The sequence below is a fragment of the Desulforamulus putei DSM 12395 genome (genome assembly GCF_900129195.1).
GTDB classification, from domain to species: Bacteria; Bacillota; Desulfotomaculia; order Desulfotomaculales; family Desulfotomaculaceae; genus Desulfotomaculum; species Desulfotomaculum putei.
Genome location: NZ_FQUY01000022.1, coordinates 1 through 44090, shown reverse-complemented (window position 1 = coordinate 44090; position 44090 = coordinate 1). Strand labels below are relative to the sequence as shown.

The 44090-nt window shown below is 49.3% G+C and carries 46 protein-coding genes; 44 read left to right on the top strand and 2 right to left on the bottom strand.

Annotated features, from left to right (window positions below):
- Positions 1-331 precede the first annotated feature (331 nt).
- Positions 332-928, bottom strand: coding sequence for a hypothetical protein (locus BUB67_RS12725; RefSeq protein ID WP_073239797.1), 597 nt, complete (start codon positions 926-928; stop codon positions 332-334).
- Positions 929-1088: 160 nt separating this feature from the next.
- On the opposite strand from BUB67_RS12725, the gene rlmD reads away from it, so the two are divergent.
- The 43 genes from rlmD (at position 1089) to mobP3 (ending at position 41012) form a co-directional block, all read left to right on the top strand.
- Entirely contained in the window at positions 1089-2477 is a 1389-nt protein-coding gene (gene rlmD / locus BUB67_RS12720) for a 23S rRNA (uracil(1939)-C(5))-methyltransferase RlmD (RefSeq protein ID WP_084127738.1), read from the top strand.
- A gap of 368 nt (positions 2478-2845) precedes the next feature.
- Entirely contained in the window at positions 2846-7354 is a 4509-nt protein-coding gene (locus BUB67_RS12715; RefSeq protein WP_073239795.1) for an ATP-binding protein, read from the top strand.
- Positions 7355-7608: 254 nt separating this feature from the next.
- Positions 7609-8673: an antirestriction protein ArdA gene (locus tag BUB67_RS17325; RefSeq protein ID WP_084127737.1), complete on the top strand. Its 1065-nt coding sequence runs from the start codon at positions 7609-7611 to the stop codon at positions 8671-8673.
- A 1-nt stretch (position 8674) separates the two neighbouring features.
- A complete protein-coding gene (locus BUB67_RS12700) occupies positions 8675-9274 on the top strand; it encodes a DUF1281 family ferredoxin-like fold protein (RefSeq protein WP_073239794.1) in 600 nt (199 codons plus the stop codon).
- A 95-nt stretch (positions 9275-9369) separates the two neighbouring features.
- A complete protein-coding gene (locus tag BUB67_RS12695; protein WP_034420949.1) occupies positions 9370-9570 on the top strand; it encodes a hypothetical protein in 201 nt (66 codons plus the stop codon).
- A 7-nt stretch (positions 9571-9577) separates the two neighbouring features.
- A complete protein-coding gene (locus BUB67_RS12690) occupies positions 9578-10513 on the top strand; it encodes a DNA adenine methylase (RefSeq protein ID WP_073239793.1) in 936 nt (311 codons plus the stop codon).
- Positions 10514-10577: 64 nt separating this feature from the next.
- Positions 10578-10997, top strand: coding sequence for an AbrB/MazE/SpoVT family DNA-binding domain-containing protein (locus BUB67_RS12685; protein ID WP_073239792.1), 420 nt, complete (start codon positions 10578-10580; stop codon positions 10995-10997).
- Positions 10990-11277: an AbrB family transcriptional regulator gene (locus BUB67_RS12680; RefSeq protein WP_073239791.1), complete on the top strand. Its 288-nt coding sequence runs from the start codon at positions 10990-10992 to the stop codon at positions 11275-11277. The genes BUB67_RS12685 and BUB67_RS12680 overlap by 8 nt, the downstream gene beginning before the upstream one ends.
- A gap of 84 nt (positions 11278-11361) precedes the next feature.
- Complete coding sequence (locus BUB67_RS12675; protein ID WP_073239790.1) at positions 11362-15414, top strand: S-layer homology domain-containing protein; 4053 nt, start codon at positions 11362-11364, stop codon at positions 15412-15414.
- Between the two features lie 34 nt (positions 15415-15448).
- Positions 15449-16009 (top strand): YodL domain-containing protein, encoded by a 561-nt coding sequence (locus tag BUB67_RS12670; RefSeq protein ID WP_073239789.1) that lies wholly within the window; start codon positions 15449-15451, stop codon positions 16007-16009.
- A 64-nt stretch (positions 16010-16073) separates the two neighbouring features.
- Positions 16074-16466 (top strand): SpoVG family protein, encoded by a 393-nt coding sequence (locus BUB67_RS12665; RefSeq protein WP_073239788.1) that lies wholly within the window; start codon positions 16074-16076, stop codon positions 16464-16466.
- 24 nt (positions 16467-16490) lie between these two features.
- On the top strand, positions 16491-16673 hold the full coding sequence (locus BUB67_RS12660; protein WP_073239787.1) for a hypothetical protein: 183 nt from the start codon (positions 16491-16493) through the stop codon (positions 16671-16673).
- Between the two features lie 58 nt (positions 16674-16731).
- Complete coding sequence (locus BUB67_RS12655; protein ID WP_238457051.1) at positions 16732-17082, top strand: hypothetical protein; 351 nt, start codon at positions 16732-16734, stop codon at positions 17080-17082.
- A 69-nt stretch (positions 17083-17151) separates the two neighbouring features.
- Positions 17152-17382, top strand: a complete 231-nt coding sequence (locus tag BUB67_RS12650; protein ID WP_073239786.1) for a DUF6133 family protein — start codon at positions 17152-17154, stop codon at positions 17380-17382.
- Positions 17372-17815, top strand: a complete 444-nt coding sequence (locus BUB67_RS12645) for a prepilin peptidase (RefSeq protein WP_073239785.1) — start codon at positions 17372-17374, stop codon at positions 17813-17815. Before BUB67_RS12650 ends, BUB67_RS12645 begins: the two co-directional genes overlap by 11 nt.
- A complete protein-coding gene (gene cpaB / locus BUB67_RS12640) occupies positions 17812-18636 on the top strand; it encodes a Flp pilus assembly protein CpaB (protein WP_073239784.1) in 825 nt (274 codons plus the stop codon). The genes BUB67_RS12645 and cpaB overlap by 4 nt, the downstream gene beginning before the upstream one ends.
- Positions 18637-19452, top strand: coding sequence for an AAA family ATPase (locus BUB67_RS12635; RefSeq protein WP_073239783.1), 816 nt, complete (start codon positions 18637-18639; stop codon positions 19450-19452). It abuts the gene before it with no gap.
- 92 nt (positions 19453-19544) lie between these two features.
- On the top strand, positions 19545-21008 hold the full coding sequence (locus tag BUB67_RS12630; RefSeq protein WP_238457052.1) for a type II/IV secretion system ATPase subunit: 1464 nt from the start codon (positions 19545-19547) through the stop codon (positions 21006-21008).
- Positions 21005-21934, top strand: a complete 930-nt coding sequence (locus BUB67_RS12625; protein WP_073239782.1) for a type II secretion system F family protein — start codon at positions 21005-21007, stop codon at positions 21932-21934. The genes BUB67_RS12630 and BUB67_RS12625 overlap by 4 nt, the downstream gene beginning before the upstream one ends.
- Positions 21935-21939: 5 nt before the next feature.
- A complete protein-coding gene (locus BUB67_RS12620; protein WP_073239781.1) occupies positions 21940-22812 on the top strand; it encodes a secretion protein F in 873 nt (290 codons plus the stop codon).
- Between the two features lie 18 nt (positions 22813-22830).
- Positions 22831-23196, top strand: a complete 366-nt coding sequence (locus BUB67_RS12615; RefSeq protein ID WP_073239780.1) for a hypothetical protein — start codon at positions 22831-22833, stop codon at positions 23194-23196.
- On the top strand, positions 23190-23588 hold the full coding sequence (locus BUB67_RS12610) for a DUF4320 family protein (protein ID WP_073239779.1): 399 nt from the start codon (positions 23190-23192) through the stop codon (positions 23586-23588). The genes BUB67_RS12615 and BUB67_RS12610 overlap by 7 nt, the downstream gene beginning before the upstream one ends.
- A complete protein-coding gene (locus tag BUB67_RS12605) occupies positions 23585-24130 on the top strand; it encodes a hypothetical protein (RefSeq protein WP_073239778.1) in 546 nt (181 codons plus the stop codon). The genes BUB67_RS12610 and BUB67_RS12605 overlap by 4 nt, the downstream gene beginning before the upstream one ends.
- 90 nt (positions 24131-24220) lie before the next feature.
- Positions 24221-24778 carry a DUF6550 family protein gene (locus tag BUB67_RS12600; protein WP_073239777.1) on the top strand — a complete coding sequence of 186 codons (558 nt, stop codon included), beginning with the start codon at positions 24221-24223 and terminating at the stop codon, positions 24776-24778.
- Between the two features lie 75 nt (positions 24779-24853).
- On the top strand, positions 24854-26545 hold the full coding sequence (locus BUB67_RS12595; RefSeq protein ID WP_073239776.1) for a DUF8193 domain-containing protein: 1692 nt from the start codon (positions 24854-24856) through the stop codon (positions 26543-26545).
- 93 nt (positions 26546-26638) lie between these two features.
- Positions 26639-26980, top strand: a complete 342-nt coding sequence (locus BUB67_RS12590; RefSeq protein ID WP_034420969.1) for a DUF3852 domain-containing protein — start codon at positions 26639-26641, stop codon at positions 26978-26980.
- A 73-nt stretch (positions 26981-27053) separates the two neighbouring features.
- Entirely contained in the window at positions 27054-27914 is an 861-nt protein-coding gene (locus BUB67_RS12585; RefSeq protein WP_073239775.1) for a conjugal transfer protein TrbL family protein, read from the top strand.
- Entirely contained in the window at positions 27911-28480 is a 570-nt protein-coding gene (locus BUB67_RS12580) for a DUF7768 domain-containing protein (RefSeq protein ID WP_073239774.1), read from the top strand. Before BUB67_RS12585 ends, BUB67_RS12580 begins: the two co-directional genes overlap by 4 nt.
- A 13-nt stretch (positions 28481-28493) precedes the next feature.
- Entirely contained in the window at positions 28494-28796 is a 303-nt protein-coding gene (locus BUB67_RS12575; protein ID WP_073239773.1) for a hypothetical protein, read from the top strand.
- Complete coding sequence (locus tag BUB67_RS12570; protein WP_073239772.1) at positions 28793-29383, top strand: hypothetical protein; 591 nt, start codon at positions 28793-28795, stop codon at positions 29381-29383. The genes BUB67_RS12575 and BUB67_RS12570 overlap by 4 nt, the downstream gene beginning before the upstream one ends.
- A 57-nt stretch (positions 29384-29440) precedes the next feature.
- The gene (locus BUB67_RS12565) at positions 29441-30211 is read left to right on the top strand and encodes a Fic family protein (RefSeq protein ID WP_073239771.1); all 771 of its coding nucleotides are present in this window, start codon (positions 29441-29443) and stop codon (positions 30209-30211) included.
- Positions 30212-30565: 354 nt separating this feature from the next.
- Positions 30566-32398: a VirB4 family type IV secretion system protein gene (locus BUB67_RS12560; RefSeq protein ID WP_073239770.1), complete on the top strand. Its 1833-nt coding sequence runs from the start codon at positions 30566-30568 to the stop codon at positions 32396-32398.
- A 12-nt stretch (positions 32399-32410) separates the two neighbouring features.
- Entirely contained in the window at positions 32411-33430 is a 1020-nt protein-coding gene (locus BUB67_RS12555) for an amidoligase family protein (protein ID WP_073239769.1), read from the top strand.
- Between the two features lie 15 nt (positions 33431-33445).
- On the top strand, positions 33446-33940 hold the full coding sequence (locus tag BUB67_RS12550) for a gamma-glutamylcyclotransferase family protein (RefSeq protein WP_073239768.1): 495 nt from the start codon (positions 33446-33448) through the stop codon (positions 33938-33940).
- 5 nt (positions 33941-33945) lie between these two features.
- Entirely contained in the window at positions 33946-35037 is a 1092-nt protein-coding gene (locus tag BUB67_RS12545) for a M23 family metallopeptidase (RefSeq protein ID WP_073239767.1), read from the top strand.
- A gap of 154 nt (positions 35038-35191) precedes the next feature.
- Positions 35192-35989, top strand: a complete 798-nt coding sequence (locus BUB67_RS12540) for a Fic family protein (RefSeq protein WP_073239766.1) — start codon at positions 35192-35194, stop codon at positions 35987-35989.
- A 72-nt stretch (positions 35990-36061) separates the two neighbouring features.
- Positions 36062-36424, top strand: coding sequence for a hypothetical protein (locus BUB67_RS12535; RefSeq protein ID WP_073239765.1), 363 nt, complete (start codon positions 36062-36064; stop codon positions 36422-36424).
- Positions 36425-36451: 27 nt separating this feature from the next.
- Positions 36452-36826: a DUF6103 family protein gene (locus BUB67_RS12530; protein ID WP_073239764.1), complete on the top strand. Its 375-nt coding sequence runs from the start codon at positions 36452-36454 to the stop codon at positions 36824-36826.
- A gap of 33 nt (positions 36827-36859) precedes the next feature.
- A complete protein-coding gene (locus tag BUB67_RS12525) occupies positions 36860-37741 on the top strand; it encodes a ParM/StbA family protein (RefSeq protein WP_073239763.1) in 882 nt (293 codons plus the stop codon).
- A gap of 4 nt (positions 37742-37745) precedes the next feature.
- On the top strand, positions 37746-38039 hold the full coding sequence (locus BUB67_RS12520) for a plasmid segregation centromere-binding protein ParR (protein ID WP_073239762.1): 294 nt from the start codon (positions 37746-37748) through the stop codon (positions 38037-38039).
- A gap of 109 nt (positions 38040-38148) precedes the next feature.
- Positions 38149-38403: a DUF6103 family protein gene (locus BUB67_RS12515; RefSeq protein ID WP_073239761.1), complete on the top strand. Its 255-nt coding sequence runs from the start codon at positions 38149-38151 to the stop codon at positions 38401-38403.
- Positions 38404-38817: 414 nt separating this feature from the next.
- Positions 38818-39225, top strand: coding sequence for a hypothetical protein (locus BUB67_RS12510; protein WP_028308203.1), 408 nt, complete (start codon positions 38818-38820; stop codon positions 39223-39225).
- An 11-nt stretch (positions 39226-39236) separates the two neighbouring features.
- Positions 39237-41012, top strand: coding sequence for a MobP3 family relaxase (gene mobP3, locus BUB67_RS12505; RefSeq protein ID WP_073239760.1), 1776 nt, complete (start codon positions 39237-39239; stop codon positions 41010-41012).
- Positions 41013-41176: 164 nt separating this feature from the next.
- Here the strand turns inward: mobP3 and BUB67_RS12500 are convergent, their stop codons facing one another.
- Positions 41177-42427, bottom strand: a complete 1251-nt coding sequence (locus tag BUB67_RS12500) for an IS110 family RNA-guided transposase (protein WP_073239759.1) — start codon at positions 42425-42427, stop codon at positions 41177-41179.
- 555 nt (positions 42428-42982) lie between these two features.
- Here BUB67_RS12500 and BUB67_RS12495 point away from each other — a divergent pair.
- Positions 42983-44090: DUF3991 domain-containing protein (locus BUB67_RS12495; RefSeq protein WP_073239758.1), on the top strand; the 1108-nt coding region annotated here is incomplete at its 3' end.

The following is a 44090-nucleotide window of genomic DNA, read 5'->3' as shown; positions in this document are numbered from 1 at the left end:
CGTCAAGCCCGCAGCAATGGGTGTACACAACTTCCATGTGTTCTTTCTTCCTCTACGGCAGTTAAATTGAAGGGCTGGTGCAACAACCATATGTGGTTATTCTATCCTGCGTGCTTCCCCAAAAGGGGGCAACAATCTGTGGTGCACCTGGTCGTTGGGGTCTGTCTATAAGACGGGCTCGCAGCACCAAGGTACAACGACCTCCCTTCGCCAGCCGTAGAATAAAGATTCTTCACAGCACCATTTTCATCCTTCTGCTGGTGCCGCGTCAGCGGCATGGGGGTCTATAAGCTTAATTTCAAAAAAAGAAATCCCAAGGAGGCGGGATCTCTTATCCAATGGGGCGTTTGTTAATGGTGATGACCGGGGGGTTGCCCCGTTCGGTTTGTCTGTGCAGTCGGCGCGGAAAGGGGATTTTGTTTTCCCCGGGGGATACCGGCGGGGGGTGTGGTTCCGGCTGGGAGGGAATCACCGGCGGCGGTACGGCCCCCGGGTGTTCCAGCCCCGGCGCTGTTGACGCCGTCGGGGGAGGAGGCGGCTGGCCCGGTAGCGGAGGCTGCGGTACAGAATGCTGGCCGCCGGCCGCCGGGTCGAGGGGGTTGCCGCCTTCCTGGGGCAAGGGAGAAAGATCAAGGGCCGGTGGCTTGGGCGGGTTTTCCAACGGGTGCCTGGGGGCATGCACAACGGTGATGCTGTTATAAATCCGTTCATCCTCACAGACCAGCTGCCCGTTTTCATAGTGCCGCCGGCGAATCTCCACCCTTGGAATATAGGCCGACACCTCTGCCGGCACACTGAGACTGGACAGGCGGCGCAGGCTAATACCGGCCCCTTCCACCACCAAATCCACATGATCATTTTGATAACAGTTACAGGGATCGAGTGTTTGAAGTTGACGGCCCTTGCCAACTACTTTATACTGTGCCATAACAGCCACTCCGTTAGGGAAAAGTTTCCTATAACCACATTATGTGGTTTGAGTTCATTCGGTGACAATGATAAATACAGCCGAATCAAAAAGAGTGATCAAGTAGATGCTATAGCAGGGCCGATACCCCTGTGCAACTTCAATGACGAGGTGTTTCTCTTTGGAAAAGGTTATAAAAACGGGTGATCTCCTTGATTTGACCATACAAGGCCTGGGACACGCAGGCGAAGGGGTGGGAAGATATGAAAACCTGGCGGTCTTTGTACCCGGGGTTCTCCCGGGGGAAAGGGCCCGGGTTAGAATCACCCGGGTAAAAAAATCCTTCGCCAGGGGCGAAGCAGTGGATATTCTGGAGCAGGCAGCAAACCGGGTGGTTCCCCCCTGCCCGGTCTCCCACCGGTGCGGCGGTTGTCAACTACAGCATCTTGAGTACCAGGCCCAACTGGACCACAAAAGAGCGGTGGTGCAGGCGGCTTTGACCAGACTGGGGGGACTGGAGCAGGTAGAGGTTCAACCCACCCTGGGAATGACAGACCCCTGGCACTACCGCAATAAAATTCACCTGCAGGTAAAGCAAGAGGGTCACAGGGTAAAACTGGGCTTTTATGCCGAGGGAACCTACCAATTGGCCACCGGTCCGGGTCATCAGACCTGCCTGTTGGTGGACAAACAAATCAACCAGGTGGCAGCCACCCTGGAGGAACTTATAAATGAACAAGCTGTTCCGCCTTATGATTGGCAGAAGAAAAGCGGGTTGCTGCGCCATGTGATGATACGCCGGGGTTTCAGAACCGGGGAAATCATGGTGGTCCTCGTAACGTCCTCCCAAAGATGGCCCGCCGCTAGGGAGTTTGCCAGGGCAATTGTCACCAGGCATCCGGAAGTTGTATCTGTTATCCGTAACATTAATACCAGTCCCGGCCGCGTTGTCCTGGGTGCAGAAAACCGTTTATTAACGGGCAGGGAGTATATTTTTGATTACTTAAAGGATTTAAAATTTAAAATTTCCGCCGCCTCCTTTTATCAAGTCAATCCCCTGCAGACAGAAGTGCGATATAACAGGGTTTTACAACTGGCTGACCTGAAGGGGAACGAAACGGTGGTAGATGCCTACTGCGGCATCGGAACCATTGCGAACTTCCTGGCACGCCATGCCGGACGGGTGATCGGTATGGAAATCGTGCCGGAGGCGGTGGAAGATGCTAAAGAAAACGCTCTGCTAAACGGCCTGTCCAATACCGAATTTATCCCGGGCCCCGTAGAAAGTTTATTACCAAACATGGTTGCACAAGGCCTGAAACCAGACCTGGTGGTTCTGGACCCGCCCAGAAAAGGTTGCGCAAAAGAAGTACTGCAGGCCATCTCCAAAGCGCAGGCACCTAGGGTTGTGTATGTTTCCTGCGACCCGGGAACCCTGGCCAGGGACCTGGGTATCTTGGACGCCTCAGGATATCAAACCTTACTGGCCCAACCGGTGGATATGTTTCCCTGGACGAGTCACGTTGAGTGCATAATTCAGATAAAACGTGCTGAAAGCCGCATGAAATAAGGCTTTCCGGCAATTTTGAAGAGCACTTTTTGAGCGGTAAAAACGATGATAAAAACTCGGTTATTTTTAAAAATAATCGGGTTTTTACTTTTATAAGATAAACAACCAGAAAAGCATTAATTGCCTGACTGAATTTTCTTTGATAAATATGGGGGTATAGCTCGCCAGGGAAAGCACAAATGATATTCTGAAAAATTAGTCAAATAAAAGTCTTTCAACAAGTTTTACCAGAATTTATGATATAATTATGTCTATAATGGGAAGTTGTAGAGAGCTTAAACATCCATAGCATGGCATTTATGAACCTAACCGCATTTTGTGTGCTTAAGATCTAAATAGTTATTTTGAAATAATTTGGGGGTTTTTTAATGGTTGATACTGTCAAGCAGTTGCGGATTTTTATTGCTTCACCTGGCGATTGCATATTGGAAAGAGAAGCAGTGCGGCGTGTTTGTAACGAAGATCATACTATATTAACTATCTGCAGAGCAAATCATATTTCTTTGGACGTATTTGGTTGGGAAGACGTATGTTCTAATATTGGGCGCCCCCAATCCATCATTAACGTGGCCGTGGAAAAATTTAATCCTGACTGGTTTGTTTTTATTTTTTGGCACCGCTTTGGCAGCGACGCTGGCTTGGGTATGACCGGTACAGAGGAAGAGTGGAACTTGGCGCGCCAACTGAACGAAAAGGGTGGAGGCCACCCGAGGGTTAGTATCTTTTTTAACAAAAAAAGTGCCCCGCCTCATGAGCAAGATGATTACCAACTTGAGGCTTTAAGACGTTTTCGAGAAGCAATTTTTAATGAGTACCAGGCTCTAGCTTGTTTTTTTGATGGAACGAGGGATTTTGAGAAAAAATTCCAGGCACACTTAACAGATATCCTGCTGAACCTTGGTGGGGGACATCGTGAAATTACAATTGATCGATTACGGCAGGAACTTTTGCTAGCTTCAAACGTACTGTTGAATTATCAAAGAACCCTTATGGACGGACGACAGATAGAGCGCCTAGAATTCACGGAATTGCTTCAACGCATCGAGGAATCAGAACACTCCACCACTTTGGTCCTGGGCAGTCCTGGTTCAGGTAAATCGTCCTTGCTTTCAACCCTTGCCCACCATTTAAAGGAAAAAGGCATGCCCGTGCTTGCAATCAAAGCCGACACGCTGAGCACGGACGTCAATACGGTTGAAGATTTACGAAAAGTGTTAGACCTAAGCTTAGATGTTAGAGATGGTGTCTTGGCCCTGGCTGAGAGGGAAAAAGTCGTCGTGATCATAGACCAGCTCGACGCAGTCTCCGAGTTACTGGACCGCAAGTCGGGCCGTTTAAACGTATTGTTAAACCTCATCCACAATCTTTCTGGTCAAAAAAGTGTACACATCATAGCGTCTTCACGCGAATTCGAATGTCGCCACGATGTCAGGCTAAACAGCGTCAACGCTGAAAAAGTAACCTTGGAACTCCCGGCCTGGGGACAAATTGCCTCTATCCTAGAACAGGCGGGGCACGAAACTAACGGCATGAGTGACGAGCTAAAGGAGTTATTACGCACTCCTTTACACCTTAAAATATTTCTCGACGTGGCAAAGCCGGGCGTAGTTTTTCATTCCTTACACGCATTGCTGGAGGAATTGTGGGAACAACGTGTGTTGGCACCGCATGTACCGCAGGATAGCCTTTCGTTGCTTAACGATCTCGCAATGCGTATGGCAGAGGAAGAAAGTTTGTGGCTGCCGCTGACCTGCGCCGATGGCCATCTGGAAGCGCGCCGTTTCTTGGAACAAAACGACATCCTGGTACGAGGCCAGAGCGGCTTGACTATCGGATTTCGCCATCAGACCTATTATGATTACACGTTAACACGCGCTTTTGCCAGCGGCTCAATTTCACTTGCGGATTATGTTTTTCAAAGGCAGGACGGTCTTTTCGTCCGCCCAACATTCCTGAGCTGCCTACATTATCTACGGGCTACTGCCCTTTCCGAATATCATAAACAAGTGCAAATCTTCTTTGAAACCGGTTTGCGACCGCACCTCTTTTCGCTGCTGGTCGAGTTTCTCGGAAGCCAGAAAAGTCCGGATGATGTAGAAGCATATTTCATGCTTCCCTTGCTTAAATCTGATACGGAAGGACCCAAGGTACTTGGCGCAGTGGCAGGCAGCCCCGGCTGGTTTAACAGGTTGCGTGGGTATGAAGGTCTGGAAAGCTGGATGAGCAAACCAATTGAGCACGCTTCCCACTGCGTACCGTTCCTCGCCGCGGCGGCAGGTTTTGCAGGGATGGATGTTTTTTACCTGATAAAAGAATACTGGTTCAATGATGCTACATATGACCCTTTGGCGTTAAATGTACTTCTGGATTTTAAGGATTGGGATTTACACACTATCCTGGTAGCGGAAAAACTGGTTAATCGCTCAGAATTGTGGACAGCCGGGATGCTTGTTGAGAGAATTGCAGAAATAAACCCAGAACTAGCGCCCCGTGTCTTGCGTGCCCGCCTGGATGGGAAGCTTGCTAAGGCAATCGAAGAATTTGAATCACAAAGGGCGGAAATGAAAACACCGTTACAAGAGAACGAGCATTATTTGATACGAGCCCTGCACCGAAATGATGCCTTGGAGAAGTTGCTCGAAAGCCGGATGGACTATATAAACCTTGAGAGTTTGGCCGAAGAGGTGCCAAAGTCCTTCTTGCAGTGGATATGGCCCTGGTTTTTAAATGTGATTAATCGGGTGGCATTGGCAGAGCATGAATTTGTTTTGCAATACCGCTCTGATTCTGCCACAAACGGCCGGTTTGAAAGAGAACATGAAAAAACCGTTGTTACCGGACTTTTAGTTGCTATAAAGAAGTTAGCGGAAACCGACGTACAAGCTTTTCTGCAGTTCTTTAACGATAACGTCAGCTCGGATTTGTTAATCGTACACCGTTTCCTTGCCCGTGGCTTGGTACAAATCGGGGCAATTGAACCCCAAAAGGTTTTGGAGTATTTACTCGGCGATCCGAGGCGGCTGTGTTTAGGTGACTATAGTGATTGCCACAGAGATACGAAACAGCTGATCGCGGCTGCTTTCCCTCACCTTAGTCAGGGAGACAGACTGCGGCTTGAAGAAGCTGTACTTTCGTTCAACCGATATAAAACAGTCGTTCCGGAATGGGACGCGGAAGATCGCCGTCGCCGGATAATATGGAACCGCCAGCACCGGTTACGACTTTTGCGGGCTTTTCCCGAAGAGTATCTAAGTCTAAGAACCAGGCAAGTAAAAGCGGAAGAAGAACGTGCTTTCCCAAGATTGGCTGATTGTGATGGCGGTGTTTCAGGTGGGTGGATCGGTCCCCGGTTAAAGGCTGATGAGATGGCTAAAGCCTCCGATGGCGAATTAATGAATTTATTCAATCAGTTGCCAGACGGAACTCAGTGGGATAACCCTAAGCGTCGATGGGAGGATTTTTCCCGCAGCGGTGGCTCGGTACAGCAGTCGAGGGAGTTTAGGGAACTGGCAAAGATTGATCCGCATCGCGCCGTCCGCTTGATCGCCAGTCTTGAGCCCGGCCGGCATGAAACCTATGCCGGTGCTGGCTTAGAGGGTCTGGCTGAATCAGGCTTACCGCTTAATGAGCTAACTACTCTGGTTGAAAACCTGGACAAAAGGGGATTTTCTTCAGGACATTTTCGTGAGGGAGCGGCGTCAGCTTTTGAAAAACTGGCTGGACGTGAAAATGGTCTTCCTGAGGAAGTTTTATCACTACTTGAAAAGTGGCTGGTAGAACACCCGGAACCTGATTGGCACGAAATGAATGAACCCAAAGAGGAGAAAGCAAAAGAAATCAAAGGATCAATTCTATTCGGGACGGGTGGTTTATTCTTCTTACCCCACGGCCGTGGCACCATGTTACGTGCCATTACAGCAGGATATCTCGAACGCCAACCACCTGATTACAACAATTGGGCACGTATCGTCAAGAGCAGGCTACGTTATGAAAAGCATCCTAACGTATGGGCATTGACTATGATGCATATGCCTGTACTGTTCAATGGTGATCCAGAAGAAGCTACACGTATGTACGACGCAGTTATTAGGACTTGCCCCCAGGTCCTTGAAAAACAGGTCGCTTTCTATTCCATCGCCCGCGTGATGCCCTGGTGCCGCCCAAATGAAATATTGCACGAGTGGTTAGATAAGATAAAGGGTTCTTCCGACCTTAACCGTCAAGCTTATGGTGAAATGCTGTTCCTTTACCACTGTCATTACCGGGAATCCTGGTCATCGAACCTCATTATGAGCATCCTATCGGAGGGGGATGACGAAAACGTTCTCCTCGGCCTGGCTTGCGGAGCCAGCCATCTTTGGCATGAGTTAAAGAGCCGGACTATGGCAAGGGAGATCCTCTGCCGTTTGGCTTCTCACCATGACAAGTCCATACAACACGCAGTGGCTGACGTTTTCCGTTGTAACCGTGACCATTTCCAATTGAACTCAGATATAAAAAAGGTCATCCAAGCAGTGAGTGGTCATCGTCCAGTATTGCTTGAGGCCGCAACCGACCTTGTTGAGTTGCTTCTAGATTATACAGGAATTGAACCAGAGCTTGTTTCGGAGGTGTGTCAGGAAGTGATCCGGGCTGGCGGTTCGGACATTGGAAATGTAAGCACATCCTTGGCTTTGCTGGCAGAACCTCTAACAAATATTGCCCTCACGCTGCACCGCCATCTTGGATATCGTGAGGTAGGACTGCGAATGTTTGAGGAACTCATTTCATTAAATGTGCGTGAGACCCGAGCTGCCATAGATATATTAGATCGAAAACCGGTGAAAACATTGACCTCGCCGTTAAGGCCCAGACAGCACCGTAAAATACGGTCTTAATCTATTTGGGCAGTGTCAAGAAATTTTTGTATTTTCAATAATCGTTTGACAACTGGCAGCTAACCAGAAACTAGGTTGGCTTCTCAAGGGTATTCAGAGGTTGCCTGATAGCGCAGCTTCATTTTATATATACGACGAAAACCAAATAAGGAATCCTCCATTAGCAAATTAGCGGTGGCATTTTAGAAATAAGATGCTGCCGCTTTTTTATTGCCAATTTTAATGCCTACATTTAAAAGATTGGAGGAAAAACAATGTTAAAAGTATTGGTTTCAAACGTCAGGGATAAGGCACATGGCGAGTGGCTGTCCCTGCCGTTTAACACCGGAGAAAAGCTCGCTGTCTTTGAAAAGCTCACTCCCCATGGTGAATTTGGCACAACAGTTGCCATCTGCATCACTGATGTCCAATCTTCTATCCCAGACCTCAAGCGGTACATCCATGAGCATGACTCCCTCGAACAGCTTGACATCCTGGGGTCAAAACTTGAGAAAATGTCCGACAGGGATGCAGCAATCTTCTCTGCTGCACTGGAAATGGAGGTGGTGAAGGGGCTGGAGGATGTCCTGAGACTTGCGGACAGCTTGGGAAACTATGAATTGTTTCCCGACATCACCACTGCAAAGGAGCTGGGCGTCTATCTCGTGGAGAGCGGCAAGGTTGAAATACCTAAAAGTGCATGGCCCTATCTGGATTATGAACGGGTGGCTGTTGAGTATGAAGCAAACAATGCCGGTGCTTATACCAGTCTCGGCTATGTGGTGAAAACCAGCGATAGTCTTGAACAGACCATTGCCAATGAAAAGCAGACCCTTAAATTTTTTAGTCCCTTATTTGTAAAAATTTATCCGTCTTATGAGTATGGAGAGTGCGGTGCGGACGATATGCTCGAAGAACTCTCACCGGCAGAAGCACTGTATTACATGGATGAAATCCTGGAGGCCATAGAAAAAGAAAAACTTCCCGATGAGGGACAGCGAGGCTTAATGGTTTACTTCGATAGGGACAAGGCGCTGGCCGAAAAGGTTTACAGCGCCCATCCAACCGTTGAGGAATACAACGGCGAGCTGTGGGGTGTTATGGTGGTTGAGGTTTATGGTGAGCTGACCGAATCTGAAATGTCCATACTCACAGATTATTTCACCGGACAGTATTCCGACGGCTGGGGTGAAGGATTTGAACAGCGAGGTATCAAGATTCATGGCGGCGAGCTCTACGTCAGCTTTTGGGATAGCAAGGATTTCTTTATCAAGCCGGAACAGGAGCTGAAGCAAGGAGCTGAACAAAACTTTAACGGACAGACGATGGGAGGAATGTAACATGCCAAATCATATTACAAACATACTCACCGCACATGGTGATAAGAAAAAAGTCAGAGCAATGTTTGAAACCATCAAAAATGATGAGATTGGAATCGGCAGCATTGACTTCAATAAAATTACACCGATGCCGGAACACATCTACAGGGGCAATCTTGGCAGGGAGGAAATAGAAAAGTACGGCGCTGAAAACTGCTGGTACGACTGGAGCTTGAAAAATTGGGGAACCAAGTGGAACTGCTATGGCTTTGACGAACATACCGCAGAGTATTTTGATGGCAGCGCGGTAAAATTTTTAACCGCATGGAGCAGCGTTAGCGATCTAATGAAAAAGCTGTCCTCTATGTTTCCCGATATCCGTTTTGACTACAAATGGGCGGACGAGGACTTTGGCTATAACACCGGCAAGGCAGAGTTTAAAGGCGGCAAAACCCTGATTTACTTTACACCAGAGGGTGGCTCTGCCGAGGCGCTTGAGCTGGCGGCAAGTATTCTTGATATAGACCTTGCCGAAGCAGGATATCTCTACAATGAAAGCACCGGTGAATACGAATATATGGAAGATGAGCCGGATGAAACTCCTCAGATGGGTGGTGTGTAGCAATGCATGCCGCTATTTTTTTATGAAAGGCATATAAGCATGAGGCGCTATCTGAAAAGGCAGCGTCTTTTTTGTTGCCGGAAAGGAGCTGAACTATGAACACAGACACAAAAACACAGGAGAAAAAAACCGGCAGCGATCCTGCGCCACCGAGAAAAATTCACAACGTACCCTTGCCAAAAGACACCGAGCGCTGCAAAGGCTGTCCCTATCCTGGTGTCGGCTTTATCTGCTGGAGTACAGACGGGAGCTGTATGCGGACCGATATGGACAGGATCAGCAGGCCAAGGAGGTGATGACTGATTGAACAGCATTATCAGCTGGGTCGGCGGCAAAAAGGCCCTGCGCGAACTTATTTATCAGCGGATGCCTAAGGAGTACGGGCGGTACATCGAAGTCTTCGGCGGAGGCGGTTGGGTGTTGTTCGGAAAGCCACCCGACACCGGCATGGAGGTTTACAACGACTTCAACTCCGACCTTGCCAACTTGTTCCGCTGCGTCAAGGAGCGTCCTCTTGCCCTGCTCAAGGAGTTGAATTTCCTGCCCCTAAACGGCAGGGACGAATTCAATGTTCTCAAAAAATATCTTGAAAAGGAGGAATTCACCAGCGAATACCTGCGGGAGGAACTGGAACTGGCGGAGAACTGCCTATCCCCGCCACAGTTTGAGGAAATCAAAGCGATTCTCATTGAAAACGCGACTATGTCGGACGTAAAGCGCGCCGCCGCCTTCTTTAAGCTGATCCGCTACAGCTACGGCAGCGGCTGCACCTCATATAGCTGCCAGCCCTTTGATATCCGGAAAACCTTTCACCTTATATGGTCGGGAAGCCGCAGGCTTAAGGATACGGTCATCGAGAATAAAGACTTTGAGGCGTTGATCCTTCAATACGACAGGGACAACGCCTTTTTTTATTGCGACCCGCCGTACTACCAGACCGAGGGGCATTACGAGGTGGAATTTAAAAAGGAGGATCATGTGCGACTGCGGGATACGCTGAAACAATGTAAGGGCAAATGGCTGGTGTCATATAACGACTGCGAATATATCCGAGAGCTATATAAGGGCTACTACATCGAAGCCGTCACCCGCATTAATAACCTCGCACAGCGATATGAGGGAGGCTGCGAATACCCGGAGGTGCTCATTTCCAACTACGACACCGCGGAGCGGCTGCGGGATGCCCCAATGCAAATAGGGCTGTTTGATCTGGCAAACGGCTTTTACAACACGGAATAGCGACTTAGAAAGACCATGCGAAATTTAAATGCTCCATTCATGGACAATAAGGAGGAACCCGAATATGAAAATGATTGAAATCCAAAGTGCCGTGGACAGACACGGGCAGCTTACCATTCCTGCGTCTCTCCTGCGCAACATGGGGCTTGCGCCCGGAGACACGGTGAAGCTTGCATACATTAGCAACGCTCCCGATTCTATCCGCAATACCTTCAAGGAATTTGTCATCACCCCTGATGGCATTACCGCCCTCGCAGAAGATGAGGAAAGCGAACTCACCCTGCCCCATGACCTGCTGGAGGCGGCTGGGATTCCCGTGGACAGCGACCTGGAAATTGTCTGTGCAAAGGGTGCTGTTGTCATCATGGAGGCAGATCTGCTGGACAGCCTTCCTGATGAACTGCGCCAGCTGTTTGATGACCTGGGCATCAATCCCGAAACCGTTCGGGCAGTTATGAGAAACGGAGGTGTTTATGATGAGTAACAGCAAGCCTGTCTACAAGGTAATGGACGAAAAAGGCCGCATCCTGATCCCTAAGCAGCTTCGCGCCGCCACCGGGATGAATCACGGCGACATTATAAAGCTTACCGTGCAAAAGGGAGTCGTTGCTGCCAAAAAGGTTGACATCATTGAAGTGGGGGATCAGTCCCCGCAAGCGGTGGAGGCTTATGTGTTTTCTGCCGTAAAGACGATGGAAAAGCAAACCCTCCTCTCCCTGGCGGCGCAGCTTATTGCCCTCATCGAAGAAATTACCAGGGAGTAAAGATTATTCAAGTATGGAACGGAGCCATGGTCTAAAGCGATGACCCTGGCTCTTTGAATATCCAAAAGAAAGGATTGAGAACCTTTGAAACAGAAAAGCAAAAAAATTTGGCTCATGGTCCTTGTTCTGTCCTTTCTGCTTTGCGGCAGCGTCTTTGCTGGAACGCTGATTTTTCCCGACATCGCAGGACATTGGGCGGAACAGACCATCATCAGACTCGTGGAAAAGGGTGTGATTAAGGGCTACCCTGACGGAACGATCAGGCCGGACGACACCATTACAAGAGGCGAGTTCGCCGCCCTGCTGGCCAGGAATCTGGAGCTTGATACAACAGAGGCAGAGAAAGAGCCGCCCACCTTTGACGATATTGACGGTCACTGGTCGGAGAAAAACATCGAGGCCCTCGTAGACATATGTCTCCTTGATCCGGCAGATTATGACGGCAGCCTGAAGCCCGATGAACCGATTACCCGCATTGAAATCATCAGGATGTTAGTGCGTGCAATCGGCAAAGGCGAGGCTGCAAAGCAGTTCAGTGGAAATACCGGTTTTAAGGACGATGAGGCAATCAACAATTCCGATAAGGGATATGTCAGTATTGCCAAGGAGGACGATCTAATCAGCGGCTATCCTGACGGAAACATTCGTCCGGACGGTGGAACCACCAGAGGCGAAGCCTTTGAACTGATTGATAATCTGAACGAAGCAAAGGACAAACCGGATCAGGAGAAACCACCCGCCGATAACACGGGCAACAACGAAGGCGGCAATTCGAGCGGCAGTTCGGGTGGTGGTTCAGGCGGCGGCTCTGCCAGCCACCCCAAGGCACAGGTGGCTTTTGAGCTTCCCGCTGCGGCGCATACCGATACGAGTATTACCATAACGCCTGAGCTGAAATACGCCAAGACACTTACATGGTCGCTTGCCAAAGAAACCGCAACTGGTGAGCTGCAACCCATTGACCTTGGAAAAGCGGTAGACGGCTCCCTGGGCAAAGAGGGCGGCACAATTGTATTTAAAGAAAGCGGCAGCTACACCTTGACCGCCACCGCTGTAAACTACGGCGGCAGAGAAACCTCCTGCTCAAAAAGCATCACGGTCTATCCGGTGATAAACGCAGGCTTTGAGCTGCCGGAGTACACCCATACGGACAGGACAGTCACCATTAAAGCAACCGCTTCCGGGCTTGGAAGCCTTGACATTGTATGGTCGGTAGTTAAAGACGGCGAGGCTGTTGCATGGGATACAGTTATTGACGGCAGGCTCTCCAATGATGGCGGTACGATTGCCTTCAAGGAAAAGGGCAGCTATGACATCGCCGCCACTATCACCGATGCCACAGGCAGAATCTTCGCTCACAGCGAGGCTGTCGCCGTTTACCCAGTGGCGGGCGTGGCGTTTGAGCTTCCCGAAACAGCGCACACCGACACGACCATCGATCTTGTCACTACCCTGACGGAAATGGACGGGCTGACTGCCGATTGGAGACTGACCCACAATGGCGAAGCAGTTTCCATCCGTGAATATGTGGAGGGTGAACTGTCAAACAGCGGCGGCACAATCCGTTTCAAGGAAAAAGGTGTGTACGCCTTGACCGCCAGGGTTACCGACAAAACAGGCAGAGTCTTTGAAACCACGGCAACAACCACGGTTTACCCTGTTGGATCAGCTGGTTTCTATCTGCCGGAAATCACCCATACGGATACCTTTATTGCCGTTGAAGCCACCTTTCAAAATATTGACACGGCTACGGCAGTGTGGACCCTGACTAAGGACGGAAAGCCGGTTGCACTCAGTGATGCGATCCAAGGCGAACTGACCAATGATGGCGGTTCCATCCGCTTCATTTCCAAAGGTGAATATGTACTGAAAGCATCCTTTACGGATGGAGCAGGCAGAACCTACAGCTACACCTCGGCGGTGACGGTCTATCCCGTCCCAAGTTTTTCATTCAGCCTGCCTGCCACGGCGCATACCGATACCGCCATCCCTGTCATAACAACCGCAGAGGAAATGGATGGTTTAACCGTTGAGTGGATGGTAGACAATACCTATGGTTTTCAGGATTGGTCGACTTATGTAGATGGCAAGCTGAATAACAACGGCGGCACCATTCGCTTTAAACACGCCGGAGTTTACGAGTTGGTGGCGAGGGTGGCCGATGCCACAGGCCGGGTGTTCCTCTTTGAGTATGGAAATAAGACTGAGGTGCATCCTGTGCTTGACATCCGGTTCGAGTTGCCGGAGGCAACCTACACGGACAGAACCATCGACCTTAGAACAACAGGAAACATCGGCGTTCTACCCATTGAATGGGTCGTCACCAAAGACGGCAAAGCGGTAAAGCTGGCGGAATATGTGGAAGGTGAGCTCAACGCCCAGGGAGGAAAAATCCGTTTTACTGAGGAAGGCGAATATGTGCTGACTGCCTCCATGACCGATGCCCTCGGCAGAACTTTTTCATACAGCAGTGCCGTCAGCGTGCACCCGATTCCGGAAATACAGCTTACGCTGCCGCATGTTTCCTATGTGGGTGAACCTGTCTCCGTCGCTATCGGCGGAAACCATCTTGACAACCTTAATACCGCTTGGAGTATTTCAGCAAATGGCGGTGATGTCGCACCCTATACCGACTATGCCAGCGGCAGTCTTTCCGATGAGGGCGGTACCATCACCTTTGTGGAAAAAGGGAGCTATACGCTGACTGTTACCATGACAGACGCTCTTGGCAGAACTTTTTCTGACAGCAGCGCCATTACCATATATCCGATACCGGAAATGCTGATTACCCTGCCGCCACTTTCTTACGGTGGGGAAGCCATTCCTGTCGCAGTCAGCGGAAGAGATCTTGCTGGTCTTAATATCACTTGGAGCATTTCGGTAAACGGCGGCGCTGCCGTGCCCTATACCGATTATGCCAGCGGCACATTGTCAAACAGCGGCGGCGAGATAAGCATCAGTACGGACAAGACCATTGCCGTAAAAATCATTGCGGCCGCAACGGATAAGAACAACCGCAGCTTTACTTTTACGTCTGATACAGTTGCTGTAAAGCCAATAGCACAGTGTTCCTTTACGCTCCCATCATCCGTTCATGCAGGTACGGCCTTTCAGGTGTCCATGCGAAATGTCTCTGGCTTGGAGGGCAAGAGCATTGTATGGTCGCTTTCCAAGGATGGCAATGCCGCAAGCTTTACAGGGAGCCTCACAAACAGTGGCGGCAGCATTGTCATAAATACTACAGGAACCTATACCTTGACTGCCAGCGTCACCGATGATGCAGGCAGGGTGTTCACCCATTCTGAGAGCATAGCAGTCACCAATGCCGCACCCAATGCGCCGACCGCCAGTGCAACGGTGACAAGGACCGTTAAGGATCATAAATTCCTTGTGAACTTTACAGTTTCCGCCAGCGATCCCGATGGAGATGCAGTCACCTATGAATACAGCGGTATAAGCGCGGACGGCTACTATGCTGCCGGCTCCCACACCGTAAAGGTCAGAGCAAAGGATGCTTACGGTGCGTATTCCGATTGGACGGATATCAACTTTACCGTTGCCAATTCAGCGCCAAGTACCCCGATTATCACCAGAACGCCAAACGGCAACAGTGTTCCGCCCAATACGCCCGTTAAAATCACCGCATCCTCCACCGATCCGGACGGAGATGCCATCACCTATATATGGGAGGGCAGAAATGCCGAAACCCAAGTCTACCCGTTAGGCAAGAACACTGTCCGTGTGAAAGCCGTGGATGCTGCAGGCGCGGAATCCCCGTGGGCTGCCATCGTATTCTTTGTGGCAGATAGCACAAATGGCGGCGGCATGACGCTGACCGGCCCCGAATCAGTCATTCTTGAGCAAGGCATAGAAGGTGCCACCATCACTGAATATACCTTTACGGTGCCGCCTGTCTCCGGTCACTCCGGCAGCGACTTCGGACGTGTGCGGGGCTATAACGTGTTGACCGGTGCGTGGGATCAACTGGACTATCGAACAACGACAAACGGCATCACCTTCAGCAGAAAGCTGGCCCCAGGGGTGTACAGCCAATTGGAGTTTTACTACTACACCAATCACAACTGCATGTACAACAAGTCAAATATCACTTATTCGGTAACCTATTACTTCGAATAGCCTGAATGGTACACCAACCAAAGGAGGGATCAGAATGAACGGCATCAGCATCAAAAAAGACCGCATCCTCTTTTACGGCAATACCGCAGGGTATGTGGATGGCGGCAAGGCGGTGGTCGATCCTATATTTCATTGTGAGGAATTAAAGGATTATCTTACAGTGAAGAAAGGGCTTACCGTGCAATGGACAGACGGCGTGTACGACCGGCTGGCAAACAGCAAGCCTGATATGGACGGCAACGCGCCGATTCTGAAAGCCTGCCGCATCCACCAGCTCAAGCCGGAAGTGGATGTCATGATGAAATTCATCGGCTATGATGAGCTGCTGGAGCGGTTTGGCGAGCCGAATCCGGAAAACTACCGCGTGGTGTATGACGGACAGCTGGAAACCAACGATCTTGATGCCATTTATGAGAAATTCAACTTAAACCACCCACCCGATTACCAAGGGCACTCCCTGTCCATGTCGGACATTATTGAGCTTTATGACGACAACGGCAGCACCTTTTACTATGTAGACCGCTTTGGCTTCAAGGAGATTGATTTTCAAGCACCGGCACTGAAACAGTCAAGTACACAAGACATGAGCCTATAACTCCAATAACAGCCAAGTGGCTGTTTTTTTGCCGCTAAAATTAATACCAGGAGGAAAAAGGAATATGAAGAAAACGGAAAACACTCAAACCCCTGCTCCAGAAAGTACGGCTCACTCTCTCCCTATGAAAGTAGACGTGAAGATCGGCTCCATTCGTCCGGAGGGCAGCGTGAAAGCCATCGCATCGGTCAATCTGAACGACTGCTTCGCTATCCGCAATGTCAAGGTGGTGGACAGCAGCAAGGGTTTGTTCGTGGCCATGCCTAGCTATAAGGCGGGAAACGGTGAGTATAAGGACATCTGTTTTCCGGTAACCGCAGCCTTCAGGCAGCAGCTAAACGATGCGGTCATTAATGCCTATCACCAGGCGCTGAGCATGAACCAGAGTCAAGCATCCACCCAGGACGATCTTCCTTTTGATCCCCCGGAGCAGGCCGCCGGAGTAAAGATGGGATAAGTATAAAAGGAGATAGTGATTTTTATGGACATAGAAAAAATCATAAAATCTCAGGCCAATACAGGGCTGCCGGAAAACTATTCGATATGTGATGGGTTTTTATTTAAAGGGGATACGCCTGTGTCCCTTGTAACTTCGGGTATTGTTGAGTCTGCAGTTAAGGGAATTCTTCATGTAGATGAAACAGAAGAATACAAAACCAAATAAAATTTCACCAGGGAGTATCCAAACACCGGAATAAACCGCCGGTGTTTTTTTACTGCCTGTGCCGGAGGTGGTAGTTACGGAAGAATTAGAGCTTGACCTGATTAGGGTTATCTGCGATCCCAATCCTCTTTTTAAGTATCAACTAATTTACAGGGATGGAAATGCTACAGGCATGGTGGGGGTATACAGCTTTGATGAAGAATGGTACTACCTGTACAAACAGGATACTGAAAGGTATAAGGTAAAAAGGCGCAAGGATCTCGAAGGAATTGAGCCAGCTTTTACCTATAAACAGCAACGAAAAAGGCAAATAGATCAACAGGATAAACAAAGATCCCTTAATAAAAGTGAGTCGCCCGATTTTGAAGCACCAAAGCAGACTGACTGCATGGGAATGGTCAGCATGTAAGCAGTGATGTGTTGAAGATGTGTGTAGCTAGAAAATCATTAAAAATTAAATTTATGGAGGTAAATCGCGATGAAAAAACTTGCAACTAAGCTAAAAGATCAAATCACCGGAAAGCTTTTGATAGCAAAAACTTTGATGCGGTCACAGTGCGGTGAAAATTTTGTGGATACGGCAATCAAAATTTTAATGGCTGTGGTCATCGGCGGACTCGTGCTGGCCGGACTCTATGCCCTGTTTGGCGAAACGGTATTGCCGACCTTAAAGGAGCGCATCCAGGAGATGTTCAATTATGCAGGCTAATCTGCTGCTCTTTATGCAGGGCGGCATTTTTATTGCCCTGCTTTTGGCGGCATCTGTCATCGATATCAAAAAGAGGATTATCCCCGACACTATCTGCCTGTTTATTGCTTTCACCGGACTGATCTGCTTCGAGCCGGTGAAGCTGTTCGGCGTACTGGCAGCCATGCCGATCCTGCTTGCCGCGCTTGTTTGGGGCGGCCTGGGGGGCGGAGACATCAAGCTGATGGCGGCATCGGGTATTGTCCTCGGTTTCACAGGAAGCATTGCGGCCATGGTCATTGGACTTACTGCCATGCTTCTTTTTTATGTTTTCCATGCCATAGTCCAAAGACTGCGCGGGAGGGAATGCCCAAAAGCATACCCTCTTGCACCCTTTTTATCTATCGGCTGTATCGCCATATATTTCATGAATACAGGAGGAATCACCCTATGAGCTTTCTAAAAAACAGAACCGTACTCGGTGTCATCTGCATTGTGCTATCTCTTTTGATTTGCTTTGTGGTAGCGCCGCTTTTTAACTCCAGTATCTCCCAAAAAACGGACATTGTCCGTGTCATCAAGGATATCAAAGCCGGAGATCAGATCACCAGGGAGATGCTGAAAACTGTGGAGGTCGGCAGCTACAACCTTTCTAAAAATGTAGTCAAAGATGTGGATACGGCTATCGGAAAATATGCTGCGGCTGACATGGCTGCAGGCGACTACATCTTAAGCTCCAAGCTAACCGATGTGCTTGCGGCAGAAAATGCCTATCTTTACCACCTCAATGGCGAAAAGCAGGCCATCTCCGTGACGCTCAAAAGCTTTGCCACCGGTCTGTCCGGCAAGCTGGCTACTGGCGACATCGTATCAGTCATCGCTCCAGACTACAAAAAGCGAGGCACGACCGTCATTCCTGCGGAGCTTAAGTATGTGGAGGTCATTGCCGTCACCGCCAACACCGGCTATGATACTGACACCGGCGGACAGCGGGGGAATGAGGATGAAAAGCAGCTCCCAAGCACCGTCACCCTTCTGGCATCGCCGGAGCAATCGAAAATCCTTGCCGAGCTGGAGGCGGACGGCAAGCTGCACCTGTCCCTCGTGTACCGGGGCAGCAAGGAGAATGCCGCCAAGTTTATTGAGGCACAGGACAAGGTAATCGAGGAATTGTATCCCTCCGCCAAGGTGCAAACAGGAGAAGAAAAAACAGAGTCAACCGGGGCAGAGAATACCGGAAATATAAAACCCGACACGCCAAAGGAGGGAGAATAAATGCTTAATTTTATCAAAGGCAGCATTTTCTCCCGAAACACCGGTGTTGAGGCGCAGGCTGCGGAATCTGAAAAGGATGTTCAGGTGCTGGCCGTATGGGGCAGCCCCTCCTCCGGCAAGACCACCGTCAGTGTCAAGCTGGCCAAGCATCTGGCAGACAAAAAGCGCAATGTAGTGCTGCTTTTATGTGACATGACCGCGCCCATGCTGCCCTGCATCTGTCCGCCCTCTGACCTTGAATGGGAACGGTCGCTGGGCAGTATTCTGGCTGCAACCCATGTGACGGATACCCTGATCAAACAGAACTGCATCACCCATAAGAAAATCAGCTATTTAACCCTAATCGGCATGCTCAAGGGAGAGAATGTGTTCACCTACCCGCCCTATAACGCGGAGCTTGCAACAGAATTGCTCGATCATCTGCGGGATGTTGCGCCATACGTTATTATCGACTGCAGCAGCTATATCGCCAACGACATCCTCTCCGCTGTTGCCCTCATGGAAGCGGACTCGGTACTGCGTCTGGTCAATTGCGATCTCAAATCAATCAGCTATCTTTCATCCCAGCTCCCGCTCTTGAAAGACAACAAATGGGATGCGGATAAGCAGTACAAGGTGGCAAGCAATGTAAAGACCAATCAAGCCAGCGAACATATTGAACAGGTATTGGGCAATGTGGTGTTCAAGATACCCCACTCCGATGAACTGGAGAATCAAGCTCTTGCCGGGGATTTGTTCCGGGACCTGGTGCTCAAGGACAGCCGCGGCTTCCGCAAGGAGATTGAAAAAATTTCAAAGGAGGTCTTTGGCATATGAAAAGCAAAAAACGTAAGCAAAGAACCCTTGAAAAGTTCCAGGTAAGAAGTGCAGAAGTGCTTGCGGTAGAATCGCCGCAAACTATCCGGCCTATGAATGCAGCCCATAACCACAACCTGTTTTTTGCGCCAAATAACAACTCCAAGGATTTTGGCACTGTTTTGCGCGAAGTGCAGGAGTATATCTCCAGCAAGTATTCCACCCTCATTCTCAATGGGGGAAAAGATGAGGTTAAAACACAGGTCAAGCGGTACATCAGCAAGTACTTGATGGATTGCCGCATCGCCGTAAAGGGGATGACCGACCAGCAGCTCGTTGATGCCCTCTATACCGAAATGGCCGAGTTCTCATTTCTCACTAAATACATCTTCGGCGCAGGGATTGAGGAAATTGACATCAACGCCTGGAATGACATTGAGGTCCAGTACAGCAATGGCACTACAGTCAAGCTTGACGAACACTTTGACTCTCCCGAACACGCCATCAACGTAATCCGCCGTATGCTCCATGTGTCAGGCATGGTGCTGGACAATGCCAGTCCCGCTATCTTGGGACATTTGAGCAAAAATATCCGCATCGCCGTGCTGAAAACACCCCTCGTGGACGAGGATGTAGGTGTGGCGGCCTCCATCCGTATTGTGAATCCGCAGAACATGGAGAAAGCTGACTTTGTAAAGGGCGGCACAGCAACCGACGAGATGCTGGACTTCCTGGCGGAATGCCTTCGGTACGGCATTTCGGTGTGTGTGGCTGGCGCGACCAGCTCCGGCAAGACTACGGTGGCCGGCTGGTTGCTGACCACCATTCCGGACAACAAGCGTATCTTTACGATTGAAAACGGCTCCCGTGAGCTGGCACTGGTGCGAAAAAAGGACGGCAAGGTGGTCAACAGCGTTATCCATACCTTGACACGCTCCAGTGATAACGAGAAGCAGAACATTGATCAGGATATGCTCCTGGATATGGCGCTGCGCTTCAATCCGGAGGTTATCTGCGTGGGCGAGATGCGCTCTGCAGAAGCATACACCGCCCAGGAATCCGCCCGTACCGGCCACACGGTGCTGACCACCATCCACTCCAATTCCTGTGAAGCCACATGGCGCAGGATGGCCACGCTGTGCAAACGGAAATACGATATTGCGGACGATACCCTCATGTCCCTTGTGACCGAGGCGTTTCCGATTGTTGTGTTCACCAAGCAGCTGGAGAATAAGCAGCGCAAGATCATGGAAATCATGGAGTGTGAAATCCTGCCTGATGGCACACGCAACTTCCGCACCTTATACCGGTTCCACATCACGGAGAGCCGCATGGAAGGCGACCGTTTCATCATTAGCGGCAGCCATCGGAAGGAGAATACCATCTCCAAGAGCCTGCAAAAGCGCTTCCTGGAAAACGGCATGCCGCAGGAGACACTGAAGAAAATTACGAAAGGGCAGGATGATCTGGCACAGAACCTTTCTGCTGCACCCATTTTGCGTACCGAGATATTGCACAACAGCAGCTCATCCTCCAGCGAATTAAATGAGAAAAAAGAGGAAGTGATTGAAAAATGACTTTTATTCAGCTCATCGCCTGCATCGGCATGATTGCCGGTGCTTTTATCTTGCTTGGAATCTCGCCCATAGCGTTCACGGACGGCCTGTTCAGCTTTTTGATTAAAAGACCCAAAAGCATCAAGGATGAAATCAACGAGGCCACCAAGCGCAAGCGCCCTTCCTTCCTCCGCAGGGAGATTATAGAAGCGCAGGAAATTCTCGCGCTGACCGGACGAAGCAGCCGCTTCTCCCTGATCTGTGCTTGTTCGCTCTTGTTGTTCGCTATAGGCGTAAGTATTGCCATTCTGCTGCAGAATGTGTTCCTCGTCCCTGTCCTTGCGCTGGGCCTGATGTTCCTGCCGTTTTGGTATATCAAGCTGACTGTCACCCACTACAAAAAGAATATTGCTGCAGAGTTGGAAACCGCGCTGTCCATCATCACCACGGCCTACCTGCGAAACGAGGACATTGTGACCGCCGTGGAGGAAAATATGCAATACTTAAACCCGCCGGTGCGCAATGTATTTGCCGGGTTTCTGACACAGGTGAGGCTCATCAACCCCGATGTGGATGCGGCACTGAAAACTATGAAGACCAAGATTGACAACGAAGTGTTCCGCGAGTGGTGTGATGCCATTGCCGCCTGCCAGTATGACCGGAGCCTCAAGACAACGCTGACCCCCATTGTCAGCAAGCTCTCGGATATGCGAATTGTCAACGCGGAGTTGGAATATCTCGTGTTCGAGCCTCGCAAGGAATTCATTATCATGGCGCTCCTTGTCATGGGCAATATCCCCTTGATGTATTTCCTCAATAAGTCGTGGTATGACACGTTAATGCACACTTTTGTGGGGCAGCTTGTCCTTGCCATGTGTGCGGCGGCAATTTTTATTTCCACCGCCTTTGTCATTAAGCTGACTAAGCCCATTGAGTACAGGAGGTAGCATACATGTTGATACTATTATTTTTATTTGCAGTCCTGCTTGCGGCAGGGCTGTTTTTTATTCTCGCGGATGTGCTCAAGCTGCCGACCATGGGAGCAGCCAAGGCCATGCTCAGTGCCGGTAAGCAGGACAAAAAGGCTGCCAAAACCGTGGATGCGTATTTCATGTCCGGCGCTGTCAGGCTGTCAAGATTTATTCGCCTGGATGAGTACCGCAAAAGCCGCATGTCCAACGTCCTCAAAGCGGCGGGTATCAGTATGACACCGGAGGTTTACCTTGCGTATGCCTTCGTCAAAGCAGGAGCGATCCTCCTTGGCGTGATACCCTGCCTGTTCTTGTTCCCGCTGCTTTCCCTGGTGATGGTGCTGCTCGCCGTGCTGGTCTATTTCAAGGAAACCAGAAAAGCGGATGAGCAGCTGAAGGTCAAACGAGAGCAGATCGAAAGCGAGCTGCCAAGGTTCGTGGCGACCATCGAACAGTCGCTGAAAAGCAGCCGCGATGTGCTGTCCATTCTGGAGAATTTTAAGAAAAATGCAGGCGCTGCTTTTGCAAGTGAACTGGACATCGTGACTGCAGACATGCGCTCATCAAGTTACGAGGCAGCACTCACGCGGTTCGAGGCAAGGCTCAATTCACCGCAACTCTCTGATGTAGTGCGCGGACTCATTGGTGTTCTGCGCGGCGATGACGGCGCGATTTATTTTCAGATGCTCGCCCATGATTTTAAGGTGCTGGAGCTGCAAAGACTCAAGGGTGAGGCGCAGAAGATACCGCCCAAAATCCGGATTTTCTCCTTCATTATGCTGATATGCTTCCTGTTTACCTATCTCGCCATCATTGGCTATGAGATCATTAAGTCCCTCGGCGGGATGTTTTAGAAAAGGAGGCTTTAGAAAATGGATGATTTGAATATAAAGTTTCAAGAAAAAATTAAGGATAATTACAAGAAATACCTTGATGATCTGATGAGCAAGGAGAAAGAAGAATTAATAAATTTGTCTGAGGAAATCAGCGCAGTACGTCAGATTTATAAAGCCTTAAAATCCGGTGTTCCCATGGAAAATCACCAATTGGAATACCTGCTGAAATTTAAACAACCACTGATGGTTCTCCATGACCAGTGCCTGATTATGGAGAATGACCTGTCTTATGCCTTAGAGACTCTGATTAATGACATCTGTGACAAGAAGGATATCGAACAGGACTATCCGATGGAGGATGATCTAATGGAGCCTAAGCACGAGGGGGTGCGAATGTGCTGAAAATCCTGAAAACCAAGGGCGGGGAGGGCTACATCGATGTGGCGATACTGGTACTTTGCGCCATGCTTGTCATTGCTCTTGCCGTCAAGGTATTTCCGGTCTACATCGCCAAGAGCCAACTTGACACCTTTGCCTCAGAACTTTGCAGAGAAGCGGAGATTGCAGGCAGGGTCGGCAGCGAAACCAGCATGCGGGCGCAGGTGTTGCGGGAAAAAACAGGACTTGATCCCGCCATTTCCTGGTCAAAGACCGGCAAAATCCAGCTCAATGAAGAGTTCACGGTGACCGTTTCCATGCAGACCGACATCGGACTCTTTGGCGGTTTCGGCTCCTTTCCCATTACTCTGACCGCACAGGCGACAGGCAAAAGCGAGGTGTATTGGAAAAAATGACAAAATTATATGGTATACTAAAGGAAAAAAAAGGATCGTCATTCCCATTGGTTGTTGCCATAACTCTCGCGCTTGTCATCATCCTGTGCGGAATATCCGAATACATGAGGCTCATGATCATCGCCTCTGGTGTTCGGGATGCGGTGCAGTCTGCCATCATTTCGACAGTTAACGACAACTATGATGATGTTTACCACGGCGTTCGGGAGGGCTATGCAGGAGGGTATAAGCCAAGCGGTTCCTCATGGGAGGGCAGCATTGACTACGGCGATATTTATGAGTATCTTGACAATACCCTTGGCTTGCAAAAAAACGGCGGCTATCATGTGAAATACGCAGGCGAAGCGGTGGAATTCAAGCTCTCCGGTTTATCCGTCGATATTACTAATGTGCCCCTTGCACCCTCCGACTCCGATAGTGCGCAGGGCCTTCTCGCCGATGCGGTGATCCGGCTGGAGGTTCCGGTGTCCTTTGGCGGCAAATCCCTGCCGCCGATGCGGATGAACCTTAAGGTGCAGGCGAAATATATGCCTCTATTTTAACTGTTTCAGAGTTGTAATAGACTTTTGAAAACTCTTGTGGTAGGGTGGCTTGTAAGGAACTGTAAAAAATAGACAAGGAGGTAATCTCTTATGAAGAATATAACTGACAAGACAAAGAAATGGCTGACCATCGCCGGACTTGGCATTGTGTGCGTGGCGCTGGTTATTGCAATATCCTCTCAATTTAAGACGCAAACACCGGTGGATGATGTGATAGCTTCGCCGACTGCAGTTACAGATAATGAGAACAATCCAGCCATCGACACCGGTGATAAGGCAGAAGAAAAAGAAGTGGTCATCCAGGCCAACGAACCGGTTGCAGCGCCGACCGATGACACAGCGGCTAAGACCGATCAGCCGGTACAGAACCTGCAGCCGGAAGTGACCAAACCGGCAGCGCCGACAGAGAGCCAAAAGACCGACAAAACCCAAAAGCCCAACGGAGAAAAGGTTGACAATGTGAAAGCGGTAGACCATGACAGTGTAAAAAAACCAAATACCACGCAGACCGGTGAGCCGCAGGGCGGTGAGAAAAAAGACGGCAAGGTTTATCTTCCCGGCTTCGGATGGGTAACTGAAACAGGAGGTTCGGGTACAACAGTAGACGGTGATGGTGATATCAATAAACAAGTTGGAAAAATGGATTAGCCCATCAAATTAGAATAAAGTACTCCAAGAAGCGCAGCAGAAATGTTGTGCTTCTTGCTGTTTAAGGAGGTCTTTATGAAACGAAACCTTAGTATTTTTTTTATGTTGGCCTTGCTGGTGACCTTCCTGTCTCCTCTCGCCGCCTATGCCGAGGGCGAAGGGAACATTGACCATGGAGGCGGCGGGATGGGCAGCGGTACCAGCGAAAACTATTGGAATCCTGGCGATGAGGGTGTGCGGGTTACGGTTGTGAGGGCAAGAGATCGTGCGGTGGTCACCACACCCATTGATTTTACCAACAAAAATCCCGATAACATCCAGGCACACTTTGGAAAAGTCAGCAAAATATCTTATACAAAAGGTGTTTCTCTGACACCTAATCCACAAACATACACCTATGTCAATCCGGCACAAGCGATTCCAAGAATTATCAGTTCTGGCAGCGGTAATGCAAACATTGAAGCCATAAAGAGATATTTCTGTTCGGAATATACACTGATGCGGATTGCCGATGTTACCGGCTTCAATTACGACACCCTCATCAGCGGTGACTACAAAATACTGTTAGAGCCAGTTGCGTATATGACCTTTCAAGGCGTAAGGATTGCTGTGACTGCAACAGAAGCTGCCCTTTATGACGAGCAGCTCGGCGGCGGTTTAAGAAGCAAAATGGCTTCTCTTTCACACCAAAATCTACCCCTTGCCATGTTTCTGGAAACGCCTGATCTTGGCTATCCTGCGTGGTCGGGAAGCACCACATCAAAAGCTTCCAATGCGGATATAAAGTCCTCCCTTGGCCTTGGCATTGTACGGTTCAGCGAGGCAGAGCCTCCCCAAGTGAGCAGCTACGATTACACTTATCGTGTTAATACCGAGGTCATCACCTCGGTCACGGTCAGCGGAGGCCAGGCTGATCCCGACAATCCTGTATCGGTACGCTTTACCATCGGCGGCAAAACCTACACGGTAAACAACGTATATTATCCGGATGGCGACAGCCAGCTTGTGTGGGTGCGCTGGACGACACCTTCCACACCGCAGACCATGACAATAACTGTGTCCGTAACCGGCAGAGGCAGGGCAAGCCAAGGAACCATCACCGCCAATATTGTGGATCTGTCGGGCAATGATCCGCCAAACCCCGTTGCGGATGATCGCAATGATTCCTACTCTAAACCGAGCGTTCCGAGCAACCCACAGGTAACATCCACCTCATGGGGCGTGTGGCGTCCTTGGTGGCAGGAGTATTGGGTGTGGCACTCCACCGGCGAAGATTCAGGCTATTGGTGCGATCACGGCTGGTGGGAGTTTGATTATGACTCCTACAGGGCAGATCTCTCAGCTTCCATGAGCATCATTCCCGATGCTAAAGCACCAACCGCATCGGGGAAAACCATGAAAAGCGGATATGGCATCAACCAAATCGTGTCTGCCAATGTCAGCACCAATCAGTCCTGGGCAGTGACCGGCGCACAGACTGCTGTGACCTATTTCCCAGAATTCCAGTACCAAAACTACTGGCGGTTGCTGGATAGAACCAGCAGCGGCTACAGTGCCAAATTCGAGTTTGCTAAGAACAGATATTCAACCTACAACCGGCGCACCCATTTCACCCCAATCTGGATGCCGGATGGAAGCTACACCCCGTATACGTACCTAATTGACTGCTGGACACCGCAGGGGATGCTCTCTATGAACCTAACAGACTCAGTGAACATAAGCGGAAGCTTATGGGATGACTGGCACATCGCGCCCGTAAAACCTTAAAAAAATCATCAGAAAAAGAATAGGATCGCAAGGCGTGAAAAGCCCTGCGGTCTTTTCTTTTTCAGCAATAATGGATGAAAGGTGGAAAAATTGATGAAAAAAAAGAAAAAGTTCTTGTACCTTTTTTGCGTCACCCTTGTCCTTATCAGCGTTTTCTGCATGACCGCCTATGCCGCTCCTACCGGCGATGTTGCGGGAGCCATAGAAAGCACATGGAAGGACGCATCCGCGCAGATTAAAACCGTGGTCAACAAGGTCGTTTTCCCTGCAATCGACCTGATTCTTGCTGTGTTTTTCTTCGCCAAACTGGGGATGGCGTACTTCGACTATAGAAAACACGGAATGTTTGAGTGGACGGCTCCTGCTATTCTCTTCGCCTGCTTGATATTTACCCTCACAGCGCCTCTTTATATTTGGCAGATTCTTGGCATGTAACAGCAGCAAAATTGTGCAGGGAGTCTGTGTAAGAGCAGGCTCTCAATCTTTTCCGAAAGGAGTGAACTTATAAATGTTCATATGGGATTTTGCTGCTGACACTGTCCTCGGACATATTATGGACTGGATCTATGCTCAGATAATCGGCTTTCTTGGTGAATTCTTCGCTATGATGGGCAACATGGGAGCCGAGCTGTTCGAGATGAGCTGGGTGCAGGCCATCGTGCTGTTCTTCTCCTATCTTGCATGGGCGCTTTATGGGACGGGGCTTGTAGTTTCCGCCTTTGAATGCGGTATTGAATACCAAAGCGGCAGGGGCAGCATCAAGGATACAGCTTTAAATGCCATCAAAGGCTTTATGGCTGTCAGCCTGTTTACCATTGTGCCGGTGGAACTGTACAAGCTGGCGATTACCCTGCAGGGCGCCTTCACATCCGGCATCACAGGACTTGCGGCGGCAGACAGCAGCATCAGCACCATGGCTGCCGCTGCCCTTGCCAGCATAGGCGATGTCTTAGTCAGTCCCATTATGGGGATATTCTGTTTGATCCTCATGGGCTATGCGGTAATCAAAGTGTTTTTTGCCAACCTCAAGAGAGGGGGAATTCTGCTCATCCAGATTGCCGTGGGCAGCTTGTATATGTTCAGTGTCCCCAGAGGATATATAGACGGATTCGTATCATGGTGCAAACAGGTGGTGGGCTTATGCCTGACCGCATTTTTGCAGGCGACCATCCTCATTGCAGGGCTCATGGTGTTTAACAGCAACATGCTTCTAGGCCTTGGCCTTATGCTTGCAGCTTCAGAGATACCACGGATTGCCGGGCAGTTCGGGCTTGACACCAGCACCAGGGGCAACCTCATGAGTACCATGTATGCGGCGCAGACTGCGATGAACATTACGCGCACAGTGGTAAGGGCGGTGGCAAAATGACGGATACGAAGCTGGTCTATATTTGTTCTCCCTATGCCGGAGATATTGAATATAACACCAAAAGGGCAATAGCATACTGCCGCTATGCCGCAGACTGTGGCGTAATTCCCCTGGCTCCACATTTGCTGCTGACGAGATTTCTCTGTGAATCAAATCCAGCAGAACGAGAGCTGGGAATCAAAATGGGGCTTAAGCTTCTTGCCTTATGCTCTGAGCTGTGGGTGTTCGGTGATAGGATATCCGAGGGTATGCGGCGTGAAATTCAGGAAGCCGAAAGGCTCGGGATTAAAATTATTTTTCAAGATTCAAATAAAATTCAGGGAGTGATGAACATGAAGCGATGGGGAATTTGGGCAAAGCGCAGTGCTGCCTCTATCTTCGGCGCTGCTGAAGATTGGCTGAAATCGGAAGGAAAGGTGCAAATCTTTGATACTTATGAGGAAGCTGCCGAGAAAGCAAGCACACTTATGAAAAACATTGGCACGGCAAATGTCTCCTACTATCCCAAGGAAATAGAAATTGAACTAAATGAAGATCAATCCTCTGGCATAAACATGAAGCTATAAGGAGGGGCAGAGTATGTATATTTACCCGGATAATTTAAAATCCAAGGCGGTACTCTGGCTGTGGCAGCTTCGGGATATCGGCATCATCGGCATCGGATGTCTTGTTTCTGTGTTTGCGCTCGTACAGCTCGGCATTCTGCTTCCGATAGTGGCAACTGCCCTCTATGCCTTTTTAACCATCCGTTTTGAGGACACCTCTATCCTCGATTTTATCAAGTATGCCTGTGCCTTTTTTATAACCAAACAGCAGTTATATGAATGGAAACTTCAACCCGCTGTCCATTCAGAACCGAATAGAAAGCAGGTGGACAAATGAGCAGAAAAGAAAAAAAGACAGCCAAACAAAAGCTCTCCACACGGCAGCTCATAAACACAAAGGCCATCACTGACTACAGCCTTTTGACTTACGGCCATGGCGAACTGGTATATTTTATCATCAAGCCGACCAACATCTCGGTTCTGTCGGAAGCCAGTATCGCCGCCCGAATCTATGCTCTTATGACTGTTCTGAAAGGCATGGCTGAGATTGAAATGCTGTGTCTTAACAGCCGTGAAAATTTTGAGGACAACAAGCGTTTTTTACGAAACCGCATTGAACAGGAGGATAACCCCACTGTCCGAAAGATTTTGGAGGCAGACTTGACCTTCCTTGACCGCATACAGGTGCAGATGGCGACCGCCCGTGAATTCCTCATTGTTATCCGGTTGCGGGATGAAAAACCGAACGAGGTATTCCCGTATTTAAACCGTATTGAAAAAACTCTGCGAGAGCAGGGCTTTTCCGTTAAAAGGGCCGAAAAAGAGGACATCAAAAGAATCCTCGCCGTGTACTTTGAGCAGAACGTGACTACCGAAAAATTCGAAGACTTCGATGGTGAAAGATGGGTGATTTTTGGTGACTAAATGGAAGTTTTTGTGGTATAATTAAATGATAAATACAATGAAAATAGGTGAATAAAGATGGACATATACAGATTACTTGACTTATATAAGGCTGCCATAGATGAGCGCAGACCCTTCGAGGGTGAGGTGCTGACACAACTTAAAGAATACTATCGTATCGGACTCACTTGGTCATCCAATGCTCTTGAGGGAAATACCCTTACGGAAAGTGAAACCAAAGTGCTGCTTGAGGATGGATTGACTGTTGGCGGTAAACCCTTGCGTTATACCTTTGAGGCAATCGGTCATGCCAAAGCCTATGATTTCATGTTCACCCTGCTTAAAAATAGAACCATCACGGAAAGAGATGTTCTGACAATGCATCAAATGTTTTATGAGAATATAGAGAAAGAATATGCCGGAAGATACCGTGACATGGATGTTTTCATCAGCGGCTCCAGATATCCTGTGGCAGAAACAAAACGCATACAGGAAGAAATGGATGGACTTTTTCAGTGGATTGCAACCGAAAGAGACAAGTTTCATCCGGTAGTGTTTGCAGCACAGCTCCATAAAAGATTTGTCTTCATTCATCCGTTTAAAGACGGAAATGGCAGAATTGCCAGGCTCATTATGAACACCGCACTGATACAGGATGGATATCTTTTGGCTGTAATTCCTCCGGTGCTTAGACATGAATACATTGAACTTCTTGAAAAAGCCCATAGAGATGATAAACCCTTTGTACAGTTTATTGCAGAGCGGGTTATTGAATCCCAAAAGGAAGTCATGCGGCTTTTGCACATACCAATTCCAAAGCTGGACAGCGGCATGGGTATGCAGCTATAGCATAGATATATCAAATTATGAGGAAATTCCACCGGATGACGATGGACAAAAAGACCAGCAAGAAAAAACAGCAGGGCAGCAACTAACGTAATATATTCATTATAAATGCCAAGCGAAAATCGTTTGGTGTTTTATTTTTGCCTTTTTTAAGGCTGCAGCCATGTTCTCTATCCCTATTAATGAAGGGTGAGGCTGCTCTTTATCTATTTTCTCCTATGGACTTCCGCTGCTTCTTCGTTTATTGTGTGTGCTGAGGTGATTAGGATGGCAGTTGTACAGGATATTTGTGGGAGGCTTGCCCTAAAAATTCAGGCAGGTCTTTTTTATTTTTTTTCGAGGAGAGGAGATGATGCAATGCCAAAAGCAAATCGAATGAATACTGCCGTGGCGCAGGAGGACGTGCGCATACAGGAATTTCTTGATATGATCGCACCGTCGGTAATCAAATTCAACACCGACCACTTCATCTGCGGCAATACCTACCGCTGTGTGTGGGCGCTTCGCGAGTACCCCACAGCCACGGAGGAACAGGCAATCCTGCGCCACCTTGGGGAAAAGGACGGCGTCACTTTAAAGATTTACGCTCGTCACGTCACCCCTGTTGAGGAAAAGAAGATCATTAGCAATGCCTCCAACAAGAACCGCATGAAGCGGAGCAACACCAATGACCTCCAGCAGACCGTCACCGCTGAGAGCAATCTGCAGGATGTAGCCTCCATCGTAGCCAGCATGCACCGGAACAAAGAACCGCTGCTCCATGCCGCCGTCTACATTGAGCTTTTAGCATACGACCTTGAGCAGTTAAAGCTGCTGCAGACCGAGGTGCTGACCGAACTGATTCGCTCTAAGCTCAACGTTGACCGCCTCATGCTCCGCCAGCAGCAGGGCTTTATATGCGTGATGCCTTCGGGTTGGAATGTGTTCGGAGATCAGTTTGAGCGGGTACTGCCGGCCTCCTCCGTTGCCAACCTTTATCCTTTTAACTACTCCGGCAAGACCGATGCCAACGGCTTCTACCTGGGCAGGGACAAGTTCGGCAGCAACATTCTTGTGGATTTTAATAAACGTGCCGATGACAAGACCAATGCCAACATTCTCATTCTTGGCAACTCAGGACAAGGAAAGTCCTACCTCCTGAAGCTCATCCTATGCAACATGCGGCAGTCCGGCATGCATGTACTGGCGCTTGATCCGGAGATGGAGTACGAGGAACTAACCAACAGCCTTGGCGGCTGCTTTATTGACTTAATGTCCGGCGAATATATCATCAATGTGCTGGAACCGAAAACATGGGATGAAAACGGCGACCCCAGGGATGCTGAAGCTCCCCAGGCGTTCCGGCAGACCTCCAAACTCAGCCAGCACATCAGCTTTCTCAAGGACTTTTTCAGAACCTACAAGGATTTTGACGACCGGCAGATCGATACCATTGAAATCATGCTGGGGAAGCTGTATGAGCAATGGGGCATCACGGACCACAGCAGCTTTGACCGGCTTAAATCCACCGATTATCCCATCTTGTCCAACCTGTATGAGCTGATTGAAAACGAATACAAAACCTTTGATGAAAGCAAACGCCAGCTCTATACCGCAGAAATCCTGCAGCAAATCTGCCTTGGACTCCACTCCCTATGCAAGGGTGCGGAGTCTAAATTTTTTAACGGGCATACCAACATCACCAGCAGCCATTTCATCACCTTCGGTGTGAAAGGACTGCTGCAGGCAAGCAAAAATATCCGCAACGCCCTGCTGTTTAACGTGCTGTCCTTCATGTCCAACGAGCTTTTAACCAAGGGCAATACGGTAGCAAGCATCGATGAGTTTTACCTGTTTCTTACCAACCTCACAGCGGTTGAGTATATCCGCAACTTTATGAAGCGTGTCCGCAAGAAGGACAGCGCCGTGATCCTTGCCAGCCAGAACCTGGAGGATTTCAATATTGACGGCATCCGGGAGTATACCAAGCCTTTGTTTTCCATACCGACTCATGCCTTCCTCTTTAATGCCGGAAACATTGATGCCAAATTCTACATCGATACCCTGCAGCTGGAGCAGAGCGAATATAACCTGATCCGCTACCCGCAGCGCGGTGTGTGTCTCTACAAATGCGGCAACGAGAGGTATAACCTCATGGTGCAGGCTCCGGAGCATAAAGCACGACTGTTCGGAAGTGCTGGCGGCCGGTAAGGAGGCTGGCCGATGAAAACCCAACGCTTTGGAATTGAAATCGAAATGACAGGACTCTCCAGGCAGAGGGCCGCACAGGTTCTATCGGAGTATTTCGGCACACGCCTGTCCCATGACGGAGGTGCTTATGACACATATTCCGTGCTGGACAGCCAAAACCGCAGATGGAAAATCGTGAGCGATGCCAGTATTTCTACAGAATGCAAACGAGGCAGCGCCGATTCCACTTACCGCGTGGAACTGGTCAGTCCCATTTGCAAATACGAGGATATTGAAACCATACAGGAGATTGTGCGGAAGCTCCGGGCTGCCGGAGCCATTGCCAATGCAAGCTGCGGCATCCATGTTCATGTGGATGCTTCGCCCCACAATGCCAACACTCTGCGCAATATCACCAACATCATGGCCAGCAAGGAGGACTTGATCTATAAGGCGCTGCAGGTTAATGTGGCAAGAGAGCGGAGCTACTGCAAAAAGGTGGAGCAAAGTTTTTTAGAAGAACTCAACCGTAAAAAGCCGAAAACCTTGGAGGATGTCAGCTGGATCTGGTACAACGGCAATGACGGCAGGCATCAGCATTACCACAACAGCCGGTACCACTGCCTCAATCTCCACAGTGTGTTTCAAAAAGGCACGATCGAGTTCAGGCTGTTTAACGGCACCACCCACGCCGGAAAGATCAAAGCATATATTCAGCTCTGTCTCGCCATCAGCCACCAGGCACTCACCCAGCGCTGCGCCAGCCGGGCCAAAACTCAAAGCACCAATGAAAAATATACCTTCCGCACCTGGCTTCTCAGACTCGGCTTAATCGGCGATGAATTCAAGACCGCACGGCTTCATTTGCTGGAGCATCTGGACGGCTGCATCGCCTGGAAAGACCCCCAGCAGGCCGAGCGGCAAAAGGAACGATTAAAGCAGAAGAAGGAAAAGGAACAGGCACAGGCAGCCGCAGCTTTGGAAGAACAAAATCAAGAGGACATCGAACAGACCGAGGCCGAAGAATGCCCCGGTCTTTCTATGTCCATGTAGGAGGACTGAGCAAACATGAAAAGCAAAACCTTGTACATTGCGTACGGAAGCAATCTCAACCTGCAGCAGATGGCATTTAGATGCCCCACTGCCAAGGTAATCGGGGCAAGTAAAATCAAGGATTATGAGCTGCTGTTCCGTGGCGGTCGCAGAGGTTCGGTAGCAACGGTAGAACCGCTCAAGGGCAGCCATGTTCCTGTTCTTTTATGGGAACTGAAAGAAAAAGACCTGCAGGCCCTTGACCGTTATGAGGGGTATCCCCATTTTTACCGCAAGGAAATCCTCGATGTCGAGCTTAACGGCAAGACCATTTCTGCGATGGTTTATATCATGAATGACGGACATCCCTTCGGATCTCCGTCCGATTACTATCTCAATGCCATCATGGAGGGCTACAAAAGCGCAGGATTTGATACCGAGTACCTGGAGCAGGCGGTGGAAAAATCCATCCGGCTGGCTGAGGAACAGCAGCCCGAACAGGAAAATCTGTTTGACCTGAAATGGTGGTGATGGTTATGGCTGCTCCGGCTACCATTACCCTCGCTGTTAAAGCGGCGGTCGAGGCGGCAGCCGACAGGCGGACATGGAGAGTCCTTGGCGTCCTCATCGCTGCCATTCTTACACCGTTGATTCTGGCCATCGTGATGATCGTGAGCCTGCTCTCCGCCACAGCAGATCATAACAATGCAGCCATAGACCTGTGCTTTAATGGCGGTGCGATTTCTTCCCAAATGCCGGAGGATTACGCCGCCTATATCCGGGATATGCAGGACAGCTTCGCTGAGCTTGACACCGCCATCTCCGGTATATCATCACGGGTGGAGGACGGCAGTGTCGACAGCACAAGGGTTAAGGCAATTTTCTATTCTCTGTTCTTCGGCGCTGAAAATATACAGATGGATAGCTCGGACTACCGTGCCTTTATCGACTGCTTTGTCCGTTATGAAACCCGCACCCGAACCGTGGACAATGGCGATGGCGCAACCTCGGAGGAAGAATACACCGTAGCTGTACCGCTTAAATCACTGCCGGAAATTTACGGAAACCTTCAGAGCACCCTCGGTAGGAAAATCACTTATGAGGAACAGGCCAACGCCTCGGAGATTTACCACCACATATTGTACGGCGGCAGTGTCCCCACCTATGGAGAAGAATTCGATGCTTGGGTAAACGGACTGCCGCTGTCCGATGCACCCTTTACCGGCGTGGACGGTTTCTGTTCTCCCCTCGGTGAAAACTGGCGCAGCATGGTTACCTCGGAATTTGGCTACAGAACCGATCCCTTCACCGGCCAGCGCAGAGGACACTCCGGACTGGACATGGGCGCGCCCAAAGGCACACCGATCCATGCAGCCCTTGATGGAACGGTGATGTTTGTACGCTATAAGAACACAGGCTACGGCTATCATCTGGCCATTGACCACGGCGGCGGTTTCGTCACTATATACGCCCATTGCTCCAAAATCCTTGTCACTGAGGGGCAGACCGTGAAGGCGGGCGACATCATCGCACAGGTCGGTTCCACAGGCCGAAGCACCGGAGAGCACTTGCACTTTGAGGTACGAGTGAACGGTGAAAAGCAAAACCCAAGAAACTATCTGCCGTAAGCAAAGTGAAAAACAATGCCGTGGATTAGAAAAATGGGTAGCTTCCGATGGCGAGACTTCCTGTTAGAATAAACCTATAACCTTCGTAATTCTGTCTAAGCTTATTAAAAGTGTGGTATAATGAAACAAATATTGTAAAAAAGGAGGAATGCGCTTGGATCAATATAACCGGGTTGTTGAACTGTGGCAGTCATACAAAATTGCATCCGCCGCTGATTTAGATAAATACCTTGACAGCTTCCGCATCCTGTTTGCGTTTCATTCCGGAAAGATAGAAAACGAGGAAATCACCTATCATGATACAAGGGAAATCTTTGAAAACGGCAGGGTTGTAGACTATACCGGAAGTCCCCGTGCCCTATTTGAACAGCAAAATCAAAAGCTGTGCTATGAGTTTTTGAAAGAAAAAATCGTGAAAAAGGAGCCTCTCAGCATAGAGTTGGTTAAGGAAATTCACAAGGTTCTCACCAGCGGGACATACGATGAGCGCAGGTATATTGAAAATGAGGAGCGGCCAGGTGAATTTAAAAAACACGATTATGTAACCGGCGTCCATGAGGTGGGCGCCGCTGCGGAAGATGTGGAAAACGACCTGACGGAACTGATTGCCGAAATAAATGAGTATGAGAGAAAGGATGTCTTAAAAGCCGCCGCCTATTTTCATGCAAGGTTTGAGTATATCCATCCCTTCGCAGACGGAAATGGACGTGTCGGCAGGACGCTCATGAATTACTATCTCATGACACATAACCACCCTCCTCTCATTGTTTATAACGAGGATAAGCGGATGTATTACGAGTGCCTGCAAAAGTATGATGAAGCCGAGGACTTAAATCCCCTTTATGAGTTTCTCAAATATGAAACCGAAAAAACATGGGAAAAGGCCTTGGCTTTTGCCAATGGCGTGAAGCAGGAACGCAAAGGCTTGTCGGATTTTACCCAGGGCATGTAGCCAACAGAATAATTTAGAAGCGAAAGTCATCTCGAAAAGGGATGGCTTTTTTGTTTGCCAAGGAGGGAAAAAATGTTAAGGACCAAAGCCATCTTTGAAAGAAAGACCAATGATTTTCAGCCCAGGGACTGCGTTATTGAAAAAATAATTGAGCTTACTTCTCAGGAATACGATGCGTTTTCCAAGAATATGCTGGACGACTATGACTTTATCCGGAACAACATTGATCTCATGTACTGCGATAGGGAAGGCGTATATCATTGTCTCCTAGTGGTTGGTGAGGACAGGCCGGACGGTATACTTGAGAAAGCGAGGGAAGCAGTTACGCCCGCTACGCTGCTTTCCTGCCCAACGCCTGTGATTTTCTTGCTGCGCATCAGGAGCAAACTCAAGGGCTTCATGATGCAAAGTCGGAGCCGGAATCTACCGGTATGAAAATGAATTTATAGGAGGAAAAGAGCCATGAGAGAAACCGAACTGAAGATACTGTTCCCCACGGAGAAGCTGGATGCACTCCGTTTTTTTATGGGCAAAAAGGAGCTGACTGTTGAGCAGGAGCTAAAGGATTACCTTGATAAAACCTATGAAAAAGTTGTTCCGGTACACGTCCGAGAATATGTGGAAAGCAAGCTTGACCAAGCATCGCTGCAAGAGGAAACGTCTGAACAGAGAGCTCAGGAGCAGCAGCCGGAGCCACAAAGGGAACGCCAGTCAAGACAAACCCGCCGCCAGCGTGAGCAGGCGGTGGCTGAATCAGCATCATTATCTCCGCAAGCCAGACAGCCGGAGCCGCCGGAAGAACCGGAAGAATCCCAGGGCATGAGCATGAGTATGTAAAAATCAAAAAAGAAAAAGGTGGTGCTAATTTCAATGATCAAGCTTGGTGTGGACAACGGAAACTACAACACCAAATCCTCGGAAGGGATGCTCTATGCCTCCGGATACACTGCAAGCGACAAGGAATTCATCACGCCGGACATGCAGCTCTTCTACGAGGGCAGGTATTACGCCGTCGGCGAGCGTCGCATGCGGTTCCAGCAGGACAAGACCAGAGAGCCGGATACCTTTATCCTGACGCTGCCGGCTATCGCTGACGCAATGAAGCGCGTAGGAACCACAAGCGCGGAAATCGCCCTTGGCGTGGGTCTGCCCATTGGCAGCTACGGGACGCAGAAGGAGGCATTTCGGCGATATTTTCTGCGTGACAATGTTTCGTTCTTGTTCGAGGGAACGTCTTACCGATGCCGCATCGCCGAGTGCAAGGTGTTCGCGCAGGGTCATGCGGCGCTGTGCCGGTATTATCCGCAGCTGAAGGATTACCGAAGCATCACGCTGGTGGATATCGGCGGGTATACGGTGGATATCCTCACACTCCATGACTTCCGGCTGGACAGATCGAGCTGCGCCAGCCTGCGCATGGGAACCATTACCCTCTACAGCCGGATTCAGGATACGCTCCAGCGCAATGACATCCTCCTGTCGGACGAACTTATCACCGACGCGATCCGCGGGGATATCCAGCACGCCGACAGCAAATTGATCCATGTTGTGGTGGAGCAGGCTGTGGCGGCTTACTGCAAGGAACTGCTCAATGCGCTCCGGGAGCGCGGACTTGACCTGCGGCTCCCCACGGTGTTCGCGGGCGGTGGTGCGGAACTGCTCGAACTCATGCTGCGCAGGAGCGACCTCAATACTGTGGCGGTGCTGAACCGGTTCGCCAATGCGGACGGCTACAAGCTCCTGATGGGGTGAGCCTATGTCCGGGCGAAAACGATATTATCTCTCCTTCGATATGGACAACCCAAGGCATCGGGGAGCCGAGGCACTGCTTGCGCGGCAGGCCAGCAGGCAGCGCACCGAGTATGTGGTCAACAGCATCCTGACGGCACATCAGACGGAAAGCCTGGAGAAGGTTGTCCGGCAGGTGGTCAGGGACGAGTTGCGAAATGCCGCGCTGCAACTGCAAACCAAGCTGCCGGGGGAAACGGATGATGGTGTTCGGCTGTCCGATCTCCCCGGCAGCCTGATCCATGCGCTGGAGGAATTGTAACCATGTTGGCTCATTTTCCCGCTGTCATTGTGATGGTGGATCAGGAAAGTACACCAACATGGCTTACTTTTTCCTGCGATACAAAAATTATATAAAGGAGTGAACCACTATGAGAAAAGCAACGATCCAAATCCAATACGATGCCGAGAAGCTTCGCGCCATCCGCCAGTACATGGGCAAAAATGACGCCGCCCTTGACAATGAACTGGAAGATGTGATGCAAAAGCTCTACGAAAAGCATGTCCCAGCGCCTGTCCGTGAGTACATTGAAAGCCGGGATTCCAGGGTGCAGGAAAAGCCGAAAAGACCGTTCCGGCCTTCCTCTACGGCTGCTGCCAATAATGATGCGAACACTACCGTGTAAATAGGATACAAAAAGCCGCATATTTGGCGGCTGTGTGCCCTTGTGTGGCCTTTTCAGGGGGAGGGTGGCGTCTATTATATACCTGTCGGCAGTTTTCCGCCCCTTTTTGGGGCTTGTTGAGAGCATAAAGAAGACGGCAGCAGGCATGGCTTATCCTTGCAGGGGTGGACCATGGGGTCGAAAACGGTGCAGGTTAAAGAGGGGTGGTCGCAGGCGACCTCCCCTCGAATCACATCAGCCCGCAATGCGGACTGAAAGGCTTTAAGACAGGTGCACCTAAATAGGGCTGCGGTTACCTCGCGGGTGGTCGGAAATCCGGGTTTTTCCCGCATGCAAAGGCTTTTGCAGGTACACCTCACAGGTGGTTGCCGAATATATGAATGGAATCAAGACAAGGAACGGAGGTGGTTGAGAGTGGCAGAGGAGAATAAAAAGAGAATTCCCCTGTGGCTGTATCCTGAAACCATAAAAAAGACAGACGAGCTTTTCCCGAAGGATAACTGCAAAAGCCGGAGCGAGTTTATAGAAAAGGCCATTCACTTTTACAGCGGATATATCACATCCGGTGAAAACAACAAATATCTTCCCAGTGCAATTACTTCCACCCTTTCCGGTATTGTTGAAAGCTCTGAGAACCGTATTGCACGGCTGCTTTTCAAGCTGGCGGTGGAGATGTCCATGATGATGAATGTCCTTGCGTCTACCGCCGAGATCGATGAAACCCTGCTGCAAAAGCTCCGTGGGAAATGCATCAACGATGTAAAAAAGACCATCGGCTCCGTCACCTTTGAGGAGGCAGTGAAATATCAAAAGGGTAAGTAAGGTGATATGCTATGCCCAGGATCATATTCAAATGCCGGTACTTAAAAAATGCACCCAAAGCACATTTGGCCAATCTGGTAGAATATGTGGCCACCCGTGAGGGAGTCGAAAAAATTGATGACAGTTTCAGAACTCTTCCTGCAACAAAAAATCAGCAGCAGCTAATTTCTGAAATCCTGAAAATGCTGCCAGATACTGCTGACATATTCGAGTACGAGGACTATCTGAAAAAACCTACCAGGGAAAATGCATCGGAGTTTATTTCTATTGCTCTTGAAAACAATCTCGATCTGATCGGCAAAAAGAAAAACTTTGTAGACTACATCGCCAATCGTCCGAGAGTTGAAAAGTTCGGCAGCCACGGACTCTTTACGGATGAAGGTGTACCTGTTGTACTATCAAAAGTTGCTGATGAAGTATCAAACCATTCCGGAAATGTGTGGACAAATATTGTATCCCTCCGGCGCGAAGATGCAGAGAGGCTGGGATATGACTGCGCAAAACCGTGGCAGGATTTGATCCGGGCACAACGGAATATCATTGCGGAAAATATGAAGATCGCTCCGGAAAATTTGCGATGGTATGCTGCTTTTCACAATGAGAGCCATCACCCGCACATCCACCTGATTGCTTACTCCATCAATCCCAAAGAAGCCTATGTCACAAAGCAAGGGATAGAAAACATGCGGGGAAGTCTTGCACGGGAAATCTTCCGCCAGGACTTGATGCAGATTTATGAGAAGCAGACTGAACGACGCAATGCTCTGAATAGACAGAGCCGTGAGGCCATGCAGGACATCATTGCTCAAATTCGTGCAGGGGTATGTGAGAATAAAAATATAGAGGAATTGATTGCACACCTTGCTGAAAAGCTCAAGCATACTTCCGGCAAGAAGCAATACGGTTATCTGAAGGCTCCCCTCAAGGCACTCGTTAATCAGATTGTCGATGAGCTTGCAAAGGATGAAAGAGTAACAGAGCTTTACAGCAGCTGGTACGAAATGCGTAATGAAGTTTTAAGCACCTATGTTGACAAGCTGCCGCCGCCTCTTCCGCTTTCACAGCAGAAAGAATTCAAGAGCATTAAAAACATGGTGATTGCCGAAGCGTTAAATATCGGCAGTCACCATTTCACTTTTGAGCCGGACGAGGAACAGAATATATCAATAGAAGATGATGGTGATATTACTGCTGCCACCACATATTTTGAGAAATCTGCAAAGCTCGGAAATGTCAACGCACAGTATATGCTCGAAAGGATTTATCTTGAATCGGACAGCGAGCATGAAAATGTAGAAAAGGCATTGCAGTGGCTGGGGAAAGCTGCGGACAACGGGAATGCTCTCGCACAGTATGCAATGGCGAAGCTGTACCTTACAGGAAACCATCTAGAGAAAGATGCCGTAAAGGCTGTGGAACTGTTCACCAAATCTGCAGAACAAGGCAATCAGTATGCGCAATATGCCCTCGGCAAACTGTATCTTTTGGGGCATGATGTCAGGCAGGATAAGGAAACAGCGTTGCATTGGCTGTCGGCAGCTGCAGCACAGGGAAATATCTATGCAAAGTATTTGCTGGAACGCATGGATTCCTTCAAAGACCCATCCATACTCCTTGCAGCAACACGCTTGATGCATCACTTGGGCAACATCTTTAGAGAGGAGTATCAGAAAGCTTTTGGCAATCCTCTCATCCAGGTTGACCGAAAGCTTCGCAAAAAAATCATGGAGAAAAAACTGGCGCAAGGTCATGCATATAACGACCATGCGCCGCATCAAAGCTATTAGAGCAGCGGTATAATGTCAAGCCCCTAAGTCAACATAATATTTTCGATACGCTGCTATCTGTGGGGGGTGCACCGAAAAAAGGCAATAAGAAACTAACCCCTTTTCCAACGCGAGTAATAATATGTAAATAATGTCAGAAAAGGGAAATAGAGACGTTGTCAGGTTTAGTCTTTTTGAAGAATCCCTCCTTTGGGTTCGTAAAGTCGGTTAGTTCGCAGCAGATAATCGACCAACCGCACCAGTTTACGAGCTGTAAGCGCAAGGGCACGTTTATCGGCATAAACCTTCTGTTCCGCTTTCTTTTTGGCATAATACTCGGCAAAAACAGGGTCGTGCACCCTGACACTGTTCGCCGCTTCGATGAGATAGTATTTGAGATAGCGGTTACCGGAACGGATTAGCCGGGTTTGGGAAGCTTTAAAATCCCCGGATTGGTTCTCCGTCCAAGCAAGTCCGGCAAACTTGGCGACTTGTGGATGATTTTTAAACTGGCGAATATCACCGATTTCAGCCAGGATACCGGAAGCAAAGATAGGGCCAATGCCAGGTACGGAATCCAGGGTTTGAGGTATTGCCTTGAGATGATCCTCAATGGCCTTCTTTAAAGACTTTAACTGCTCTTGAATAACGCGAATAACACGGATACTGGAGGCCATAGCCAGATTAATGGAATCAGCGACGGACTGGGGCAGCCGGTAGGAAGAACGTGCGGCTTTTTGCAGAGCCTTGGCTACGGCTTGGGGGTCATCAAAGCGGTTTTTACCGTGCATCACCAAAAAATCTACCAGCTTGTCCAAGGGAATATCAGCAATCTCTTCCACCGACTCAAACTCTTCCATGACCGCCAGAGAAGTGGCAGACAATTTGTTGGTAAAAGGTACAACAGTATAGTCACTGAACTTCAGATAAAGGTTGGTCATAAGGAAGTTGCTCTCCCGCGTCAGGTCCTGGATTAAATGGAAACGAGCCCGTGTCAGGCGTTGCAGTGCCAGGAGCGGCTCGCTCCAGGTAAAGGGAAAGGGAAGATGACCGGCGCGAAGTTTTGCGGCGATGAACCAGGCGTCAATCCTGTCGTTCTTAGGGGCATCCAGATAATGAGATTTCTTAAACTCCTTGATCAAACTGGGATTGAACATATACACCTTAACGTCTTTACAATGGAAGTCCAGGTGACGTTGAAGGTACATAGCCGCATGGGTAGAGTAACAGCCGGTATGCTCCAGTCCGAATAAGACCTGCTCGAATCCGTGCTTATGGATTAAGCTGGTGATATGTTCCTGAAACTCCATAATACCGGGACGGTTATTGGAAACGCTAAAGCGGCTTAAAGCTTTCTTTTCCTCGTCCCTGGTTAAACAGCATACTACATTGTTTTTACTGCTTACATCAATCCCAACAAATAAGGGAGAAGGCATAAAGTCTCACCTCCTTTCGTTTGAGGATAAAGATACCTACGGTCCTGGGATGTCCCCGGGAAACCCATGCACGACAGCCTTGCGAGCTATTGGAATACACCGGAGAACATCGGTGCACGAGCCTTCCTCTGCTGGGCGGAAGGGATGATCGACCGGGAGACAGTCAGCGTGTTGGTCTACAACATGGGGCCAGGGGAACACTCTAAACCTGGAAGACTCCCTCATTAAAGGGGCAACGGGAGGAATAGGAACATTCCCTTGGTAGGCATCTACCTAAGGCTATTTTCCCAAAGACATCCCAGGATCGTAAACATCTATTACGATAAATTTACCAAAGAACAAAAAACTAAAGAGCAACTGCAAATCTGGTTTATGTGAACCAAATTCTTAGCTGCTCTTAGTATACAAGGAGGAATTCCCATGAAGAAGAACTACCTACAGAAAAAAGAAAAGATCCCCGTCTGTTATATATTCTCAAGACTGAAGCCACCTGTGAAAAGGGTGGCTTATTTTCGCAGGTCGGGCAAGCGGAAACGCTGACAAAGGAGGATCGCTATGGCAGAGTACGTACATTTTACCGATGAGCAGAAACAGCGTGCAAACTCCGTTGACCTTGTGGACTTTCTCAGACGGCAGGGAGAGCAGCTCATACGCTCCGGCAGGGAGTGGCGGTGGAAGCGTCATGATAGTGTGACAATCCGGGGCAACCGGTGGTTCCGCCACAGCGCCGGGCAAGGTGGTCTGGCCATTGATTTTGTGCAGGAATTTTATGGCCTCTCATTCCCTGATGCAGTGACACTGCTGCTGGGCGGCGAACAGGGTATGGCGTTTAGACAAAGTGATAAAAAGGTGCCGGAAGCAGAACGAAAAGAATTCATACTGCCGGAGGCCGCAGATAATATGCGCCGGGTATATGCTTACCTTTTGAAGCAGAGATATATTGACCGGGATGTCCTCACCCACTTTGTCAGAGAGAAAAAAATATATGAGGACAAGGAATATCACAATGTTGTTTTTGTAGGCTATGATGAAAACGGTACTGCCCGGCATGCACATAAAAGGGGAACCTATTCCAACGCTGCTGGTTACCGTGGCAATGTGGAAGGCTCCGATCCAAAATACAGTTTCAATTACATTGGTACAAGCAGTATTCTTTATGTATTTGAAGCTCCCATCGACATGCTGTCATTTATCACCCTGCATAAGAACGGCTGGCAGCAGCACAGCTATGTAGCGCTGGACGGTGTGGCTGAACATGCCATGCTTCATGTGCTGTCAAAAAATATGCACATTAAAAATGTGGTATTGTGCCTCGACCATGATCCTGCCGGTATAGAAGCTTCCAGGCGATTTACAGACATATTGCATGAAAAAGGATACGCCTACATTTCATATTTACAGCCCGCATGCAAGGATTGGAATGAGGACTTGAAAGCGCAGCATGGCATAACACCGATTCCGGCAAAACCGCATCCGAAGCTTGAAGCCTGCAAAGAGCTGTGCGGAGAGATTCGTTACTTGTGTAGCCATATCAAATCCGTGAAAAATCCCCATGAAATGCTGATGGAGCACTATGAAAAAGCAGTGCCCCTCATGCAGTCATCAAGATCAACCGATAGACAAAAAGCTGTCCTGATGGAACAGCTGCTAAGCATGGCGGTAT

Excerpts from the sequence above, each read along its gene's own strand:
- BUB67_RS12725 (WP_073239797.1), bottom strand. The coding sequence starts at position 928 with ATGGCACAGTATAAAGTAGTTGGCAAGGGCCGTCAACTTCAAACACTC.
- BUB67_RS12620 (WP_073239781.1), top strand. The coding sequence starts at position 21,940 with ATGTTGATACTATTATTTTTATTTGCAGTCCTGCTTGCGGCAGGGCTG.
- BUB67_RS12575 (WP_073239773.1), top strand. The coding sequence starts at position 28,494 with ATGTATATTTACCCGGATAATTTAAAATCCAAGGCGGTACTCTGGCTG.
- BUB67_RS12665 (WP_073239788.1), top strand. The coding sequence starts at position 16,074 with ATGAAGAAAACGGAAAACACTCAAACCCCTGCTCCAGAAAGTACGGCT.
- cpaB (WP_073239784.1), top strand. The coding sequence starts at position 17,812 with ATGAGCTTTCTAAAAAACAGAACCGTACTCGGTGTCATCTGCATTGTG.
- BUB67_RS17325 (WP_084127737.1), top strand. The coding sequence starts at position 7,609 with ATGTTAAAAGTATTGGTTTCAAACGTCAGGGATAAGGCACATGGCGAG.
- BUB67_RS12645 (WP_073239785.1), top strand. The coding sequence starts at position 17,372 with ATGCAGGCTAATCTGCTGCTCTTTATGCAGGGCGGCATTTTTATTGCC.
- mobP3 (WP_073239760.1), top strand. The coding sequence starts at position 39,237 with ATGCCCAGGATCATATTCAAATGCCGGTACTTAAAAAATGCACCCAAA.
- BUB67_RS12500 (WP_073239759.1), bottom strand. The coding sequence starts at position 42,427 with ATGCCTTCTCCCTTATTTGTTGGGATTGATGTAAGCAGTAAAAACAAT.
- BUB67_RS12590 (WP_034420969.1), top strand. The coding sequence starts at position 26,639 with ATGAAAAAAAAGAAAAAGTTCTTGTACCTTTTTTGCGTCACCCTTGTC.
- BUB67_RS12680 (WP_073239791.1), top strand. The coding sequence starts at position 10,990 with ATGAGTAACAGCAAGCCTGTCTACAAGGTAATGGACGAAAAAGGCCGC.
- BUB67_RS12560 (WP_073239770.1), top strand. The coding sequence starts at position 30,566 with ATGCCAAAAGCAAATCGAATGAATACTGCCGTGGCGCAGGAGGACGTG.
- BUB67_RS12700 (WP_073239794.1), top strand. The coding sequence starts at position 8,675 with ATGCCAAATCATATTACAAACATACTCACCGCACATGGTGATAAGAAA.
- BUB67_RS12625 (WP_073239782.1), top strand. The coding sequence starts at position 21,005 with ATGACTTTTATTCAGCTCATCGCCTGCATCGGCATGATTGCCGGTGCT.
- BUB67_RS12550 (WP_073239768.1), top strand. The coding sequence starts at position 33,446 with ATGAAAAGCAAAACCTTGTACATTGCGTACGGAAGCAATCTCAACCTG.
- BUB67_RS12615 (WP_073239780.1), top strand. The coding sequence starts at position 22,831 with ATGGATGATTTGAATATAAAGTTTCAAGAAAAAATTAAGGATAATTAC.
- BUB67_RS12570 (WP_073239772.1), top strand. The coding sequence starts at position 28,793 with ATGAGCAGAAAAGAAAAAAAGACAGCCAAACAAAAGCTCTCCACACGG.
- BUB67_RS12595 (WP_073239776.1), top strand. The coding sequence starts at position 24,854 with ATGAAACGAAACCTTAGTATTTTTTTTATGTTGGCCTTGCTGGTGACC.
- BUB67_RS12580 (WP_073239774.1), top strand. The coding sequence starts at position 27,911 with ATGACGGATACGAAGCTGGTCTATATTTGTTCTCCCTATGCCGGAGAT.
- BUB67_RS12555 (WP_073239769.1), top strand. The coding sequence starts at position 32,411 with ATGAAAACCCAACGCTTTGGAATTGAAATCGAAATGACAGGACTCTCC.
- BUB67_RS12630 (WP_238457052.1), top strand. The coding sequence starts at position 19,545 with ATGAATGCAGCCCATAACCACAACCTGTTTTTTGCGCCAAATAACAAC.
- BUB67_RS12600 (WP_073239777.1), top strand. The coding sequence starts at position 24,221 with ATGAAGAATATAACTGACAAGACAAAGAAATGGCTGACCATCGCCGGA.
- BUB67_RS12515 (WP_073239761.1), top strand. The coding sequence starts at position 38,149 with ATGAGAAAAGCAACGATCCAAATCCAATACGATGCCGAGAAGCTTCGC.
- BUB67_RS12670 (WP_073239789.1), top strand. The coding sequence starts at position 15,449 with ATGAACGGCATCAGCATCAAAAAAGACCGCATCCTCTTTTACGGCAAT.
- BUB67_RS12695 (WP_034420949.1), top strand. The coding sequence starts at position 9,370 with ATGAACACAGACACAAAAACACAGGAGAAAAAAACCGGCAGCGATCCT.
- BUB67_RS12585 (WP_073239775.1), top strand. The coding sequence starts at position 27,054 with ATGTTCATATGGGATTTTGCTGCTGACACTGTCCTCGGACATATTATG.
- BUB67_RS12525 (WP_073239763.1), top strand. The coding sequence starts at position 36,860 with ATGATCAAGCTTGGTGTGGACAACGGAAACTACAACACCAAATCCTCG.
- BUB67_RS12685 (WP_073239792.1), top strand. The coding sequence starts at position 10,578 with ATGAAAATGATTGAAATCCAAAGTGCCGTGGACAGACACGGGCAGCTT.
- BUB67_RS12650 (WP_073239786.1), top strand. The coding sequence starts at position 17,152 with ATGAAAAAACTTGCAACTAAGCTAAAAGATCAAATCACCGGAAAGCTT.
- BUB67_RS12715 (WP_073239795.1), top strand. The coding sequence starts at position 2,846 with ATGGTTGATACTGTCAAGCAGTTGCGGATTTTTATTGCTTCACCTGGC.
- BUB67_RS12535 (WP_073239765.1), top strand. The coding sequence starts at position 36,062 with ATGTTAAGGACCAAAGCCATCTTTGAAAGAAAGACCAATGATTTTCAG.
- BUB67_RS12565 (WP_073239771.1), top strand. The coding sequence starts at position 29,441 with ATGGACATATACAGATTACTTGACTTATATAAGGCTGCCATAGATGAG.
- BUB67_RS12545 (WP_073239767.1), top strand. The coding sequence starts at position 33,946 with ATGGCTGCTCCGGCTACCATTACCCTCGCTGTTAAAGCGGCGGTCGAG.
- BUB67_RS12635 (WP_073239783.1), top strand. The coding sequence starts at position 18,637 with ATGCTTAATTTTATCAAAGGCAGCATTTTCTCCCGAAACACCGGTGTT.
- BUB67_RS12660 (WP_073239787.1), top strand. The coding sequence starts at position 16,491 with ATGGACATAGAAAAAATCATAAAATCTCAGGCCAATACAGGGCTGCCG.
- BUB67_RS12520 (WP_073239762.1), top strand. The coding sequence starts at position 37,746 with ATGTCCGGGCGAAAACGATATTATCTCTCCTTCGATATGGACAACCCA.
- BUB67_RS12605 (WP_073239778.1), top strand. The coding sequence starts at position 23,585 with ATGACAAAATTATATGGTATACTAAAGGAAAAAAAAGGATCGTCATTC.
- BUB67_RS12530 (WP_073239764.1), top strand. The coding sequence starts at position 36,452 with ATGAGAGAAACCGAACTGAAGATACTGTTCCCCACGGAGAAGCTGGAT.